Source organism: Halomonas litopenaei, assembly GCF_003045775.1.
GTDB classification, from domain to species: Bacteria; Pseudomonadota; Gammaproteobacteria; order Pseudomonadales; family Halomonadaceae; genus Halomonas; species Halomonas litopenaei.
In genome coordinates, this window is sequence record NZ_PXNS01000007.1 from 57,672 (window position 1) to 115,342 (window position 57,671).

A 57,671-nucleotide genomic window follows, 5' to 3' on the forward strand; every position below is an offset into this window, starting at 1 on the left:
GGCCATCGATCTCACCGACAGGGTCGGGCAAGGCAGCGACCTGGGTCAGGCCCTCGATCATGGCGTCGATGCGGCCGTCATCCAGGGCAAGGCGATCAAGCAGAGCCTCGTCGAGCCCCTTGTCGCGACCGCGCGCCAGATCCTGCCGATTGGCCGACAGGATCTCTTGACGAGACGCGTCCAGCGCCTGAGCCATCGCCTTGAGCGCCTGGTTCTTGCGCGCGGGTGGCAGGCGACGCATATCGGTGGCAGCAACACGGGCCGCCTGGCCCATGGCGGTCATGTAGGCGTCGATATCGGCGACGCACTCGGCGGTGGCATTGGCGGATGAGTCGGACACGGTGAAACGAGTCTCCTGGTAGAACGAGGTCTCCGGGCAAAGAAAGAAGGCTTGCACCGGGATGACAACGCGGACGTGATGCGGATCGTGAACCACAGAAAGGATCATATTAAGACAGCATGCGGAACAAGTACAAAGTCGGCCTGTTCAAGCTGAACCTGTTCGCCGCGGCCGCACTGCTGGCCCTTTGCGCGGCGACCTCGGCGCGGGCGCTGGACACCACGCTGCTTGGTCTGGCCGCGCTATGGCTCGGGATCACCGGCATCGTCATCGAGTTCAGCCACCGCCGCCATGCCTACCGCGCCTGGCTGGTGGTGGCCAGCGTGCTGCTTGCCGCCCTGGTGATACTCTCGCCCGACGCCAACGGTGCCTGGCTGTGGGCCTGGCCTTTCCTATTGATCCTGCCCCAACCCCAGTGGATGCTGATACTCAACGCCAGCCTTGCCGGGATAAGCTGGTGGAGCCTGATCACCCAGATGAGCCTTCACCATTGGGGCCTGGCTGGCGCGCTCTTGCTGTGCCTGTGCTTTCTTGCGATCGGACGTGCGCTGCCGGGCGGACATTCGCAACGCCTGATGCGCAGGAGAGCCCGTCTGGCGCCCGGACTGCCGCTGTGGTCGGCCAGCCAGCTGGAACGCGACCTGGCTCGGGAAAACAGCCGCGCCACCCGTGACGGCGTCCACGCCGAACTGGTGGTGATCCAGATCCATGGACGTTCTCTGTGGCGGGTCGCCCAGGACATCTGCACACGCATCAAGCGGTTCGAGAACGCCTATCGTCTCAACGGACGTACCGTCGCCGTGATGCTGACCAGTCGAGACGCCGTGCAGGCCAGGCAACGACGCCAGGAACTGCTGGAAGACATCGCCGTGCCGATCACGGTACGCACCGTATCGATTGCCAATCTGGACAACCTGCCCATGGTGCTGGCGGCCCTGGACAAGCAGTGCCCTGTCACCCAGGTGGTGGAGGACGACGCATGATCGAGCCACCCCAGTGGGTCCGTTCCTGGCGTGTCTGTGCCGATGTCATGGGGACCTTGCTGTTGGCGTCACTGGCCCTGTGGCACTATCTGCTGGGGCAATACGAGAGCATCCTGCTGCCGGCGTCCCTGAGTTGCCTGATGGCCGTGATCACGGTCTTCGATACCAGAAGAGCCTCGCGCGTCTCGAACTATCTGCTGCTGCTGTGCGGCTGCCTCGCCCTTTATGACCAGACGGTGCTGCAGGCATCGTTCGACGCCTTCTGGATCAGCGTACCTATCACCCTGATCCTGCTGGTACTGCCCTTCGGCCCTGCTCTGGTGCTGGCGCTGGCCGTCATGCCTATCTGGCTCATGGTGGTCGGCCAGTCTTCGCCAAGCCTCGATCAAATCAAGTTTCTGCTGACCTTCCTTGCGGTCACCTCCCTGGCCGGCTGGGAATACCTGCGTCAGCGCGACCTGAACCGGGCCACCGACCCCAGCGACGTCGACTGCGATGCGATCAATCGCGCCACCCTGCACGAGCGCCTGAACGGGGAGTTCGAGCGCGCCCAGCATCTGGACCAGCGGCTGGCAGTGGTGATCCTGCACCTGCCACAACTGGAAATCGCCAGTGAGCAGTACGGCTCTCGCACTCAGCTAACGCAACTCGACCAACTGTGCCAGGCGGTACGCCTTCACTGCCGTGACCACGATATTCTGGGACGAGAATCCCATGACACCTTCTGGCTGGTACTGCCCAACACCACCGAAAGCGGTGCCATGCTGGTGATCAAGCGACTGGAACAGGCGCTGTCCGAGGTTCGCCTGTCGGACATCGGCCCCTTGACCTTACGCTCACGGCTCTGCGCCCTGAACGCCAAGGAACCCTGGCAGCATTTCGAGCAGCGACTGGCTCGCCGCAGCGAGGCACTGGCCGTCACTCCCCTCCCACCCGGTCGCTCCTGACCACCCTGACTGTGGCAGAATGCCGAAACATCACGACGGCCCAACGCAAAGGAGAACAGGGTGGGAAATGCCGGGGACTGGTTGATTCAGTGGGCGCCTTCGCCCGGACTGCTGCTGCTGCTGATCTTTACCATCGCGCTGGTGGAGTCGCTTGCCCTGATCGGCGTGGTGGTGCCCGGCGTCGTTCTGATCACCGCCGCCGCCTCCCTGGCCGGCCACTACGACATCGCGGTTGGCTGGGTCATCGCCTGTGCCTTTGCCGGTGCCGTGGTGGGAGACGGCGCCAGCTACGCCATCGGCTATCGCTACCGTGAGCAGGTCACCGCCATGTGGCCGCTGTCGCATCACCCGGAGTGGCTGGCCCGGGGTGCACGATTCTTCCAGCGTCATGGTCCTCTTTCGGTGCTGCTGGGGCGATTCGTCGGACCGGTCCGCCCCATCGTGCCGCTGGTGGCGGGCATTCTGCGCATGCCGCCGACGACCTTCACCTGGGCCAATCTTGGCTCCGCCCTGCTGTGGGCACCGGCCTACATCCTGCCCGGTTATCTGCTGGGTCGAACCTGGCAACAGTGGCTGGCATTGCCGGACGACCTGCACCCCTGGCTGACAGCGCTCGGCGTCACCGTGGCGGTGCTGGCGCTGCTGTTCTCGCTGGTCCGCCACCACGCCTCGCCTCAGGGCCTGCTCTACCGTAGCTTCGCCTGGGTCAGCCATCACCTGCCCGGCGGGAGGCGCCTGTGGCAGGCCCTGGCCCCCCACCACGAGGAAGAGCCTCCCCTGGCCAGTTGGCTGTTGCTCCTGGGTGCACTGACCGCGCTGAGCGCCTGGACGCTGGTCGTGCTCCAGGCAGACGGACCGCTGATGATGGATACGCGGCTTCACGCCTTGATCGGCGGGCTCGAGCTACCCGGACTTCTGGCGCTGTCCGAGACACTGGCCGAGGCGGGAGATACCCTCGGCGTGGCGGCATTGGCACTGCCCTGGCTGGTGTGGCTGGCCAGCCGCCGTCACTGGGCGGCACTGGGCCACGTGAGCGCTGGACTGATGGCCATCGCCACGCTCAACACCCTGGGCAAGGAGGTGATCGGCCGCCTTCGTCCGGATGCCCCTGACTATCTCGCCCACTCTCTGTCCTATCCCAGCGCCCACACCTCGACGGCGGTGGTCCTGTACGGCATGGCGGCCGCCTTTATCGCCCAGACGCTGCCACGCCGCCAACGCTTCTGGCCCTACTGGGTGGCGATCGCCATCGTCGTGCCCATGGCATTGTCACGCATCGTGCTGGGCGTGCACTGGCTGAGCGATCTCGTCGGGGGAGCCCTGCTTGGCCTGGTGGTCTGCGCCATGGTTCAACTGGCCTGGCTCAGGCGGGACCGGACGGCCCTGACGCCGTGTCCATTACCGGCGCTGCTGCTTGCCTCGCTGGCCCTGGTCAGCGCACGCATCCTGTGGCTGCCGCCGGTATAGGACAGTGACACGCCCCCGAACCGACACCTCTGGCAAGGCGGGCCCGGGGCCTTGTCCAGACGACGATGAGTGCCGGCACTTTTCAGCCAGGCCCTAGCCCAGCGCCAGCCACAGGCCCACACCAATCATCAAGGTCCCGGCGATGCGGTTGAGCAACCGTACACTGCCCCCACGTGCGAGCAGGTGACGCAGACTCTTGCCACCACTGGCGTACAGCAGAAGGCAGGTGAACTCGAGACTCAGGATCACCAGGATCAACCCCGCCAACTGGGTCAGCACCGGCCGCGCCGGATCGATAAAGGGCGGCAGCAATGCCACGAAAAAGGCCCAGCCCTTGGGGTTGGCGACCGCAGTGACAAAGCCCTGCATGGCCAGCTCCCGTCGTTTCGGCGGCGCGGTATCCTCAAGATTGTCAGGGATCGCCATGCGCCCCCGTGAGCGCCACATCAGCCACCCCAGATAGACCAGGTAGGCCCCGCCCAGCCACTTGAACAAGGCAAACAGCGCCGGCAGCTTGAGCATCAGTGCCGCCACCCCCGCACCGGCGGAGAAGGCCACCAGCCCCACGCCAACCAGCTCCCCCAGCATCATCCACAGCGCCCGCTTCACCCCCTGGGTCATGCCCAGCACCATGGCCAGGGTCATGCACATGCCTGGCGTCAGCGAGACCAGAAAGAAGGTCGGAACGAACACAGAGAGAACGGACAGACTGGGCATGGATTTCCTTATCCCGAGCAGCGCTGGAGAGGTGTCTGACGGCGCGAGGTGATGATGGTATTAGGTGATGATGGTGCCAGGTGATGATGGTGTCTTGTGATGACGATGCCAGCTACGCACTCAGTCGCCGACGGTGGACCCGGAGGCCCCCTCGCCCCACCTTGGCATAAGCTGATGATCGATACCCAGCTGATTGAGGATGCGCGCCACGATGAAGTCGATCAGATCATCGATGCTCTGCGGCTGGTGGTAGAAGCCGGGTGCTGCGGGCAACACCACCGCCCCCATACGGGTCAGACTGAGCATGTGCTCCAGGTGAATCGCCGAGAATGGCGTCTCCCGGGGCACCAGCACCAGGCGGCGGCGTTCCTTTAGCGCCACATCGGCGGCGCGCTCGATCAGATTGTTGCTGGCGCCACAGGCCACCGCCGACAGCGTTCCCGTCGAGCACGGGCAGATCACCATGGCACTGCTGGCGCCGGAGCCCGACGCCACCGGGGCCATCCAGTCCTCACGGCCAAAGCAGCGGATCTGGCCCTCGGCCGCCGAGAACCGCTCGCTGAGCGCCTCGGCCAGCAGCGCTGGACGTGGCGGCAAAGAGGCCTCGGTCTCGGTGGCGATGACCAGATGCGCGGCCTTGGAGATCATCACCCACACCTCGTGCCCCGCCGACACCAGCGCCTCGATCAGCCTCAGCCCGTACTGGGCGCCGGAGGCGCCGGTCAGGGCCACGGTCACAGGGGACTTGAAGCCTTCAGCCATGAGCGGCCTCCAGCGCCTCGAGCAGGCGCTCGTGGATGCCGCCGAAGCCGCCGTTGGACATCACCACGATACGATCATAAGGACGCGCCTGTGCCACCAGATCGGCGACCAGCGCATCGATCTCGCCACGTCGGTGCGCCGGTATCGGCGAGGCCTCGACCAGCGCCTCAACCGACCAGTCCAGCCCCTCGGGCTGGTACCACCAGACCTGATCGGCCTGGGCCACGCTGTCCGCCAGGCGATCGCGCAGGGTGCCCAGACGCATGGTGTTGGAACGCGGCTCGATCACCGCCAGCAGGCGACCGCGCTGGGTCGAAGCGCGCAGCCCGGACAGCGTCGCCGCGATGGCGGTGGGATGATGGGCAAAGTCGTCGATCACCTGGACGCCGCCGACCTCGCCGCGCACCTCCTGGCGACGCTTGGGCGTCTCGAAACGCGACAGCGCAGCGGCGCCGCGCGCCAGATCCACGCCGAACACGCTGGCGGCGGCCAGGGCGGCCAGGGCATTGCGGGCGTTGTAGTCACCGGTCAACCCCCAGTCGACCACGGCGTCCTCGTCGACCCCGTCCGGCCGCTGCTGGATCACCCTGAAACGACTGGCATCGTCACGCTCTAGCTCGATGCGCCAGGCCGAGTCCTGCTGCTGCCCCATGCGCGACACCGGTGTCCATGCGCCCTGGGCCAGCACCCGGTCCAGCGCCGGCGCGTCGTCCGCCACCAGCAACTGGCCACGCCCGGGCACCGTACGTACCAGGTGATGAAACTGGCGTTCGATGGCAGCCAGGTCGGGAAAGATGTCCGCGTGGTCATACTCGAGGTTGTTGAGGATGGCGACCAGCGGGCGGTAGTGCACGAACTTGGAGCGCTTGTCGAAGAAGGCGGTGTCGTACTCGTCGGCCTCCACCACAAAGGGCGCCTGCTCGCCGCCCAGTCGCGCCGATACGCCAAAGTTCCTCGGCACCCCGCCGATCAGAAAGCCAGGGGCCAGCCCAGCGCTTTCGAGCAGCCAGGCGGTCAGGCTGGCCGTGGTGGTCTTGCCGTGGGTGCCCGCCACCGCGATCACCGGGCGCCCCGGCAGCACGTGCTCGGCCAGCCACTGGGCACCGGACACGTAGGGCAGGCCACGATCGAGCACCGCCTCGACTTCAGGGTTGCCCCGCGACAGGGCGTTGCCGATCACCACCAGGTCCGGTGTCGTCGTCAGATTGTCGGCGGCGTAACCGCGCATCAGGGCGATGCCGGCCGTTTCCAGCTGGGTGCTCATGGGGGGATAGACGCTGGCATCCGAGCCGCTGACCTGGTGGCCAAGCTCCCGCGCCAACAGCGCCAGGCTGCCCATGAAGGTGCCGCAGATACCGACGATATGAAGATGCATGGCGCCTCCGGTGCGCTGCTGCTGCCCCGTCCCCGAGTCGACGCGCACGGCGCCCCCGGCAGACAACGGCACTCAAGGTTGGCGGCAGCCTAGCATGCCCCGACAAAGGCCTCCAGAGGCGGCGTCACGCCCTCGTCGCTGTTGCCGATCGCCCACTGTTTTACTTCGACGTCGGCGCTCGGCTGCGCCGGGGCATGCCGGTCGGATGCAGGCACCAGGCCGATGGGCTAGAATCGCCGACCATGTTCCGGCGCTGTCCCGGCGATGGTTGCCACGCGATGGCTTGCCACACGATGGCTTTAGTCCGCGAAGGCTTTAGTCCGCGAAGCCCTTCCCGACGAAGGCCTGGCCGACCGCGACGCGCCCACCGATCCTTTCCCTTCGCCACGCCGCGTGGGGACGTTGTTCGTTTCACCGTATTCACGATCCAGAACCAGGAGCCCCACGCCCCATGGCCCAGCACAACGCCTTCTACGCCCAGTCCGGCGGCGTCACCGCCGTGATCAACGCCAGCGCCTGCGGCGTCATCGAGACCTGCCGCCAGAACAGTGATCGCATCGGCAAGGTCTACGCCGGCCACAACGGTATCATCGGCGCCCTGACCGAGGACCTGATCGACGTAAGCCAGGAGTCCGATGACACCATCGCCGCCCTGCGCCACACGCCCGGCGGTGCCTTCGGTTCCTGTCGCTACAAGCTCAAGGACATCGAGAGCCATCGCACCCAGTACGAGCGCCTGATCGAGGTGTTCAAGGCTCACGATATCCGCTACTTCTTCTACAATGGCGGCGGCGACAGCGCCGACACCTGCCTCAAGGTCTCGCAGCTGTCCGAGAAGATGGGCTACCCGCTGACCGCCATCCACGTGCCCAAGACCGTGGACAACGACCTGCCGATCACCGACAACAGCCCGGGTTTCGGCAGCGTAGCCAAGTACATCGCCACCTCGACCCTCGAGGCCTCCATGGACATCGCCTCCATGTGCGCCACCTCCACCAAGGTGTTCGTGCTCGAGGTCATGGGTCGCCACGCCGGCTGGATCGCCGGTGCCGGTGGCCTGGCCGGCCAGGGCGAGGGTGAGCCACCCCACCTGGTGATCTTCCCCGAGATTCCCTTCGACCGTCGCCAGGTGATGGAGCGTGTGGAGTACGCGGTCAAGAACTACGGCTACTGCGTGATCGTGGTTTCCGAGGGCGCACGCTACGAGGACGGCACCTTCCTCGCCGACTCGGGTAACACCGACGCCTTCGGGCACCGCCAGCTCGGCGGCGTGGCCCCGACCCTGGCCGGCATGGTCAAGCAGGACCTGGGCTACAAGTACCACTGGGCGGTTGCCGACTACCTGCAGCGCGCCGCGCGCCACCTGGGCGCCAAGACCGACGTCGAGCAGGCCTACGCGGTGGGCGTCAAGGCGGTGGAACTGGCGCTCGAGGGGCACAACGCTCAGATGCCGGCGATCAAGCGCGTCAGCGACAACCCCTACCGCTGGGAGATCGAGGCGGCGCCGCTGGCCGAGGTGGCCAACCGTGAGAAGTTCATGCCGCGCGAGTACATCCGCGAGGATGGCTTCGGCATCAGCGACGCCGGCCGTGCCTACCTGGCACCGCTGATCCAGGGCGAGGACTTCCCTCCCTTCGAGAACGGCCTGCCGAAGATGGCGCGCCTCAAGCTCGCGCGGGTGGAAAAGCGTCTGCCGGCATTCAGCCTGTAACTCAGTCTGTAGCATAGACGCGCCACAGCTCGCTGCGGCCCGGCGCGGCATCACGCACGCACCGCGACCGAGACGCAGCCGACGCGACGCCGGCATGAAAAAAGCCCCGAGGCCTGGCCTCGGGGCTTTTCGTTTGACGCCGCAGGGTGTGTCAGGAAGACCGGCTGGCCCCGCCACGGATCACCAAAGCCCCAAGACTTCTCCGAATAGTCGACGAGCGCGGGCACTTTTCAGGCAAGCCCTAGGCGCTGTCCGAAAAGTCGACGAGCGAAGGTTAGACAAGGCAAAAATCGGTGAGACAGCGCAGTTTACGGGGTGTAAATGAGCATTTTGACCGGGCTGGCGCACCAGCCGATTTTTAACGCCGTATTACCGAGCGCAGGCACTTTTCAGACAAGCCCTAGCGTAGCCACCAGGACAGGATCAACAACACCAGCAACAACCCGGCGATGGCCTGCCACAGGTTGGCAGGCTCCTTCCAGGCGCGCACCGAGCGCCTCGGTGCTTCAGACACCTGCTGGCGGCCAGGCCGCACGCTATAGAGAAATTCCGACAGGCGCCGAAAACGCAGCGATCGCTGCGGGTCCAGGGCACGCTTCAAGGCCTCGTCTAGCTCCAGGCTGACGTCTGGCCGGTAATGACGCACGCTACGGTAGCTCAACTGCTCGAGATCGGTATGACTGCGCAGCTGATGGGTCGGCACCGCGTAGGGCAGACGTCCGCTGATCAACCAGTACACCGTGGACGCCAGGGCGTACTGGTCACTGCGCCGGCCGACCTCGTCATCGAGGGCATACTCGGGCGCACTGTGTTCATTGAGCCCCACCTGGGCCACCAGCCGGCGGGATCGCCGGTGACCATCGACATCGCGCAGATGGCAGGCGCTGAAGTCGGTCAGTACCACACGTCCCTGATCATCGATCAAGACGTTGTCTGGATGAACCTGCTGGTGAATCAGGTCACGGTGGTGCAACGCCTGCAGCGCCTTGCCCAGCTGCAGCGCGATGTCGAGTCGTTGACCGAGACTGGCACGCGGATAGCGCGCGACCCACTCGCTCAAGGTCATGCCATCGACGTAACGCATCAGGTAGTAGAGATGGCGGCGGGACCGGGAAGGCTCGACCACGCTGACCACAAAGGGCGAGTGAACCCTCTCCACCACCCACTGCTGAAGCAGGAAGTGCTCCAGGTAGGCGTTTCGATTGGACAATTCAGGACTTGGCGCCTTGAGCACACAGACCCGCTCGGTATCCACATCGCGCACCCGGTAGACCCGTGAGTGGGCGGTGCGTGACATCACCGCTTCCACCACCAGTCCGTCGATCTGGTCACCCACGGCAAGCTCGGGGGGAATCGGCAGATCCCCGTACAGCCGACTGGGAGCGTCGCTGGCCGCATCAGGCAGTTCATCCACCCGGACCAGTTGAAAGCAGAAGGGGTCACTGCCGTAGCCCCGCTCACGAGCCCTGGAGCTTGCCGCCTCGGCCAGGCGCTCACAGGCCGCGTCCAGGTCACTGGCATCTTCGCGAATCAGCCGCACATAGTCGGAGGGCATCAGGGTCCCACGCACCCCTTGGGTGGTGAACAGAAAGATGTCCCCCTGCTTCAGCGGCCACTCCGAATAGTCGATGTCGATGCCGACATCCATGCCCAGCGCCCTGGCCGGGTAGCGATAGCCCCCCAGGTCGGTGACGTGGTCGCGGCTCAACTGCTCGAACTCGGCTCCCCGAAGCCGAAACACCAGGGTGTCACCTACATGAAAGAGGTGCGCGCCACGGTCCTTGAACACCACCGTCGACAACGACGACACATAGCTGCCGTCCTCCATCTGGCGGGTCATGCCATGACACCAGGCGTTGAGCGCACGCATCACTCGCTGTGCCGACGCCTTGATGGTCCAGTGCGCCGGAGTCGCGTAGTAGTCGTTGAGAAATCCGCGCACGCTGAGATCTCCCGCCTGCTTGGCCAGGGCATGGCCTGAGGCTGAATCGCTGATCAGCGCGCAGGCGCCCTTGGGCTCGCCCTCTTCCGGCAGGCGCACCGACATCGAACTGCGCTGCCGATGGCGTTCGGGCGCCACAAAGGCTTGCCCATAACTCAGAGCGAGACGTGCGGTGGCCAAGATCACCTCCTGTGACTCCAGCGTTGATGACGCGACAAGACGTGGGCCAGGGGGCCGACGCCTTCACCGGCGGTATGATACACACCGAATCCCTGATATGCCTGACAAGTCGCCTTTGGCTTTGTTTACTGTGCTTTGGTGGCACCTCACCCCGCCGTCTCGTCCCATGGTTGTCTTGCGCGCCTTGTTGCAGCGCGTCAAGATACGCCCACCATATTGGTAATCCCGTCACGGGGTTCGTATAATCCGACGGATTTTTTTCCGCCGCCCAGGCGGACATCCGCCCAACGAAGGACGCGAGCATGAACTTCGACAACATCCCCGCCGGCAAGGAACTCCCCAACGACCTCTTCGTCGCCATCGAGATTCCCGCCAATCACGCCCCGGTGAAGTACGAAATTGACAAGGACATGGGTGCCCTGCTCGTCGACCGCTTCATGGCGACGCCGATGTTCTACCCGGCCAACTACGGCTTCATTCCGCACACCCTGGCAGACGACGGCGACCCCCTGGATGCCCTGGTGGTCACCCCCTACCCCGTCGCACCCGGCAGTGTCATCCGCGCCCGTCCGGTGGGCATCCTCAACATGACCGACGAAGCCGGCGAAGACGCCAAGCTGGTGTGCGTCCCGCACCCCAAGCTGTCCAGCCTCTACGACGATGTTCAGGAGGTCACCGATCTGCCCGAGCTGCTGCGTCAGCAGATCGCCCACTTCTTCGAGAACTACAAGGATCTCGAGAAGGGCAAGTGGGTCAAGGTGGAATCCTGGGAAGGTGTCGAGGCCGCCCGCAAGGCCATCGAAAAGTCCGCCGCCGCCTACACCAAGGCCTAAGCCTCGGCGCAGACGCGCCAGCGACGGTTGCTTCCCCAGGCCACGCCTGGTCCTGGGGAAGCGCCAAAAAAAGCCGCTCGGATTCGGGCGGCTTTTTTGCTGTGCCTGTTACTGTGCCTGTCTGGCGGGCTGGACGCTGCGCTCTTCCGCCTGCGCATCAACGGCTGCTGCTGCGGTCCTCGAGCGCCCGGTAGTTCAGCCTCGCGTTCTCAGCAGGGCAAAGCAGGCGGTGCACATCACCAGATAGGCGCTGAAGGTATGGGGGTCACGAAACATCGTCTGGGTCAGGCCGAACCCCGCATACATCACCACGATCAGCGCGCCGGACAGGGCGAGCACACGACACTGGCCATCGCCATGATCGAGGCGACGCACAAAGCTCGCCAACGGAATCCCATAGAACAGCAGCAGCAGCGCCACCCCCGCAAGGCCACGTCGAGCGGCGGTGTCCAGCACGTCACTGTGAAGCTGGAACCCGATTCCGGCCATGCCCTCGGGCAGCCGGCCCGCCGCGACCAGTGTCTCGAGCCAGGCGACCAGACCATCCTCTCCCCAGCCCCAGAGGGGCCTGGCTGCGAACGCCTCGCCAGCGATGCCCCACAGATGCCAGCGCAAGCCCGCGTTGGTGTCGACGGCCCCCTGGCGCCATAGCAGGACGATATCCTCGGCCAGTGCCCACAGCCGAGGCAGTGCCACCAGGGTCGCCACGCCGATCGCCAGGGTGGCGGTCATCCGGATGGCGAAGCGCCGGCGGGGTGTAAGCGTCGACCAATAGAGGCGCGCCCGCCGGCCGTGACGCAGGACCAGCACCAGCATCACCAGCGGCAGGGTCAGCCAGCCGCCCCGGGTGCCGGACAGCAGCGAGCCAAGCAGCCCCATCACCGCTCCCAGCGCCGCCCACCAGAGGAACAGGCCGCGCCGCCCTTCACTGACGTTGTCGAGCCACCACACCAGGCTGAGCACCCCGAGCACCAGGCTGAGATTACCAAAGGGAATGGCGTTGATCAGATCTCCAGCCCGACGCTCATCCTCGATCAGTCGGTCATACAGCGCCTTCAGCCCGGATAGCACCGCCCCCAGGGTAATCCCACGCCACCACCAGTAAAGCGAGGGAGGCCTGGCACGCCATGCCAATAACAAAAGCAGCCCAAGCCAGGGCCACCAGGGCAGTGACGGCACGCTATAACGCGCCAGGGGCGGCCCGCTACGCCCCGCGTCCAACACCAGCTGAAAACCGAAAAGCGCCAGCATTGCCACCCATGCAAGGGACTCGGCGTCCCGGGGAAGGCTGCGCCGCACCAGCACCGCCATCGCCGCCAGTGACACCAGCAGCATTCCGGTTAACCGATACGCCCAGGGTAGCGTCAGCAGACTGGACAGGAAGACGAACAGTGCCAGCCCCTGGATCGCCGACGAGGACTGCGCCGGCCATCCTCGATAGTGCCTTGCCACACCCGGCGGCGTGCGCATGGCTCAGGCGACGATGCCATGATAGGAGCGATACCAGTCCACGAATCGAGCCGCGCCCTCCTCGACCCCGATGCGCGGCTGATAGCCGGTAGCGCGATACAGTGCAGTGGTGTCGGCCCAGGTCCGAGGAACATCGCCCGGTTGCATCGGCAGGAAGTTGTACTCGGCCTTGCGCCCCAGTGCCGCCTCGATGGCGTGGATAAAGTCCATCAGCCCCACCGGGCTACCGTGTCCGATGTTGTAAAGCGCGTAGGGTGCACTGCTGCGATCCGGTGAGTCGTCGACCACGCCGGCGTCGGGGTCCGCGCTGGGGACCACTTCCAGCAAGCGCACGATGCCCTCGACGATGTCGTCCACATAGGTAAAGTCCCGCGACATCTCCCCGTGGTTGTAGACGTCGATCGGACGACCTTCGAGGATCGCCTTGGTGAACAGGAACATCGCCATGTCCGGTCGCCCCCAGGGGCCATAGACGGTGAAGAACCTGAGTCCGGTGGTCGGCAGTCCATACAGGTGGGAGTAGGTGTGCGCCATCAGCTCGTTGGCCTTCTTGGTCGCGGCGTAGAGGCTGACAGGATGGTCGACATTGTCGCGTGTGGCGAAGGGCACCACCTGATTCATGCCGTAGACAGAGCTGGACGAGGCATAGAGCAGGTGCTCTACCTGCTGGTGCCGGCATCCTTCGAGCACATTGAGATGCCCCACCAGGTTGGCATCCACGTAGGCGTGGGGATGGGTCAAGGAGTACCTTACCCCCGCCTGTGCCGCCAGGTGCACGACACGATCGAAGCGCTCGTCGGCAAACAGCCGGTCGACACCCTCGCGATCGGCCAGATCCAGCCGCACGAAACGCACGTTCTGCAGCTTTTCGAGACGTGCCAGCCGTGCTTTCTTCAAGGACACGTCGTAGTAGTCATTGAGGTTGTCCACACCGACCACCTCAAGCCCGTCACGGGCCAGACGTGCGGCCAGCGTCGAGCCGATGAACCCTGCCATCCCGGTAACAAGCACCTTCATCTGTTCCCTACTCCCATGGTGCTGGCAAGATCCGTCCACGGCACTCTCGCCACGTTTGACCGCCGTACTGTAGACGCCCTGAACCGAACACCAACAGGGCACCACTAGTCCGACGACTGGTCAATATCTAATGCTCTACGGCAAAGTCTCTAATAATATTTGCCGTATCAATCAACCGCGTTTCTCCTCCCACCAACAGACTACAACTGCACACTTTTTAACTTCCTGCACAGTAAATCTTACGAAACCCCTGCATACCCGCCATTATCAACACCTTTGCATTGACTTCAATGGAGGAGGAGCACATTTCCCTTGGACATCTAAGAATTTCGCCGCCATGACGTGACTCATTTCATACCCTCACATCATACGCACACCACTAATTTCACGCATGAAAATGACTTTTCTAAATCTCGTTAACCAATTATCAAAACCATCAACCAATGGGAGTTTTTTGACGCTGGTGAAATATTTCAATGCAGATATGATGCAGGAAAGGAATAGCACGTCGCAAAGCCAATCCAGACAACGAGGAAACAGAACAGTCGTCCAAACAAAATCCTAAAATATGGACGATTTTCCAAGCAGGGGATCCCTACCATGGGCAACATGATCGAAGCCGCCTTGCGACTCCCTCGTCGCAAGAAAAGGATATTTCAGCTCGTCGCCGATATCATGCTTATCGAGACCAGCCTCGTCGTATCCATGGCTATCAACGGGCTTTTTGGCGCTTTTGTGCGCGCCCCTTCCGCCTACGCCTTGAACGTACTTGTCACGGCGATATCCCTGGTCGTCTTTATCAAGCTAGGCCTCTATCGCGCCGTACTCAGATACGTCGGAAGCCGCGCTATCGTGACCCTGTTCATTGGCGTCGCCACCTCGACGCTGGTGCTTGACCTGCTTGGCCGCGCGATATTCTCCCCGCTTCCTGCAGGTGTCCTTTTCGACTATTTCTTGCTCAGCCTGCTGCTGACCGGCGGCACGCGTTTTGCCCTGAGAAGCCTCTACCAGCATCGTCTGATGAAGGACAAGCCCAGGGTGCTTATCTATGGTGCGGGCTCTGCAGGCTGCAAGCTGGTGGCCTCTCTTCGCCAGGGAAGTGACTACCTCCCGGTGGCCTTCGTCGATGACTGGCGCGGCATGGAGGGTACCCATGTCGAAGGTCTCGAGGTCCACTCTCCTCGTCATATTGCAGAGCTGGTCGAGCGCCTAAACATCGAAAAGATCCTGCTCGCCATTCCCAGTGCCAGACGCAGACGTCGCCAGGAGATAGTGGCGTCACTGGAACCCCTCAATATCACGATCCAGACCATTCCACGCCTGGATGATGTGGTGCAGGGCAGAGCGAAGATCGAAGATATTCGTGACGTCAGTGTCGAAGAACTGCTGGGCCGTGACCCGGTCCCCCCGCGACAGGATCTGATGGACGCCAATATCCGCGACCAGGTGGTCATGGTGACCGGTGCCGGCGGCTCGATCGGGTCGGAATTGTGCCGACAGATACTGGCTCAACGTCCACGCCAACTGCTGCTCTTCGATAGCTGCGAGTACTCGCTGTACCAGATCGAACAGGAGCTTCTGGGGTTCCTGGACAGCCTGAGCCTTGCTGTTGAGCTGAAGCCATTTCTCGGCACGATCCAGGATCAGAAGCGTCTTCGCATCATCCTGCAGGGCTTCAAGGTGGACACCATCTACCATGCCGCCGCCTACAAGCATGTGCCCATGGTCGAGCACAACATGGTCGAAAGCCTCAAGAACAATACCTTTGGCACCCTGGCCGCTGCGCGAGCGGCCATCGACAGTGGGGTATCGACCTTTGTGCTGATTTCCAGCGACAAGGCGGTGCGCCCCACCAACGTCATGGGCACCAGCAAGCGCCTCGCCGAGCTGGTCTGTCAGGCGCTGGCAGAGCAATCGTCGACTACCCGCTTCTGCATGGTGCGCTTCGGCAACGTGCTGGGTTCTTCCGGCTCGGTGATTCCCCTGTTCCGGCGCCAGATTCAACAAGGTGGCCCGGTCACCGTGACCCATCCCGAGATCACCCGCTACTTCATGACCATCCCGGAAGCGGCGCAACTGGTCATACAGGCAGGCGCCATGGGCCAGGGGGGAGACGTGTTCGTGCTGGACATGGGGCAACCGGTGAAGATTCTCGATCTCGCCAGGCAGATGATTCGGCTGTCGGGACTGGAGCCTCGCACGGCCGACAACCCCCATGGCGAGATCGACATCGTCTTCACCCAACTACGTCCCGGCGAAAAGCTCTACGAGGAGTTGCTGATCGGACAGAACGACCAGCCCTCGGAGCACCCTCGGATCATGACCGCCAACGAAGGCTACTGGTCCTGGTCGCAACTGGCTCCCTACCTGGAGCAACTGCGCTCGGCACTGGACAGCGCTGAACTCGAGCGCGTGAGGGAACTGCTGCGTCTGCCGCCTACCGGTTACAGCCCCACTGGGGGTATCGCCGATCTTGTCTGGCGCCAGCACATGGCCCAGCCGCCCTCTCCGACACGACGACTCGCTGGCGCCGCAGACCCCAATCCTGCCCCCCTTGCGCTTGCGGCAAAGCCACTCTAGCGCCGATCCCCCAGGTTCTGCTGACACGAGGCCCCCATGGAACATTCACTGACGCTGGACAAGGCACGCATCGCGGTCATCGGGCTTGGCTATGTCGGCCTGCCGCTGGCGGTCGAATTCGGCAAGCGCTACCCCACTCTGGGCTTCGATATCAGTGCCGAGCGTATCGCTCAGTTGCACGACGGTATCGATACCACGCGAGAAGTGTCACCAGGCGAGCTGAACCTGGCGCCGCTGCTGAGTTTCACCTATCAGCCGGCCAGGCTGGCCGACGCCAATGTCTACATCGTCACGGTCCCCACCCCGATCGACGCCCAGCACAATCCCGACCTGACACCGTTGCTGGGGGCCAGTGCCACGGTGGGCAGGGTGATTGCCAAGGGTGATATCGTGATCTTCGAGTCGACGGTCTACCCCGGCGCCACCGAAGACGAGTGCATCCCGGTCATCGAGAAGCTGTCCGGGTTGCGCTACAACCGCGACTTCTTCGCCGGCTACAGCCCCGAGCGCATCAATCCCGGTGATCGCGAGCATCGGGTCACCAACATCCGCAAGGTGACCTCCGGCTCGACGCCGGCCAGCGCCAACTTCGTCGATGAGCTCTACGCCTCGGTCATCACCGCCGGCACCTTCCGGGCCAGCTCGATAACCGTGGCCGAGGCCGCCAAGGTCATCGAGAACACCCAACGCGACGTCAACATCGCCTTGATCAACGAGCTGTCCATCATCTTCGAGCGTCTGGGCATCGACACCGAAGAGGTGCTGGAAGCCGCCGGCACCAAATGGAACTTCTTGCCCTTCCGTCCTGGCCTGGTGGGCGGGCACTGCATCGGCGTGGACCCCTACTACCTGACCCACAAGGCGCAGCAGGTTGGCTACCATCCCGAGGTCATCCTGTCCGGCCGCCGAATCAATGACGGCATGGGCGCCTACGTGGCCAATCAGTTGATCAAGTGCCTGGCCAAGCGACGCATCCATGTGCAGGATGCCCGGGTACTGATCATGGGCCTGACGTTCAAGGAGAACTGCCCGGACCTGCGCAATACCCGTGTCATCGATATCATCGACGAGCTGCGCGAGTTCAACGTGGCGGTGGACGTGCTCGACCCCCACGTGGACCGTGACGAGGCGGTGGCCGCCTTTGGCCTTCGCCCTGTCGACGAACCGGAACCCGGCGCCTACGACGCCGTCATCATCGCCGTCGCTCACCACGAATTCCGTGATATCGGGGTCGAGCGAATCCGCGGCTGGGGCAAGCCGGAACACGTGCTGTATGACCTCAAGTATCTGCTGCCCAAGGGCGCGGCGGATCTGCGCCTCTAGCCTTTGTAGCTGCGCCTGGGGACATCTGTATCTGCGCCTCTAGCATCCTTAGCTACGCCTGGGCATCTGTATCGGCGCCTCTAGCGTCCGTAGCCACGCCTGGGGCATCTGCAGCGGCCATCGCCTTGCCTCCCTTCCTCCCTTCCTTCCTTCCGCTGCCGCCTGGCCAATCGCTGCGGCGGTGCAGGCGCAATAGGTGCCCGGCAGACAGCGAAATTGGTACCCCAGAAACGCAATGGGCAGGACCCGAAGGCCCTGCCCATTGCGGTTTTTCCAGAGGCGTAGCCGCGGCCACGCTCAACAGGTTCCACAGGCTCAACAGACTGACGTCGACAGCCCCACAGCGACAACGTCACTCGGGACAGAGTGCAGGCTGCGTTGCCCGCGCCATGACCTCCTCGAGCACCCGACAGGTCTTGTCCATCTGTTCCTCGGTCAGGGTCGGATGGATCAGCAGCATCAGGCTGGTCTCTCCCAGTTCCCTGGCCACCGGCAACGGCCGCGACGGGCGCCAGGGAGTGTTGTCGAAGGCGCGTTCCCGGTAGACCTCGGAGCAGCTGCCACTGAAACAGGGCACTCCCTGGGCATTGAGACACTGCATGATGGCGTCGCGGCTCCAGCCCTCGGCCAGGCGTTCGGGACGGACAAACACATAGGCCTTGTAGCCGGCATGGACGATGTGTTCGGGCGGACGCGGAGCCCGCAGTCCCGGACAGCGATCTGCGGCGTCGAGAATGGCGTAAAGATTGGCGCGGCGGCGCTGACTCCACTGAGCCATGCGCGCGAGCTGGCGTCTTCCCAGCACCGCCTGCATCTCGGTCATCCGCCAATTGGTACCGAAACTGTCGTGCAGCCAGCGGAACCCCGGCGGGTGGACCCGCTCATGGACCGCTTCCCAGCTCTTGCCGTGGTCCTTGTAGGCCCACATACGCCGGTGCAGCCCAGGGTCGTCGGTGGTGACCATGCCCCCTTCCCCGCCGGTGGTCATGATCTTGTCCTGACAGAATGACCAGGCCGCCACATCACCGAAGGTGCCGACGCTGCGGCCACGATAGCGCGCACCGTGTGCCTGGGCGCAGTCCTCGATGATCGAAAGACCAAAGGTCTGCGCCAGTTCACCGAGGGCATCCATGTCACAGGGCCAGCCCGCCAGATGGACGGCGACGATGGCGCGGGTGCGTGGGCTCAGGCACTCCTCGACGCTGGCGACCGACAGGTTCTGAGAGTCACGCTCGATGTCGGCAAACACCGGGGTAGCGCCCGCATTGACGATGGCCGACACCGACGCCAGGAAGGTCCTGGGGGTCACGATCACCTCATGCCCTGGTCCGATATCCAGGGCATGCAGCGCCAGATCCAGCGCCAGGGTGCCGTTGGCTACGGCGACAGCGTGGTGGGCGCCTGTCCAGGCGGCGAATTCGCGCTCGAACTCGCGGCCCTCGTCGCCGGTCCAGTAGTTGACGCGTTGACTCAGCAGCACGTGCGATACCGCCTCGGCGTCGCCTTCATCGAAGCAGGGCCAGGGTGCGAAGGGGCCATTGAGCATAGGGGCTTCTCTCTACGGAGGTCTTGTCGGGGTACCACCGGCTAGGGCTTGTCTGAAAAGTGCCTACGCTCGGTAATACGGCGTTAAAAATCGGATCAACATGCTCATTTACACCCTGTAAACTGCGCTGTCTCACCGATTTTTGCCTTGTCTAACCTTCGCTCGCCGACTTTTCGGACAGAGCCTAAGGAGATGGGACGCTATCGTAAACTCGCTCCCACTCAGCGCACGTGGCGTGACTCATGGTCGAGTCGATGGTCCAGAAGCTGGTTCGGAAACTGTTTCGGAAACTGGTTCGGACGATGCTTCAGAGGACGGTGCAGACGGCAGACTACCAACCTGCGCCGGAAGGCCGATCCGCTGGTACAACTGACGATACTGCTCAACCACCTGAGCAAGACCGAACTCGCTCACGATGCGCTCTCTTGCCTCTCGTCCCCGTTCCCGGCGCCTGTCGGCAGGTTCGTTCAAGGCTTCCAGCAAGGCCCGGGCGAGGGCCTGGCTATCTCGTGGTGGCACGATGCGTCCGCTGGTACCGAGGATGTAGTCGCTGTCACCGACGTCGGTCGCCACACAGCTCAGTTCGCAGGCCATGGCCTCCGCAAGGGCATTGGGGAAGGCCTCGAGCCATGAACTCTGACAGAACACATCCATCGCCTGCATCAGCTCGCCCACGTCGTCTCGCTCACCCGTCAGCAAGAAGCGCGAGCGGTACTCGTCCGGCACGATGCCCGCCAGCTCCGGCGCATCGAAATCGACGCCACGACCGACCACCAGAAAGCGCGCCAGAGGCATTCGTTCGGCGACGGTGACGCAGGCCCGCAACAGATTGGGATGATCCTTGATCGGGTGGCATCGGGCCACATGCCCCACCACCCATTGTTCATCGTTAAAGCCCAGACGCTTCCGCACGTGTTGCCGGCTGGCCGAATCCGGCGCCACGGCGGCGGTATCGAAGCCGTTGGGAATGACCAGTGCTGCGTCATCGCGGAAGCCGAAGTCGCGATGTTGCCGCCGAGACAGGCGACTATTGAAGACGATCGCCCCGGGCCCGCCCGAGAGCCGTCGGTTGGCGCGAATGGCCCACCGGGTCAATGGTTTGTGGCGCTCGATCTGGTACAGGCACTGGCGCACGTTCCAGCTCACCGCCGGCCGCTGGCGGCACAGGCGAGCCGCCATGCTGGCCATGAGGTTGCCGTGGTACATCCAGCCCTGAATGACGTCAGGGGCGAAACGTCGCACCAGAGCACCCAGACGAGGCAGGGTCCAGGGCGCGGGAATTCCCTGGCGCATGCCAAGGGCATGGACCTCGATGCCCAGCTCGCGAATACGTGGCCCGTAGCTACCCTCGTCCATCAGGGCGATCACTGCGACCTCGTCCGGGGCACTGACGCCTGCGGCCAGCAGATTGTAGAGATTTCGCTCCGCGCCACCGGTACCGAGTCCGGTGATGACATGAAGTACGCGCACAGACATGGGCAGACACATCCTGTGATGGGCAAGAAAGCGACAACAACGCAGTCGCTCAGGGAAAACGCAGAGGTGCCACGGAAATGGCGGTGGCCGAGATTTGCCGCGGATGGCCCGAGCACAGAGCCTTGCGCAGGCGCACCAGAACTCAGCCCTGCGACGCCATCGACGATACGCCGCTGTTCAGGCGAACAAGGTAGCGCTCGACGGCCAGTTCGGCGCCAAAATCGGCGGCGCGCTGGTGAACCGGTGGATGCTCGTCACGCGCCAGCACTTCGTCGAGCGCGTCTGCAAGCGCTTCGCTGTCGCCCATGGGAATCAGCCGCCCCCAGCGCCCGCCCTCGAGAATTTCCTGAGGGCCCGAGGGGCAGTCAGTCGCTACCACCGGGGTGCCGCAGGCCATCGCCTGGATCAGCACGCTAGGCAACCCCTCGGCGTAGGACGACAACGCGAAGACCCGGGCCTTGCGCATATACACAAAAGGATTGTCGACGAACCCGGGCAGCGATACGGCGTCGGCCACCCCGAGGCGATGCGCCTGGTCAAGCAGCGTGTCTCGCAGCGGTCCTTCGCCGAGAATCGTCAGTCGCACCTCTCGGTGCTCATGGCGCTGACGCAGTCGTGCCAGAGCGTCGATCAGCACGTCGAACCCCTTCTGCTCGATCAAGCGTCCCACCGCGACGATGCCGACTTCGCCGATATCCTCCACCGACGACTCGGCGAGCTGCACCAGCCGCTTGTCGACGATGGGATTGAAGATGACCTCGATCCGCGAAGGGGCCAGCGCCAGGCCTCTGGCCAGGTCATCGGCGACACCTTGGGAGACCGCTACCACGGCATCGGCTCGCAGATAGGCATGGCGCATCAGCCGCCGCATCACCCGGGCATTGAAGCCGGTGTTTCTGGCGGTCACTGCAAAATAGTTGGTGTGCTCGGTCACCACCAGTCGACAGTCGAGGCGGGCCAGCGCCCGCGCCGCCACCGCCACCACGTTGGCGTGGCCCATCGCCGACAACAGGGCAGCGGGCCGTTCGCGCTTCAGATAGCGCACCAGCGCAGGCAGACTGCTGGCGACCCTGGAGGCGCCCAGGCTGAAGTGGCGGATGCCGGGGGCGATTTCCGCCTGGTAGACGTTCTCGTCGCTGGCGGTCACCAGGTCGACCTCATGACCGGCCGCGACGAAGCCATTGGCGAGCAGCACCATGACCCGCTCCGCGCCGCCGCCCCGCAGCGACGGCAGAAACAAGGCAATCTTTTGCATAGGACTTCGAATAGCGCTTCGAACAGGGCTGCGAACAGGGCTTTGCATGGCGTCCTTTTCCTTTGCTCTTCGTTCGAGCATGACCAATGGTCGGGCGGGCTTGAACGAGCACGATGGCGTCTCAAGGGAGACTTAACGCTGCATCGCGCCCGATCGGGAGCCCAGGCGTCGCAACCTGAGCGCCAACATCAACAGCGCGGAGGCAGCTCCGATCAGCACTGGGTGACTGGCCAATCGAAATAGCGCGAGATCCCGCCGCTCGCGCCAGTTTCCAGGGGTGAATATCTCCACCTGAAAGCGGCAGGCGGTAAGGTCTCGTCTGCTCAGGCTGGACAACCACTGGCGTCGGGAAAAGGCGTTGCGATGATGGTCCTGACACAGGTAGCGCTTGACCACGTAACGACTGGCATCCAGATTGGCGCTGGAGCTCATGCGGCCCTGGCGCGTCACGTCCATGACTGCGGTCGGCTGCGGGTCGAACAGTAGACGCTCGCCCTGGTGAAAGGCGCGAATGGCGAAGACCCAGTCCTGGTGCTTGCGCGTCGCGTCATCGAAGCGCGTCCCCTGCCAAAAGGCCTTGCACAGCGACAGGGTGGAAGAACGCACGTCTCCACGCTCCACGAACAGGTAGTGACGCATGTCGCCGCCGCGGTAGGCCGGAAGTCGCGACGCGCTCAGGCGGGAGGCGTCGGCGAGGCGCGCGAGATAGTTACCAAAGATGACGCCGGCGCCGCTATCGCGGTGCATGGCCATGCGGCGCTTGAGTGCCCCTGGTGCCAGTGCATCATCGGAGTCCAGAAAGAAGACGAAAGCCCCACGGCTCTCCTCGAGTCCCCGGTTGCGGGACACGGCGGCGTTGGACCTGGCAGGCTTCTCGATCAGCCTGACGGCTTCGTATCGCTGCACCAGCCGCGAGAGCGCCTCACGATCATCCGAACAGTCGTCCACCAGCAGGATCTCGTGGCTCAACCCTTCGGTCTGGCTTACCACGGACAGCAGGGCTCGCTCGACGAAAGCGGCGCTATTGTAGGTCGGTATCACCACCGAGACCTGCATAGGTTTCCCTCCTGACGGTTCGGCCCTGACTTACCTGGGAGCCGCGACCTTGCCACCGTCGGATCGCCTTGATGAGCGCTCCTGCGGAAGCCGAAGCAGCGAGCCAAGATAATCGAGCCCTTCATCGCTGTAGCCATTGTCCATGTTGGCCGAGGGCGTAAAGGTCATCTCACCGAGAACGGGACGGCCGTGCTCGATGTAGAAGTCCACACGCACGAACGCAAAAGGCTCGGCCAAGGCGCGGGCGGACTCGAGCAGTGGTTCAAGACAAGCTGGACGGGCCAGATCGGCGGTATCGGTGATGATCGGCACCTTGGCAGCCATCAGCTCAAGCGGCCCCCAGTCTCGATCGAAATAGGCGTAGCGAGTCTGCCCCTTGTCCGCGGCGCACAGCAGCACCACCAACGGCTCGCCGTTGAAGCAGTAGACCTTGTAGTCCAGGGGCGCGTCCCTCCCCCCGCTGTCCAGCATGCGCTCGGCAAAGATCCGCGGCACGATCTGATCGTAGTGATACTCGAGCTTGCGACGCCCATAGCGTTCGGTCATCCAACGCGACAGATCCTGGCTGGCCTTGCGCCTTTCCAGGGTCGACTTGTCGTGCACCAGGATGTTGTAGCCGCAGCCGTGATTGCACTTCAGCACGAAGGCGTCTGGCAGGGCTTCCCAGTCGATCTCGTCGACACTGCGATAGACGCCCAGCAGATCATTGAGAATCGCACCCTGGCCTCTTGAGCTCGCGTAATCGTGCAGCCCGAGCTTGTCGGCGCACCTGGCCATCAGCGGGTCACGATGAAACAGCTTGAGCCACTGAAGCTTCTCGTCGAAGCGCCTGGGGGTTCGAAGGTCAAGGCGACGCCGGGTCTTGCGTTGGTGCATCAGTCGCGTCGCCTGCTCGTTGGAGAAGGCGTCCAGCCCCAACATCCCCAACGTCCACAGGCGGGACTTGGCCGCGCCCATCCACTCATTCATGACCGCCATTGTCCGCTCCTTGCACGGTTCCGTTGAAGCTCAATGACCGCCCTGCCGTTACTTCGCGATCGTGTCGGCAGCGCCGGCCTACCTGCGTCAGATCGATCAGGTCGCCCAGGTAGCGCTGTCCGTAGGCGTTGTAGCGCCGTGATACGTTCGCCCCGGGTGTGAACGTCATCTCACCGAGCACCGCCCGCCCTTGCCGCTCGTAGAAGTCGACCCGGACGAAGACAAAACCCCGCGACAGCCGCTCGGCCAGTTCGAGCATCTCGTCGAGCGCTCGAGGACGGGCCACGCCAGCGGCGCTCTGATGCTGCCGGTCATTCAGCTCGAGCCGTTGCCAAGCCGGATCATGGAAGTCGAAACGCATGTCGCCTCCCCTGTCGGTGCAGACCAGCACCACGCAAGGGCGACCATGAAAGCAGTAGACCTTGTAGTCCACGGGCACTCCCCCGGTAGCGGTCTCGATGTACTCCTCGGCCAGCACTCTCGGGGGAATGGCGTCGTAGTGATACTCCAGATAGCGTCGGGCGTAGCGCTCCTTCAGCCAACGCTGCAGCCGTCGCTTGACCGCTCGCTCGTCCGCCTTGCGCTTGTCGTCGATGATCACGTTGTAGCCGCAACCGTGGGTACACTTCAGCGCGAAGCGCGCCGGCAGTTCCTCCCAGACGATCGCATCGACGCCTTCGTAGAGGCCGATCAGTCGACTGAGGGCAACGGCGCAGTCTCGCTCGGCGGCGAACTGTCGGACGGCGTACTTGTCGGCGCAGCGCGAAAGCCCTCGACGATCACCGTAAAGCTTGAGCCACTGCAGCTTGTCATTGAAATCCCTGGGATCGTCGAGTTCGAGCCGCTGCCCGTACTCTCGCCGGTGCACCAGCCTTGTCGCCAGACGCGGCGACAGGCGGTCGACCACCCCCAGAGCGCATCGCCACCCCAGCTTCTCCGTCCTGTCGAAGGCTCGCTGAAATCCTGTCATACGATAATCCCTTGTACAGAAGCGCTCTCACGTCTTGATCAACCCCTGGTCACGCCGTCTTGCCCGCAACAGGGTCACACCGACCAGCGCCAGATTGAGCATGGCGCCGACCAGAGAGAAGGCCACCACCGCAACGAGATCGCTGTGATACACCCGAAACCCCACATACAGCGCGGCCACACGGCCGAGCACGCTGAGTACCTCGTAGATCAGAAAACCCCGCTGCAGGCCCAGACTGGCGATGGAGGCCACACTGGGCTTGTTGAGAAAGGCAAAGTACAGCCAGACCGCCATCCAGCGTGCGTACTCGCCCGCCTGCCACCAGGGGTCACCGAACAGCAGAGCAAACAGCCAGGGCCCCAGCACCACCATGGCGCCAAAGGGGACGAGCCCCACCGCCGCCATCACCAGGGTGGTCTTCGCCAGTGACGCAGTAATCGACTCGCCGCGGTTGACCGCCGAGGCCACATGGGGATAGAAAACGTCGTTGACCGACTTCGCCAGCAGCACCATGGGCGCGGCCAGTACCGAGGCCGCCAGGCTGTAGTGCCCGGCGGCTGCGGTACCGAAGAATGCCGCCAGCAACAACACCGGCAACGACTGCGACAAGGCGTTGAGCGTCACCTGGGGTGCGCGATATAAGGGAAAGTCACGGTGGCGACGCGCCAGTTCCCGCCATGGGGCGCCCCGGCCCCCGCCGACCAGACCATCACCGAGTCGCCGGTCTGCCCACCACAGCAGCAAGGCGTTAAGCCCACTGGCGGCGGCGGTGACAAGCACCAGCGTCACCCCGACCGGATGCAGCACTCCGCCGGTCGCCTTGGCCAGGTTGAGGACCAGGGCATGGATCATCGCCACCTTGGCCGTCACCCCGAACCGCTGGCGCCGAATCAGCCACTGCTGCATGACCTGTTGCATGGCCGCCAGCAGCATGGCCACAGGCAGCAGCCAGATCAGCATGGCGGCAAGCCTCGGATCGAGATGCCGATCCAGCAGTGGTTGCAGCACAGTGAGCGCCGCCACGGCGGCCAGCGCCAGCAGCACCGCCAACCCCATGCTGAGTCGGGCCAGCCCCCGGGCGTCTTCGTCGCGCGGCGGCAACACCATGGCGACCGGGTAGGTCAGGGCCGCCAGCGGCGCGACGACACTGACCAGGGCGCTGAAGGAACCGGCCAGGCCGAAGGCGTCAGGGCTGAACAGACGGGTGATGAGTGGCGCAAAGGCCAGACTCAGCGCCTGTGCCCCCGCCGTGCCACCGGCTACCAGCAACACCTGGGACAGCAAGCGATGACGTCTGAGCGCTGTCAGCCAGCCCCGTTGCGGCAAGACCGCGGCCACCGAGTCGGTATCCCGGGGCGTCATTCATTGCCTCGAAAGGGCTTCATGGTGACGCTTCCTTGGCCACTGATACCCTCGCGGCGCAGCACCTTGACGACCGTCATGGCCAGTATCCGGATATCGAGCGCCAGGCTGTGGTGGTCCACGTACCAGACGTCAAGCTGGAAGCGCTCGCGCCAGGAAAGCGCGTTCCTGCCGTTGACCTGGGCCCAGCCCGTAATCCCCGGTCGTACCTCGTGGCGACGTGCCTGGTCCCGGTCATACAGCGGCAGGTACTCCATCAGCAGCGGGCGTGGCCCGACCAGACTCATCTCGCCTTTCAGCACGTTCCAGAGCTCGGGCAGCTCGTCCAGGCTGGACGCCCGCAGCCAGCCCCCGAGCGTCGTCATGCGCTGCTCGTCGGGCAGCGTGCGTCCCTGCTCGTCACAGCGCTGGGCGAGGGTCCTGAACTTGATCAAGCGGTAGGGACGGCCATGCAGCCCAGGGCGCCACTGAAAGAAGAAGGCCGGCTTGCCAAGCCTCAGCCGGACGAGTCCCCAGATGCCGAGCATCAAGGGGAATAGCAGGACCAGCAACGAGGCGGCCACCAGCACATCCAGACAACGCTTGGCCATCATCATCTCACCACGCTGGGGTCGAGCCCTGCCGGGCAGGACGACGCCGTCTCGACCCCCATGGCGTCGAGGATGCTGTGATTGACGCGGTGCACGTCGTAGCGCTCCTCGGCGCGAGCGCGGGAGGCCTGGCCGTGCTGGACGATCAGCGCCGGCGTTTCCAGATAGCGTTGCAACGCCAGGCACAGGGCGTCGACGTCTTTCACCTCCACCAGATAACCGTTGACCCCCGGCGCGACGGTCTCGCGGCATCCCGGCGCGTCGGTGGTCACCACCGCACGCCCCAGGGCCATGGCCTCGAGCACCGTTCTCGGGGTCCCCTCGCGATAGGACGGCAGCACATAGACGCTGCATTCGGCGATGGCCGGACGGACATCATCGAGTCGACCGAGGTACTCGATGGCGCCGTCATCGATCCACGTCTGAAGCTCGTGCGCCGCGATGCTGTCGGGGTTGTCGTCCAGCCAACCCGCCAGGCGAAAGCGCACCTGGGGATGGCGCTGGCGGATACGCGTCGCCGCCTCGGCGTACTCGCGCACCCCCTTGTCACCCAGCAACCGAGCGATCAGAAGGAAGCTGACCGGCTCTGTCGCTGGAGCCACCGGCGAAAAATGCGCCAGATCCACTCCGGAACCGTTGATCACCCGGGACGCCGTGGTATCAAGGAGAATCCCCTCCTCGATGAACAGGCGACGATCATCCGGGTTCTGGAACAGCACCATATGAGCCCGCCCCAGAGCAACGCGGTACAACCGCCGCACCAGCGCCTTGATCAAGCGGCGCTTGTTGCCACCCTGGGCGCCCTCCTGGGTGCCGGTAAAGGCGTACCCCAGCCCGGTGACCAGCAGGGTGCGCTGGCGCACCCCCAACACCCAGGCAGCCAGTGCCCCGTAGACCACCGGCTTGATCGTGTAGGCAAAAAGCCCATCGGGGCGTACCCGCAGCATCAATTTCATCAGAGCCACCAGGGTCTTCAGATCGGCCAGCGGATTCATGCCGGTGCGCGAAAGCGGGATATCGTGCAGCGTCGCGCCGAGGGCCTCGAGACTGGCTTTAAGACGCGACGAAGCAGCCGAGCGATCGGCGTCACCCTCACCGCCGGCGTCACCGGTAGCGCCCCTGCCCCCCACGGGCGCGGCGACATGGACCTCGATTCCGCGAGCGACCATCTCCCTGATCAGCTCACCGCGAAACCCGACGATGGACTCGGGGTAGCTCGCTACCATCAACAGTCGCTTGATCATCTCGCCACTCCATTTGGCGTGCTTTCGACAGACGGCGTAGAGCCCCCGGACGATTCGGCGTCGGTGGCTGTCTGGCGCGGGCGCCCCATGACGGACATCAACAGATAGATAAGCACCGGGGTAAACATCCACTTCTGACGCGCAGCGATGCCCAGATTGGCAGTGGTCATCGCCAGGATGGTCCAGGCCAGCAGCAGGTAAAACCACAGAAACAGTCGATTGGCGGGAGGCGCATTGCGCCCGGTGATGGCGGCGATGCCACCGACCACCATCAGATACAGCAGGATGACGTTATCCACCGAGGACGCCAGCTGGAACACACTGCTGGCTTCCATGGGCAGAGGCCTGAACATATAGGTGAAAAGCTGCATCGGCAGACTCATGGAGGCGATGTCCACCGCACCGCCGCCGGTCTGGTTGTAGCTCTGCCGCAATTCGATGTAACTCATCACCTGATCGGCATCGGAGCCGCTGCCGACCCCGGCGTAATCCAGCGCCAGGGGTACGATGATCGCCGCCCCGGCAAGCGCCGCAGTCCCCAGCAAAAGCCGCTGCCACAGCACGACGCCGGGCTGCAGACAGAAGGCAGCCGCCAAGGCGATCAGCTGTATACCGGCCATGTGCGGTCGCACCACCAGCATGATCATGACCGCCACCACCATCAGCAGGTGACGGCGTCTGAGATCAAGCGCCGCCCACAGCGAAAGCCCCATGGACAGAAACGACAGCGCATCCTTGCCGATGGCGGAGCCCCAGTAGTGCATCGAGGGCAGAAAGAGTACGGCCAGCGCCAGCAGACGAATACCCAGGGCACGCTCGGCAATGGCCTGATGGAGACTGCCGGCGAAGGCCAGCAGCCCGACATAGCCGGCCAGATTGAACACCAGAAAGGTCCCCAGAAACGACAGCCCCAGCCCCTGGGTGAACAGCGAGGTGAACACGATCACCCCGGCGGTGCCAAAGGAGAACTCGACGCCGTCGTTGAACGACGCCCGGTAGTACATCAAGGAATCTCCGCCGTCGCCGTTGACGAACCAGGCGTAGAGCACGCAGAAGGCCGTGTGCCAGAGATAGAGCGGCAGACACAGCATGTAAGACAGCCCGAAGGCTCGCCCCACCGCTCTGGCAAGCCACAGACCGAGCACGAACACCGCCAGGGCGGAGTACACGTCCCAGGCGGAAGTGACATAAGGGATGGGAACCATCGGCGGTAAGCTCACTCATTTGACGTGCAGGCATGCCGTTCGACTACCACGGGGGCCTGGCGCTGGACGGACAGCGTCCTTCTCAGGCAATCGCTACATGGTCGATGTCGTCGTGACCGGGATCGCCCACGGCCAGATCGCAGACTCGTCGGATATGAACGTCGCCCTTGAGGTCGACGAAGGTCACCCTGTCGAGCAGATCCAGGCAGTAGAGCTCAGAAGACGAGGAATAGTGATACACCACCAGTTCGTCGACCCGGCTAGCCAGTAGACGAATCCACACCTCGGCGGGAATCCACGGCTGCTCCAGCACCTGGATATCAGCATCGAGCCAGGCGCAGCCGTCGTGGGGATGGGGCTTGAACAGCAACAGAGGATGACGTCGCTTGAGCTCGGCAAGCCTCTCGGCGGAGATATCGCCGCCCCCCCAGGTACCCAGTACCAGCGCCGGCGTTGCCGACGTCAGCCGGTCGAGCCAGGGCGACAGCAGTGCCTGCCAGTCCTCCCAGCCTTGCTCCAGCTCGCCGACGAGCCCCGGGCAATAGCGCGCCTTGTGAGCCAGGCGTGGATTCAATCGGGCGTAGGTCCGCGGCCGCGAAACGAACACCAGGTCGGTCCTGCGGCCGCCTCCGAAACGCAGTCCGCAACCGCGCACCAGGGCCACCAGGCTCCACTTCAACCGCCTGGACAGAGGCATCTCGTAGAGATAGGAGCTGAAGTAGGTGCTGACCCCCTCCTCGTAAAGGCACAGACAGCCTGTCTTCAGCGGCGCCAGCAGCAGGTACTTGCTGGTGCGATCGTTGTCGATGAACAGACTGTCGTAGTGCAAGGCGCCCAGCGCCTCGCGTGCCGCGGCCTGGGTCGGCACGCGGCGTATCTCGTCAAATAGAGATCGATGGTGGCTCGCTTCGACAAAGGCGTAGAAGGCGTCATACTCGGCGATGCTTTCGGCCACCAGCAGCACCAGCGCCTGCTCGATTCGATAGTGACGAACGATCGAGGCACAGGTCAGAAACTGCAGCGGCTTGCAGCAGATAAAGACGCTTCGGCCAAACGACGCCTGCGTGCTCGTCGCCGGCACTGCCCCCCCTGTGTCGATCCCTTCCTGAAGCGGTGTTCCTGCCCCACCCGACGGATGCGCGCGCTCGCCACTCACCTCCTCCCTCGCCCGGTTCATACCAGCTCCACCAGACCACAATCGCGCCAGCGCTTGAGATAGTCGTGAACCACGCTCTCCTCGAGGCCGACCTCCCTGGCCAGCTGGCGCACGGTGGTCGGGCGCGTCAGGGTCGGGATGGAGTCCATCAACAGACGCATGCGCCGGCGTGACTCGTCCGGCACGTCGCCGAAGGCGACCTGGCCAGGATCCACATAGAGGTCATGGCGGGGGTGAGACAGGCAGACGTTGCCCTCGAAGCGCTTCTTGATCAGCGGCGAGGACTCGATATCGTCGATGGCGGCGAGCACCACGTCACGCGCCTCGAGCAGGCGCTGCGGCGACATCAAGCCAAGGTTATCGGCGTCGGTGTGATACTCGGGATAGGGATAGCGCGACAGCGAGGCCATGGGGATGCCGTAGGCTTCCCACAGGTACTCGTCGTTGAGCAGCAGGCTCTCGAAGGCGCCCTCGCGGTAGTCGTGCCCACCCTCGCTGAGCACGCGCGACAACGCCTGCTCGATGTTCGATCCGGCACCTCGTGAACGCTGCAGATTGAGTATGGTGGGCGAGCCCAGCATCTCGAGCATCACACCCTCGAACAGTCGAGCGCGCTCTGCGGCGGGAAGCCGCCCAAGATAATACTCGGTGCCCATGATGCCGGGGGCCAGCACCAGTCGGTAGCTGAAGCGCCTGGGTCGCGCGGCAAGCGCCTCGAACACGGCGAGCCCCACCGCCACACCGGACAGACCATCGTTGGCGACGCCGGGATGATCCAGGTTGGCCCCCAGCACGATGGTCTGCTCGAGCTGACCCGGCAGGTGATAGTCCAGGCAGCGCAGATACCCCGGCGCCTCGCGGGTCTCGATCACCACCTCGTAGTCACCAGGCGCAAGACTCTCGACAAGACGACGTGGCACGCAGAACCCCCAGTCACGCTGCCAGCTGGTAAATAGCTGGCGAAAATGGAACGGGATGCGCTCCTCGTAGCGGTGATCAAAATGCAGGTGGGACTTGAGTTCTTCTCGCGAGACCGTGCCTCGGAACGGCAGTGACAGCGCCATCACCGCCATGGGATGCCAGCGACCATCATAGATACACTCGCCATCCTTGTAGATGGCCGCCTCCAGCACGTCCCACCTGGGCGGAATCACCCAGCCGTTGTGGACGTCAGAGGCCTCGAAACGATGTTCCCGGAGCGGCCAGCGCTCGGACAGGTAGGCCACCGTGGCGTCGTAGTCGCTCGAACAGATCACCCGATTCAGCGGAGTGAGGTCGGCCAACATGGCCATCATGGCGTCGCCGGCGGCGACAGACGCTGTCGTCGCGCTCTGCGTGCACGCTGTCATGACAAGATCCCTGTGCATGGTGGGTAGGCTGGCGGCAAACCGCCGGGGCCGCGCCAGGCTCGGCGCAAATGGGGAAGACGTGGAGGTGGACGAGGATGTGGTCAGCTATCAAACCTGCACGGTCGCCGGGTCGCCAGGGCAGGCAGCGGCCTGGCTGGGCAGATCATTGGTGTCCAGGCGCGGCAATAGCAAGGGGTCGTCCCGGGCCGGGTCGGCCTGTCGCGACGCCACGGTCAGCCCGGCGGCGCAGCCAAGCTGGCGTAGAAGACCCAGCAGCGCTTCGTCGACGCCACCGTAGGGATAGCACATCACCCAGTCGTCGCCGAGCACCCCCAGGTTTCGAAGATGAGCGAGACTGACCTCGAGGTCCCTGCCCTGTTGTTCGGGCGTCAGGCTGTCGAACCAGAAGTGCTGATCCCCGTGGCAGCCGATATGCATGCCGGCCTCGTGCAGCTGGCGGACCTCGGCATCGCTCAGATAGAGCATTTCGGCGAAGGCTCGCTGGTCCGTGCTGACGAAGCGCGCAAACAGCTCATCGATGACGTCATGGCGAACCTCGAAGGGCAACTCCCGCTGCAGCAGGCGCTTGAAGAACAGGGTATCGGGGTCATCGAAGCGTCCCTGGCGCGACAGCCGATGATAGACCCTGCGATGGATATCCTCGTAGGTCCCCAGGCCATGACGCTCGCGACGCTTGTCCAGTGCCCTGGCCAGGGCCGGCAGCAACTCTGCGGTGGAAGCGACGCTGGCCAGCACGAACTGGATCTTGTTGACGTCGAGGATCAGGCCGTCGCGCAGGGTACCGGTGCAGGGAAAGAAGCTACCCTGAAGGCCGCGTCGCTCGAGTTCCGGCAGCACATGTTCGAGGTGATCACGATAGCCGTCGTCGAAGCTCAACAGCACCGCCTGCTCGGGCAATGTCTGCTGGCCGCGCCAGGCGGCGATCACCTGTTCCATCGTCACCGGCCGATAGTGCCGCTCGAGATGGTCGAGCTGAGCGCGAAAGGCAGCAAGCTCCAGCGCCTTGAGGCGCGGATAGCGCGACCCGGCCAGCGGTCGGACATAGTGGTACATCACGATGGTCAACATCGAGCGAAACTCCTTCCCTGCCGTTCAACTGGTGCTGTTGATCGGATGCCGTGCATCGGATGCCGTTTATCGGGTAGCGTGCATCGGCGCCGTGCTACCAGGCACTCAAGCCACCATCCACGTGAAGCGTCTGCCCCGTCACGTAGCCGGAGGCATCCGAGGCCAGAAAGATCAGAGCGCCGACCAGATCGGTCGGCGTTCCCATGCGCCCCAGCGGCACCCTGGCCGAATAGCGCTCGACGAAGGCAGCATTCTGGCCACTCTCGATGCCGCCCGGTACCAGGGTATTGACGCGGATACCGTGGCCTGCCCAGAGCGTGGCGAGATAACGCGCCAGTCCAGACACCCCGGCCTTGGAGGCGGCGTAGACCGGAGGCGTGTTGATGGCCACCCCCAGGTACTGCGAGCCCTCGTAGATACGCGGATCGCAGCCCATCTCGCCGTAGATGGAACCGGTATGGATGATGCTGCCGCCTCGACCCTGCTTGATCATCTGCCCGCCTACCGCTCGCGACACCAGAAAGACACCGTCGAGATTGACCGCCATGACGTCACGCCACTGGGCCAGGGTGTAGTCTTCGGCCGGGGCGAAGAAGGCCTCCAGGTCTCGCGCCTTGGTCGCCGCATTGTTGTGCAGGATGTCGATGCCTCCCAGCGTCTTGACCGCATGCGCCACCATGGCCTCGACCGAGGCCTCGTCGCTGACGTCACAGCCAAGTCCGAGGCAAGGCTGACCGTGGTCGGTCTGAAGCTCGGCGGCGAAGCGCTCGGCCTCGGCAGCGTCGAGATCCGCGACCACCAGCGAGGCGCCGCATTCGGCGAGTCCTCGACAGAAGTGCCGCCCCAGGATGCCCAGGGCCCCGGTGACCAGTGCTACCCGACCGCTCAGATCGAACAGCGCCGATACAGTGCACGCCTGCGCGGGTACGAGGCCTGCACCCTCATTGTCAGAGCGCATCGAGACGTACCTCATGTCCCCGCTCGGCCGCGAGGCGCCCGGCGATCAACGTCTTGATCACCGCGAGTGTGGTCTGGCATTGATGACGATCCGGCCCCTGCTCGAGCATCCGCCAGAACTCCCACAGGGTGCGACGAAACATGCCGAAGTTGTCGCGGATGTCGGCACTGGTCTGGCCGGCATCTCCAAACACCTCGATGCGAAATACCGGCGGCACCTCGCCGAGCGCATCGATGCTCAAAAGGCTGCCGTCACTCATGGTGATGGCGAAGGACTGGTGGCCTGCCCCAAGCGCTCTGACGGAGACCGGCGTCGCCGCCGTCAACGGCAGGATGGCGTCGAGCAGGTGAACCCCGTAGCGCTCCCAGTCTTTGACGATGGCGCCCCTGGCCAGGCGCCAGTTGCCCAGCGCCCCCGGCGCCGCACGCAGGGCGTCGAGTTCGCTGGCAAAGCGCATGCCGGAACATGACATCAGGCGCCCTGCTGCCAGGTAGGGGGAAAAATAGGCCAGATCCTGCGGATCCAGGGTCAGCGGCTTGTCGATGAACACCGCCAGGCCCGCCTCGAGAAAGGGTGCCGCCAGTTCGCGGTGGCTCGCCGGATCGTCACGGGCGATGATGACCGCATCCACCTGCCCCAGCATGTCACCAGGCTCGGCCACCGCCTCGTCGATATGGCAGGCGCGACATAGCCGCTCGGTGACGTCTCGATCCTGGGTCCAGGCGTGGGTGACACGCAGATCACCGACGCCGAATTCCGAGCGATGTCGCCGTGCCAGATAGTCATGGATCACCGGCCAGCCCGCCTCGGCCATGGCCGCATCGTGGTAGCCATTGAGGATGGCGGAAAAAGAAAACGGGTGACCGTTGCCGGGACTCATGCCCAGCATGCCAATACGCCTCATCGGCACTCCCTGTCACTGCTGCTTACGTCCGCGCCATTGCTGTCGAGACCGCTGCTCTCGTCTGCCTCTGGCCAAAGCCGGGCAAAACCTGCCGGCGCGGTCCCCGCCAGCCAGTCGATGCCATCGAGGGACGGCGTCAGCGGTATCTCGTGACCCAGCCAGAAGAAGCGCCCGCTGGCGCCATCCGCGGGCAAATCCAGCAGATGGTCCAGGGTCGGCAGACAGACCTCTGGCGCCATCGGTGCCTCCGGGGCCATCTTGCTGCGCACCGGGCCGGGGCTCATCAGGTTGATCTTGATATCCACGTCCTGATGTTCTCTGGCGGCGGTCACCGTCAGCGCATTCAGCGCCGCCTTGGAGGCGCTGTAGGCGGCATGCCCGGCAAAACAGTTGAGCGGTGCGCCGGAGGTGATATTGACGATGCGGCCAAAGCCACGACGGCGCATGCCGGGCAGCACCGCCGCCATGAGCATGGCCGGCGCGATGGCGTTGACCTCGAGCGAGCGCCGAAGCACGGCTTCGATGTCGGCGTCCACTGGCGCAGGCCGATTGAAGCCGGCATTGTTGATCAGATAGCCGACGTCGCCGCATTGCTCCATCAGTGACGCGATATCACTTGCGATCTCACCGCCGGCGAGATCCAGGCAGTGGACCTCGACACCGGGAAGGCTTGCGGCCAGTTCTGCCAGGGCGTTGGCGTCACGCCCCAGAGCGATCACCCGAAAGCGGCGGTTCAGGTGGCGGCACAGGGCCATGCCGACCCCACCGGTAGCCCCGGTGATCAAGATCGCCGGGCGCACATCGGTGGCTGCGGGAGTCACTAAGGCTTCGACAGGGTGGCTCAACGGGCTCTCCAACGGGCTGTACAACGGGCTATCCTCAACGTGCTCTCCTCAACAGGCTTTCGACGATGACAAAGTCGTGCTCGCGGTCGATGTCAACCGAGCGTTCCGCCGGCATGATCACCGCGCCACTGCGCCCGAACAGCAACGCCTTGCCATCCTGGGGAAGACGATCGGGACGGAAAGCATAGACGGCACCATTGAGCTGATAGGCCATGGGTAGCGCCTGTCGCGGCAGCCAGGGATCGCTGCCGTCGATAAAGGCGGTGGGCCGGCCCCGCGCATCCAGCCGCCAGGTACGATGAGGATTGACCTCGGCAGCCTTGAAGGTGGCCACCGAGTCCAGCCCCTGCACCACCAGGCGCGACAGGCACTCGGCCACATCCTGGGCACTGCGCAAGGGGTAGGTGGGCTCCAGCAGCACCATCACCTCGGGAGCCTCGCCGCCCTGGTTCAGCTCATCGAACACTTCGCGGATGGCGTCGATCACCAGCGCCTCGTCGGTGGCCAGATGCGCCGACCGACGGTGCACCTCGGCGCCATGCCGGCGGGCCACCTGGGCAATCTCGTCATCATCGGTACTCACGATCACCCGATCGATCGCCCTCACCTGCCGTGCCACCTCGATCGACCAGACCAGCAGCGGGCGTCCGCCGAGCGGCCTCAGGTTCTTTCTCGGCACCGACTTGCTGCCGCCCCGCGCCGGTATCACCGCCGTCACCGACATTGCCGCCTCGGACACTGGTGTCATCTTCATTTCCTGAAGGTTGTTAGGGTCGTTATCGAAGCGACGAAGGTCAGCCCATCAGGCCTTTGGACGGAGAAGAGGTGCCGCCCAGAGGGGACACCTCGTCGATGTCGAAGAACCACTTCTCACGGATGCCGGCATCCAGCTTGACCCGTTTCAAGGTGTTCTTGATTCGCCGCGAGGCGGCTCCATCCTCGAAGGGGTCATAGGGATTGCTCAGGGCGCCCAGCGAACGCTTGAAGGTCTCGCTCAGGGCGGTCTCGATGCCCTTGGCGATGGCCTCCTCCGAGGCCTCGACATTGATCACGTTTGCCGCCTTGAGGCGGCCGTCCTGACGCTTGCCGACATTGACCACCGGCCGACGGAAGGATGGCGCCTCGATCAGACCGCTGGAGGAATTGCCCACCAGCACATCCATGTGCTCGAGACAGCCGTGATAGAGACGCTGTCCCAGACTGTCGACCAGACGCCTGGCCTCGGGGCGCTCGGCACACCAGCGCGCCAGCCGGGCATTGATGCTGCGTCCATGACAGTCGGCGTTGGCCTTGCACACCAGCACGTCCAGATCCTCGAAACGCGACAAGGCCGCGATCAGCGCTTCCACGTCCTCGCCCGTGCCCGCGGTCACCGGGTGATAGGTGACCAGCGCGGTGGGTCGGTCCAGTGGCATGTCCAGGGCCCTTGCAAGCACCGCCCTGGTCGGCGTGCGGCTGCGGTACAGGTGATCGATGCCCGGCGCCCCATGGACAAACACGCGGCCGGGGTCTTCTCCCATCTGCAGGATGCGACGACGGTAGACCTCGGTGGCGGGAAAGTGCAGGTTGGCCAGCTTGGTCACCGCATGACGATAGTACTCGTCCAGGGCGCCACGACTGGTCTCGCCCCCGTGGAGGTGGGCCAGGGTGATACCGTGGGTGACCGCCGCCAACGCCACCGGCACGATTTCGAAACGGTCGCCCAGCAGGACCACCAGGTCGGGCCGGTCCTCGACCAGGGCATCGCCGACGCTCAACAGCGCCAGCCCCATGGCCTTGGTCATGGCGTTGCGCGAGTCCGACGCCAGCAGGATCTCGAGGCGTCGATGCAGACGAAAGCCGTCGCGCTCGATCTCGCTGACCGTGGAGCCGAACTCGGTGGACAGGTGCGATCCGCTGGCCACCAGCATCAGTTCCAGCGCAGGGTCTTCGTCGATTTCCCGAAGCAACCAGTAGAGCAGCCCATAGTCCGCTCGAGAGCTGGTCAGGACCCAGATCTTTCTCGGAGTCATGCCAGTCCCCCTCATGCCCAGGCCATCATGTCAGATCCGCCCAGTCCAGCAGGGCGTCACGACCGATACGGCGTCTGGCCACCCGACCGATCAACTGAGGCAGTGCGGCGGCCGGCAGACCGCTGCCAGGCCGCTTGAGCAGCAAATCGCCTTGCGCCAGCACTTCGCCGGCGTCGATATCGCGCCCGGCTACCACGCTGCGACGCACCAGCTCCCGCTGGGGCTGCTCACAGGGCGCCGGGCGCTTGCGCCCATCGCCGAGGGCCTGCTCGATACGACGAATGGCGGTCACCATCGCCAGGAAGGCCTGAGGATCCAGCGAGGCAGCATGGTCCGGCCCCGCCATGGTGGTATCCAGGGTCAGGTGTTTCTCGATGACCACGGCCCCACGCGCCACCGCCGCCAGCGCGATATCGATGCCATCGCTATGATCGGAGTAGCCGACCGGGCATCCGAAGGCCTGGGCCAGGGTATCCATGGCGGCGAGGTTGATCTGATCCACCGGCGCCGGGTATTCACTGACGCAGTGCAGTACCGTAACGTCGCCGGCCCCCGCCGCCGAAAGGGTCGCCAAGGCGGCTTCGATTTCCCCCAGGAAACTCATGCCCGTGGACAACAGCACCGGTTTGCCCTGGGCGCCGATACGTGTAAGCAGCGGCAGATTGGTCAACTCCCCGGAGGCCACCTTGAAGCAACCGACGTCCAGCGCAGCCAGCCACTCGACGCTGTCCTCGTCGAAGGGGCTGGCCAGGAACTCGATGCCACTGTCACGGCTGTACTGGGCCAATCGCCGAAAATCGTCAAGGCCAAGCTCCAGGCGCTTGAGCATGGCGTACTGGGAGCCGTCCTCCGGGCAGGCCTTTCGCTGGTAGCTTGCCTGGGCGGCGTCGGCGGTCACCAGTTGCTCCGCCTTGAACCACTGAAACTTGACGGCATCGGCGCCGCACTCACGTGCCGCGTCCACCAGCGCCATGGCGGTATCCAGGCACCCATTGTGATTGACGCCGGCTTCGGCGATCACCTGTACGCCTGGTGACTCGGCGCGGCTCGATGCCACCCTCCTGGTCTCGACAACCTCAGAATGACTCATTCGTGTCCCCTGCTTGCGCCTCTTGGCAGAAGCGCCTTCCCTGTTTGCGTAGACCTGCTTTTTGCGTAGACCTGCTTTAATTATTTTTTCGCCTTCTGGCGCTTTTCGCTGTGACGTCTTGTGGTGATGCGTGTCGGCCAGGCGCATTCATTGCCGTCGTCGCGCGGGCGTCCCGAGATACACTCCAGGGCGCGTTACGTCCCCTACCACGGTGGCGCCGGCGCCGATCACCGCCCCCGCACACACTTCGACCCCCTGGATCAGGTTAGCTCCGGTGCCGATCATCACGTCCGCCCCTAGCCTGACGCCCCCACTGAGCGTGGCACCGCAGGCGACGTGGACGTTGTCGCCCAGCACGCAGTCGTGGTCGACCACCGCCCGGGTGTTGATCAGACAGCCTCGTCCCAGACGACTGCCGGTGACCACCACGGCACCATCCAGTATCACGCTGCCGTCTCCCAGCTTCACGTCGTCATGCACCATGGCGTTGTGCGTGATCAACGGCGGCAGGTCGAATCCCTGCGCCAGAAAGGCCTCGATCAGCGAGCGCCGCCAGGGCGCGCTGGTGACCATGCCGACCCCCAGGAAAGCGACGCCTGGCAGGCCTTCCGGCGACGCCAGTCGACAACGGTCCTGCCCCAGCCAGGGGACCGGCATGGCCGACGAGGGCTCCTGTGCCACGTAGCCGGCCACCTGCCAGCCAAGCCCGCGCAGTCCATGCAGCAGCACCCGCGCATGGCCACCGCCGCCGATCACGAAGCACTGCTTCATCGGTGCCCGCCTCCCTTTATCGATGCGCGTTCGCTTTACCAGCGCTCCGTCCGTCACTTCGCCAGCGGTTCGTCCGTCGCTTCACCAGCGCTTCACCCATGCCTTCATCCGCGCCCTCGCTCGCGCCCTTCACCGGAGTCCCGTCTCAGGCGCTCTGCGCCATTCGCTTGAACACCTCGTTGCGCGACATCAGCTCCCGGTAGCTGCCCTGATCCACCAGGCGTCCACGCTCCATCATGTAGATGCACTCGCAGGCCATGACGGTGGTCAGTCGATGGGCGACCAGCACGATGGTCTTGCGACCAGCGAAGTCGTGGATCGCGTCCATGATCAGCCGCTCGGTGATGCCGTCCAGGGCACTGGTCGCCTCATCCAGCACCAGCACCTCGGCCTCGTGATAGAGCGCCCGAGCGATCCCGATGCGCTGGCGCTGTCCCCCGGAAAGCTGGACACCGCGCTCGCCGACCAGGGTCTCGATGCCCTGAGGCAGCTCGGCCACGAACTCGGCCAGATGGGCGAGCCGAAGTGCCCTTTCGACGCGGTCGTCGTCGATGCACTCGGGGGCCAGACCGAAGGCCACGTTGTCGCGAATGCTGCCATCGCATAGATAGAGCTGTTGGGAGACGAAACCCAGCGCGTCCTGCCACTGGCGACGATTGGCCTCATCGATGACATTTCCGTCCACGCTGATGCGCCCTCGCTGGGGCTGCATCAGTCCCAGCAATAGATCGATCAGGGTGGACTTGCCGGAACCGGAGGCGCCGACCAGGCCAATCACGCTATTGGCCGGTATCACCAGGCTGACGTCGTCCACCGCGGGAGAGCGTGCGCCGGGATAGCGAAAGCTGACCCCCTCGAGGCGAATCTCGCGCCGGGCCTTGAGGGCTGAGCCGCCCTGGGCCGAGTCACCGCCATGCTCAAGGGCGCATGCCTGGTCATGGGCATGGCTGGCCCGCAGGTCATTGCGAATTTCCTCGAGCGCATGCAGGTTCCCGCGGATGCTCGAGACGCTGGCGTAGATATGCTGAAAAGCCGGCAGCAGCTTGAAACCCGCCAGGGCATACACCGCCAGTACCGGCAGCATCGACGCCATCTCGCCCTGGTGGGTCTTGAGCAGGTAGAACAACAGCAGGATCACCGAGGCGAAGGCCACCACCTCCATCGCATAGCGCGGCGCCTGCTTGAGCGCCTGATTGGTGCCCTGGGCCCGGGCAAAGCGTCGACTGGCCCGGTCGAAACGCTCGGTCAGCTGGGTCTGACGCCCCAGCAACAACAGATCCTTGATCCCTCCGAATCCCTCGGCCATCAGCCGAAAGCGCTGGCCCTGGGCCGCCGACAGCGCCTCGCCGTTGCTCATCAGGCGACGCCGGGCGGTGTGATAGAGCAGCAGGTAGGCCAGTGAGAACAACGCCATGGCGCACAGCGCCACCGCGGGGTTGTAGATCAGGATGGCCAGCGACATGAACAGCGCCAGCACCACCTTGGCATTCATCTGCATCAACGGATCGATGACGCCCAGCATGACTCGCTGGCACTCCTGAGCGATCTGCTTGGTCAGATAGCTGCTGCTGCCTCCGGCGTGGAACAGCCAGTCCTTGTGCATGTAGTGGGCGAACAGTCGGGAACCCAGCTCCGCCCCGACGGTGGCGCCGTAGACCGCCAGTCGCCACACCGTCACCATCGACACCACCGCGGCGACCGACAACGCGCCCAGCACCCCCAGCCCAAGCCATAGAAGAAAGCGCTCCGGCGAGTCGGCACCGCTGGCCCGATAGAGCTCGCCCATCACGCCGTCCCCGCCAAGACGCTCCAGATCGCCCACTACCGCCATGAAGGGCGCGATGGAGGCGACGCTGAGCAGCTCGCACAGCGCCATCGCCACCACCAGCACCTGCAGCCGCAGCAGTTGCCGGCGCTGGTGGTGAGTCAGCAGGCCGTAGAGTTCGCGCAGATCAGTCAGCATCTCACCGTCCCTGGTTGTCGCCGCTGCCGTACTTACTGGTAGGCATAGACATAGTGACCATAGCCGTAACCATGCCTGGCGCTGGGGTCCATGGCGTTGAGGATGCAGCCCTTGACCCTGACGTTGGAGGTCTCCAGGCGCCTGAGCGCCACCCTGACCTCCTTGACCGGGTTGAGCTTGAAGCGCGTCACCAGCAGGCTGGTGCCCACCCGGTTACCGACGATGGCGGCGTCGGTCACCGCCAGCACAGGCGGGGTATCGACGATCACCAGATCGTAGTCGCAACTGAACTGCTCCATCAGCGTGGTGAAACGCTCGCGCATCAGCAGTTCCGAAGGATTGGGCGGGCATGCGCCTCGCGACAGATAGTCGAGGCCTTCCACCTCGGTCTGGCGGATGACCTCGGCCACCTCGCTCTTGTCCGACAACAGGTCCGACAGGCCACTTTCGGCCTTGGCGCCGAAGGCGCTGTGCAGGTGTCCCTTGCGCATGTCGGCGTCGATGACCAGGACCCGTTGACCGGCCTGGGCACAGATCACGCCCAGATTCAGCGAGATGAAGCTCTTGCCGATCTCGGGGCTGGGGCCGGTGATCATCAGGCAGTTGTTGGGCGCTTCCATCATCGCGAAGTGCAGACTGGTGCGCAGGCCACGCAACGCCTCGATGGCCATGTCGGTCGGTTGAGTCAGGGCCAGCAGGCCCTTGATCACCGGCTGACTGCGCCGGTCGCTGCGATACTTGACCCGCTTGACCAGGCGCTGCTGAAACTCGGAAAGCGGCACCGTGGCGTACACCGGCAGCCCCAGGTCCTCGAGCTGGTCCGGGCTCTCGATGCCGCGATTGAGCATGCCACGCACCAGTACCACCGCCACCGCCAGAAAGGCACCGATGACCGTGGCCAGGGCCATCATCAGGCCGGCGTTGGGTGCCACCGGATCGTCATCCACATAAGCATCGTCGATGACCCGCACATTGCCGATGGTGCCGGCCTTGGCGACCGCCACCTCTTGCGCACGATTAAGCACATTGACATAGATCGCCTGGGTCACCTCCACGTCCCGGGTGAGGCGCACGATTTCCTGCTGGGACTCGGGCATCTCGCTGACACGCTCCTCCAGCCGGGCCTTCTCCTGGTTGAGGATGCCGCGCTGGCGCATCAACGCCTGATAGGTGGGGTGATTGCGTGTGAACCGCTGGACCAGTTCGGCTTCCTGGAAATCCAGGGTGTTGAGCTGCTCCTCCACCGAGATCAACTGCTCGACCACCGAGGCCGCCTCGGAGTCCAGGTCGATGCTGTCCACCTCGACGCGATAGGCATTGAGCCGATCTTCCGCCGACGACAGCGAGGCCTTCAATGCCACCGCCTGCTCATCGAGAAAGGCCAGGCTCTGGTCGGCCTGGGCCGACTGCCGCTCGACATTCTGCATCAGGAAGGTTTCCGCCAGGACATCCAGCGACTCGCGCACCCGATCGATGTCGGTGCCGGTCAGGGTCAGGCGCAGCATGCCGGTGCTGGCGCTCGAGCCGCTGCCCTGCTCGGTGACCGTCAAGCGAGCCAGCAGCGAATCGATGGCCGACACCTGGGGGCGCTTGGACAGGCTGAACTCTGCACCTGGCGCTGCGGTCATCTCGCGAACGCTCAACACCACATCGCCTCCGTCGAATCTTGCGGTATCGCCGACACGACCGACACCCAACAGATCACCGTCGGGACCAAATAGCTGATAGCCGGCATCGCGGCCTGCCACCAGGCGGAAGGCCGCGCCGCGATAGGAGTCAGCGACCTCGAGACGCGCCAGTTGCAGCGACTCCCCTGCCCACACCAGATGGCTCAGATCCCATGCCTCGGGCATCAACCGCTCGAGCCATCCAAGCGGAGCAGTCATCCAGCCCAGCTCAGCCAGGTCCTCTCGGGTCACCCCTTCACGCACCAGATAGTCACCGACCAGCGGCAGACGGCGTGGCGACACCTGGGTGTCGAGGGCGAGGCGGTCAACCACCCGCCCCAGCACCATGCGAGACCGCAGTATCTGCACCTCTGCCGAGGTGTTCTCCTCTTCTCCCATCACCGTGGCCAGGTCCCCCAGCGGACTGACCGAGGCCCGACGCTCCACGTGCACCAGGGCGTCGCCCTCGTAGATGGGTGGCTTGAGCAAGGCGGACACATAACCTGCCGCTCCGAACAGCAGGGTGACGGCGAGGATCCACCACTTGTGCCGGAGCAATAGCCCCAGGATGCGCCCGAGGTCGATATCCTCGCGGCCGGGAGCGGAAGGCAAGCGTGACATTTGGGTCATGACGGCAGGTCCTGTCGGTGGCCTCGAGCGCGGCGATACGAGGTCATGGCGCGAGCCTTCGGTGCCAGGCGTCGGCGGCATCGGAAAGCATCACGAATACCTGACGGTGTGCGTCCAGGCTCTTGCGGTAGGGGTCGGGGATATCGATCCCGTCGAGCCAGTGGGCAAACAGCAGGGTCTTGCCGGTGGCAAAGGGCGCAAGTTCGCTGACCGCCTGGCGCTGGGACGCACTCATCACCAGCACCAGATCGTGATTGGCGATCATCTCGGGCGTTGCCACCCGAGCGCGGTGGGCGCTCAACTCGAGCCCGGCTTCCCTGGCCAGCGCTTGCACCTCTGCGGGCGCGGCTTCACCTTCGCGCACCGCAGAAAGCCCGGCAGACTGAATCTCCATGGCGGGCAGCCGCCTCTGCAGCAGCGCCGCACCGAGCGGACTACGACACAGGTTCGCTCGACACAGCACCAGCGCACTGGCAAAACGCACCGATCAGATCTCGCCGATGCGGGTGGTGGTGTCGGCGATGGTGCCGGGCAGCAGTGCCGACGGCAGCAGCAGGCTGATCACGTTGTTCCAGCGTGCCAGCGGGGCCGCCGTCACGTAGACCACGTCCTGGGGCTGCAGCGGGAAGTGGGTGCCCATGGTCAGCGAGGTGGCGTTGCTGATATCAAGCTGATAGACGGTGGCAAGCTTGGCATCGCCCGGCGGCTTGGGACGAATCACAAAGATCCCCGACGGTTCGGCGGTGGTCTCGATGACGCCGCCGGCTCGCGCCAGGGCGGTGGTCAGGGTGATACGTTCGTTGCCCAGCACCAGATTGCCGGGATTCCTGACCTGCCCCAGCACCGCGACGTTCTCGGACTCCAGGGTCGGGATATGCACCACGTCGCCATCGCGCAGCAGGCGGTTCTGGGTCTGGTCGCCATGGCGCATCAGCGCGTACAGCGACAGCACCTCCCTGGTGCCATCACGATTGAGTACCACCTCGTGCCAGTTGGCCGTCTCCGATGGCCCCCCGGCCTGGCTGACCGCATCGACCAGGGTCAGCGGGACCGTGGTGATCGGCTGGGCGCCGGGGGTGGCAACCGCTCCACTGACGTAGATCTTCTTGGAATGGTAGGCGGCGACGTTGACGTCCACCTGGGGCTCGGTGATGTAGTTCGACAACATGCCGGTGAGGGTTCGGCGTATCTGGTCCACCGTCCGCCCGGCCACTCGGAAACGTCCGACATAGGGGAAATAGATGCGACCATCTGGCTGTACCGTCTTGCCGGTCTCTTCGGGGCTGCGCTCGGCGCCCCCCGGAATGGTCAGCTCGGGGTGGTCATAGACGGTGATGTTGAGCACATCACCCGGCCCGACACGGTACTCGTAGTCCGTCAACTGGGCCTTGAGGTAGGAAGGCATGGTGCTGGCGACATCGCCGGTGACGTTCTGACGGAAGTTCGCCACCAATGCCGGGGTGATGGCCTGGATGTCGACCAGATGATCGATGTCCGGCGCCTCGGTCTCGTAGTCGATATGCCCGCCAGGGGCATAGGCACAACCACTCACGGTCAGCGCAAGCAGCACTGCGAAGACGGCACCCGCCAGCCAGCCGGGCGATCGTTGCGACTCGTCCACGACCCTTGTCCACTGGTGTGCCTGATTCACCTTATCCATATCGTCCCCCTGAGCGTGTGACACGCTACCGCCCCAGGGTGATATCGATGGCATATCCCTGAAGCCCTGCGCGTAGACAGATGGTTATTGTCACCGTCGAGGCTGCGTCTTCTGCGAGACGATCGACCACCGACAGCCCGCAGCACCCGTCGACGCTCGAAGACTCGATGGCCGCCAGGTACTGCGATTTATGCCAGTACGATTGCATAGCCGCGCCGTCCTGGCAGTCCGAAATTCCTGGCGTACACAGGCTGACAAACCCCATATCGGTATCCCGGAAGCATGAGAGCGACTGTTTCCGCTTGTAATTGCGTGTTCCTTCAGGACACGTCGGGGGCGCCAGCGGACAGTTACCGTGGAGAAAGTGTTTCTTTAGCCGAATCATAAGGTTGGAAATGTGCGAAAAAAGCGCTGAGAAACCAGGGTCGAGAATGTGGGCAAAGAGCGCGACCATGGGCCCTTCGCAGACGCACCATTGCAGTGCGACAGATCACTGATTCCTGATACGACGAGGTGATCGCTGCAGCAACCTCGGTTCATGCGCCGAGATGACGCATCTAGTCATTGGCGACATGGCGCGTCAGCCAGGGGGACGCCAGGCCTCCAATTACCAAAGCGCGGAGCGGCAAAAAGTATCCGGGCGAACGAAGCAAACTGAGAAAAAAATGCCCTCGGCAACGAGGGCATGGTAGCTTGCGAAAATTCAGGCAAGGACGAGGGAGAAAATCGGCAACCGGTCTCTCTCACCCCGTCATTGGGCCCCGTTCACGGCTCGGGGCTTTTGACTCGGCTCTTGACTCGCTCTTGCTACTCGGCGCTTTGCTCGGCAGGCTGCTGCTGGTTGGTGCCTTGCTCGCCGCTATTGGCTTCAGTGCCCTGCTCGTCGCTATTGGCTTCGGCGCCCTGCTCGCCGCTATTGGCTTCAGCGCCCTGCTGGCCACCCTGCTCATCACTCTTCTCAACGCCGGCTGACTCCGCTGCCTCCTCATCGTCGGGGCTACGGGTCACCTCGGTCACCGGCGGTGTCGCGGCCTCCGGGGCAGCATTGGCGCCACCCAGGCCTTCGATCAGGGACGCCAGGGCGCCGTCGAGCCGGCTCAGATGATGAGCCATGGTCAGCGGATAGTTGGCGAAGATGCCGAGGCCACTGCCGCGCAGCACCACCGGGCTCCAGAACTGACGTTGCATACGCTCGATCTCGGCCAGCGCACGGGCGTAGCTGTCGCCGAGGCCCGCGCTTGCGATCAGATCCGCCTGGTCACGCTCGAGCGCCTCGAGCAGGTGTCCCAGCGCCCAGGTCTGACCGCGGGTCTCGTGGAACACGTTGTCGACGCGGTACCAGGGCACTCGACTGTCCTGTGCCACTTCGATACCCAGTTCCTTCAAGCGCTCGCTGTCGCTGACGGTGGATGACAGCCGCTCCCGCAACGAGGCCAACTGCTGGCGCACCGCGTCCAGATAGAGCGCCAGGCCCTGGCCCTGATCGACGAAGGACGCGCCGACCCCATCGTCGAAACGCGCCAGATAGGCGCGGGCCGAGTTCCCCGCCTGGGCCAGGTGATCCTCCATGGACGGGGCCAGCCAATCGTCGGCGTCCTGTTCGAGGGCAGCGATCAGAGTATTCACCGACTCACCGGCGCCGGGGTCGAAGTCCGCCAGGCTGGCGGCCATCAGCCTCGCCTGAACCAGCACACCAGTTTCCCAGGACGGCATATTGTCGAGCAGCAGTCCCGGCGGCATCAGGTCATTTCGCAGGTACCCGCCGGGCTTGTCCTGCAAGGTATCGATCAGGGTGGCCAGGGTCGCGACCGTAACGGTGCCTCTGGCCGCCGGCGCCGCGGAGATGCGCTGCTCCTGGGTGGCAGTCTCCACGTCGAAGCGCGACGGCGCCAGGCTCCACCAGATCCCCAGCCCCACCGCCACCATCACGGCAAGCACCAGCAGCACGGCGAGCGGTTTCCAGATCCATCCGTACTGCGGGTTCTCGAGCTCCTGACGACGCCTTTCGGCGCGCTGTCGACGACTGCTCATTTCGCTCTCCTTGTCGTTCATCAAAGGCCGGCCAGCCCTGCCTCCAATGAGGGAAAGCGCCGGCGCCAGTGGTAGAATACGCTTGCATCTGATCATAGCGCAGGGTCCGCGGGAACCCCGCCCCGCTTCCACGGTCACACAGCGGGGTCTGACACGGCAGGCGAATCCCGCCACGCCTTGCCCCGTCTTCCACACCCATCGTCAACAAGGATTCGACGTGTTCTTCGCCACACGCCTCTTGCTGTTCGTCTGTCTGCTGCTGTCCCCCTGGGTGGCCCAGGCCCAGTTCTTTTCCTCGTCGTCGAGCAGCGCCGAATTTCTGCCGGTGAACGAGGCCTTTACCGCCAGCGCCTGGCACGACGGCGATCGGCTCTATATCGGCATGCAGAATGCCGACGGCTACTATCTCTATCGTCACCGCTTCTCGTTGGAACTGCCAGGCGAACCGGACGCCCTGGGTGAGCTGTCGCTACCGCCCGGGGAGGCCAAGACCGACGAATTTCTCGGCGACGTCAACGTCTTCTACGATCAGGTGGTGTTCAGTGCCCCGCTGGCCGACACCCGTCAGGGGCCACTGGACATCGCCCTGACGTTCCAGGGCTGCGCCGACGCCGGTCTGTGCTACCCCCCGGAACGGCTTGAGCTGGCCGCCGCCCAGAGTGAGCCCCCCGCCGCCTTTGCCGACGCCCTGGAGGACGGCCAGACGGCCAACGACAACGCAGGCCAGGCTACCCCAGCGGACCTCGCCGGACAGCCGCCCACGAGCCAGCAAGCAGGCAGCCTCCCTGCCGCCTCTGTCGATGCAGCCCCGCTCAGCGAAGACGGCCGCTTCCGCGCCCTGATGCAGGACGCCAGCCTGCCGTTGCTGCTCGGACTGTTCTTTGTGGCCGGCCTCGGGCTGACCTTTACCCCCTGCGTGCTGCCGATGATTCCGATCCTGTCGTCGATCATCGTCGGTCAGAACCCCAGCCGTCCCCGCGCCTTTGCGCTCTCGGCAAGCTACGTCGCCGGCATGGCCGCCACCTACGCCCTGGTCGGCGTGCTGATGGGGCTGTTCGGCGCAGGGCTCAACCTTCAGGCACGCCTGCAATCGGCCCCGGTACTGATCGTGTTCGCCGCCCTCTTCACCCTGTTCGCGCTGGCCATGTTCGGGGTCTTCAATCTACGCCTGTCCTCGGGGCTGGGCTCACGCATCGATGCCTGGCAGGCACGCGCCCAGCGCAGCGGCCCCCTGGGTCTGGCGCTGGCCGGCGCGCTGTCGGTGCTGGTGGTCTCGCCCTGCGTGTCGGCACCGCTGGCCGGCGCCCTGGTATTCATCTCTTCTACCGGTGACGCCGTCATCGGTGGCGCGGCGCTGCTTGCCCTGGCGCTGGGCATGGGCGTCCCGCTGTTGCTGGTCGGCGGCTTCGGCACCACCCTGCTGCCGCGCTCGGGCGCCTGGATGAACGGGGTCAAGATCGCCTTCGGAGTGCTGCTGCTGGGCGTCGCCGTCTGGCTGATCGAGCGTTTGATCCCGGCCCCGCTCACCCTGCTCTTGTGGGCGGGCCTGGCCATCGGCACGGCGCTGGCCCTCGGCGCCCTCGATCTGGCGAGTACGCCGGGCTGGCCGCGGGTCCGCCAGGGCGCCGGTATCGTGCTGCTGGTGTGGGGCATCGCGCTGGTCATCGGCGCCGCCCGTGGCGGTGGCGACCCCCTACGTCCCCTGGCCGCCGGCCCCATGAGCGCGACGAGCAGCACTATCGAGGCGGCCCATCCCGATCGCATCGTCGAGAGCCTGGGCCAGCTTCAGGCGGCCCTGGCCGAGTCCACGACCCCCGCCTTCGTCAACGTCACCGCCGAATGGTGCATTTCCTGCAAGGTGATGGAGCGCGAGGTGTTTCCCGACCCCAGGGTACGTGAGGCCCTCGCAGGCTTCCGCTGGATCGACGTCGATGTGACCGACACCAACGCCGTGAGTCGTGAGGTGCTCGACCATCTGGGTCTGTTCGGCCCACCGAGTCTTCTGTTCTTCGACGGGGACCAGGAGCTTCGTCAGGCACGTATCCAGGGCGAACTCGACGCCGCTGCCCTGGCCGGCCATATCGCCGCAGTCAGCCGCGCCCTCGATGGCGCCCAGGCGGCTACCACCAGCGGGTGAAGGTGACAGCGAACAGCGTTCGGCCTCGCTGGACAACCTTCGCAATTTTCGGCAAACTCCGCACTACTCTGAATTCTGACACGATAGAGACGCCAAGAGCCGCCATCTTGCCGCGATCTCTAACGACTTGGACCGGGTTTACAGCGCCCGGTAGACACTTCACACGATCGAGACAACGTCATGGATATTCGTAAGGTCAAGAAGCTGATTGAACTGCTGGAAGAGTCCAACATCAGCGAAATCGAGATCCAGGAAGGTGAAGAATCGGTCCGCATCAGCCGTCATCCGCAGGGTGGCAGCTGGCAGCCGGCACCCGCCGCCCAACCCTGGGGCGCACCCGCTGCACCGGCGGCCGCACCTGCCCAGGCCCCGGCCGAAGCTCCCGCACCCAGCGCCGACAGCAGCCCGAGCTACCAGGGCCAGGCCGTGGTCTCGCCGATGGTCGGCACCTTCTACCGCTCCCCGGCACCCGGCGCCAAGCCTTTCGTGGAAGTCGGCGCCAGCGTGCGCAAGGGTGACACCATCTGCATCGTCGAAGCGATGAAGATGATGAACCAGATCGAAGCCGATCGTGACGGCGTGATCGAGGCCTTCATGGTCGAGGACGGCGAGCCCGTCGAGTTCGACCAGCCCCTGGTTGTCATCTCCTGAGAAGACTTGCGTCTTCCCTGATCATTCACATTCGGCGGACACCACCATGTTGGACAAGGTTCTTATCGCCAACCGCGGCGAGATCGCTCTTCGCATCCTGCGGGCCTGCAAGGAGCTCGGGATCAAGACGGTTGCGGTCCACTCCAAGGCCGACCGCGAACTGATGCACGTGCGGCTCGCCGATGAGGCGGTGTGCATCGGCCCCGCTTCCTCGGCCCAGTCCTACCTCAATATCCCCTCGCTGATCAGCGCGGCCGAGGTGACCGACGCCAGCGCCATCCACCCCGGCTACGGCTTCCTCTCCGAGAATGCCGACTTTGCCGAGCAGGTCGAGCGTTCCGGCTTCACCTTCATCGGCCCGCGCGCCGAGACCATTCGCCTGATGGGCGACAAGGTCAGCGCCATCGAAGCGATGAAGAAGGCCGGCGTGCCCACGGTGCCAGGCTCCGACGGGCCGCTGGGCGACGATGAAGGCGAGCTGCTGGCCACCGCCCGGCGCATCGGCTACCCGGTGATCATCAAGGCCGCCGCCGGCGGCGGCGGACGTGGCATGCGCGTGGTGCACACCGAAGCCCACCTGATCTCCGCGGTCACCGTGACCCGTACCGAGGCCCACTCGGCCTTCGGCGACGGCACCGTGTACATGGAGAAGTTCCTCGAGAAGCCGCGTCACGTCGAGGTTCAGGTGCTGGCCGACGGCCAGGGCAATGCCATCCACCTGTATGACCGCGACTGCTCGCTGCAGCGCCGCCACCAGAAGGTGCTGGAAGAAGCACCCGCGCCGGGCCTGGATCCGGACGCCCGCGCCAAGGTGCTGGAAGCCTGTCGCGAAGCCTGCGTGGAAATCGGCTATCGCGGCGCCGGCACCTTCGAGTTCCTCTACGAGGACGGTGAGTTCTTCTTCATCGAGATGAACACCCGCGTCCAGGTGGAGCACCCGGTCACCGAGATGGTCACCGGCGTGGATATCGTGCGCGAGCAGCTGCGCATCGCTTCCGGCCTGCCGCTGTCGATCCGCCAGGAAGATGTCGAGCTCAACGGCCACGCCTTCGAGTGCCGCATCAACGCCGAGGATCCTCGCACCTTCATGCCTTCTCCGGGCAAGGTCACGCTGTACCATCCTCCGGGTGGTCTCGGCGTGCGCATGGACTCCCACCTGTACACCGGCTACACGGTGCCGCCCCACTACGACTCGCTGATCGGCAAGCTGATCACCTGGGGCGCCGACCGCGAGACCTCGCTGACGCGCATGCGCAACGCCCTGGACGAGCTGCTGGTGGAAGGCATCAAGACCAACACCGACCTGCACAAGGACCTGGTGCGCGACGGCTACTTCCAGCAGGGTGGCGTCAATATTCACTACCTCGAGAAGAAGCTCGCGCAGTAGCACGGCGGCCTTGTACCAAGAGCGTGACAACGGGGCGGCCCAGGCCGCCCCGTTGACGTTGCACCAGACCGAAGAGGAATACCGCCATGCCCTGGCTTCAACTCAAGGCCGAGGTCCCACCACAGCAGGCGGAACTGCTGGAGGAACTGCTGCTGGCCGAAGGCGCCACCGCGATCACCCTGCAGGACGCCCACGACGACCCGGTGTTCGAGCCGGACCGGGGCACCACCCCACTGTGGGACCAGACCATTCTCACCGGTCTCTACGATGACCTCGACGGTCTGGCGGACATGCTCGAGCGGCTGTCTGCCGCCTGGGCCGAATCCCTGCCCGGAGAGCCCTGCCCGGTCATCGAGCACGAGCTGATCGATGACCGCGACTGGGAGCGCGAGTGGATGGACAGCTTCGAGCCCCTGCGCATGGGTCAGCGACTGTGGATCGTGCCGAGCTGGCACCAGCCGCCCGAGGATGACGCGGTCAATCTGCATCTGGACCCGGGCCTGGCCTTCGGTACCGGCACCCATCCCACCACCGCGCTGTGTCTCGAGTGGCTCGATGGACTGGCGCTCGACGGCGAACTCGACGGCATCGAACTGCTCGACGTCGGCTGTGGCTCCGGCATCCTTGCCATCGCCGCACTCAAGCTGGGTGCCGCCCGAGCCATCGGCACCGACATCGACCCGCAGGCGCTCAGCGCCAGTCGTGACAACGCCGAGCGCAACGCCATCGACGAGTCGCGCCTGACGTTGCGCTACCCGGAGCAGATGGGCGAGGAGCGCTTCACCCTGGTGGTGGCCAATATCCTGGCCGGTCCGCTGGTGGAACTGGCCCCGACCATCGCCGGCCATGTCGCCGACGGTGGTCGCCTGGCGCTGTCTGGCATCCTCGAGGCCCAGGCCGACGAGGTGATCGACGCCTACCGCCACGAGGGACTTTTCATGGACGAGCCGGAAGTCCGTGAAGGCTGGGTGCGGCTTAGCGGCCGGCGCCCCACCAAGGACTGAACATCGCGCCACGAGAGGCTGTCACCGGGCAGCCTTTCGCATTAAAACGTCTCGAACACGCCTTCACCAACGGTGCTTCGAGGCGTATGATATGCAGCCCCGGAACGACGGCAGCTCCCATGTCAGACCACGATCCCAGATCCCCCATGGTGCAACAGCAAGATTCAGGCATCACCACCTGCATTGGCCCGCATCAGCTGGCCGGCCCGGTGATCCTTGCGCCCATGGCCGGGGTCACCGACCGCCCCTTCCGCGCGCTCTGTCGTCGCCTGGGCGCGGGACTGGTGGTGGGCGAGATGGTCACCTCCGATCCCAGCCTGTGGCACACCCGCAAGTCGCGCCTGCGCATGGACCACCGGGGCGAACCCGGCCCCAGGGCGGTGCAGATCGCCGGCGGCGACGCCGAGATGCTGGCCACCGCCGCCCGCCTCAACGCCGAACAGGGCGCCGAGATCATCGACATCAACATGGGCTGCCCGGCCAAGAAGGTCTGCAACAAGGCCGCGGGCTCTGCCCTGCTGCGGGACGAGGCGCTGGTGGCGGAGATCCTCGATGCGGTGGTGGCCGCCGTCGACGTGCCGGTGACCCTGAAGATCCGCACCGGCTGGTGCGCCGAATCCAACAACGCGGTGCGCATCGCCCGGCTGGCAGAAGATGCCGGCATCCAGGCGCTGGCCGTCCACGGCCGTCATCGCCAGCAACGCTATCAGGGCGAAGCCGAGTACGAGACCATCGCCGAGGTGGCATCAAGGGTCAGCATCCCCGTCTTTGCCAACGGCGATATCACGTCTCCCGAAAAGGCTCGGCGTGTACTCGACTATACTGGTGCGGATGCGGTGATGGTGGGTCGAGGCGCCCAGGGCAACCCCTGGATCTTCCGCGAGATCAGCCACTATCTGCGCCATGGCGAAATCCTGTCGGCGCCTTCCGACGCGGAACGACGCGACGTCCTCGGCTCTCACCTCGATGCCCTGCACGCCTTCTACGGTGACCATATGGGCGTGCGCATCGCGCGCAAGCATCTGGGTTGGTACCTGTCCAGCGATCGAGGCCTCGACGATGATGGCCGTCGCCAGCTCAAGGCCACCTTCAACGGCCTGACCTCGACCCAGGCCCAGCGCGACTTTATCGACGAACTCTTTCGTCACGACCCCGCCAGCGCCCCCGAGCGCGTGGCCAGGGCCGTGGCACACCATGGAACCCGTGCCGCATGACCAGCCAGCAACCCATCGACCAGTCGGTGTCCGCCTCCAAACTCGACACCTCTCAGCGTGGCCTCGACGGCCTGGCACCCTCCGCACCGCAGGCCAGTGACGAACGTCCCCTGCGCGAGGCCGTGTTCGCCGCCATGGAACGCTACTTCGACCATCTCGACGGCGGCACCGTCACCGACCTCCACGCCATGGTGATGGCCGAGGTCGAGGCGCCTCTGCTGTCGTCGGTGCTCGTCTACACCAACGGCAACCAGACCCGTGCCGCAGAGATGCTCGGACTCAACCGTGGCACCCTGCGCAAGAAGCTCAAGCACTACGAACTGATCTGACCCGACCCCAAGGGAGCCCACGGCTCCCTTTTCTGCGCCAAGGCGCCCTTCGCTTCCCTTCGCAACAGAGACATCCCCATGGCCCAGCCCTCCTCTCTCGCCGTTCGTCGCGCCCTGATCAGCGTGTCGGACAAGACCGGTATCGTCGACTTCGCCCGCGCCCTCGCCGACATGGGCGTCGAATTGCTGTCCACCGGCGGCACCTACCGCCTGCTGGCCGACAACGCCATCGCCGTCACCGAGGTGTCCGAGCACACCGGGTTTCCCGAGATCATGGATGGCCGTGTCAAGACCCTGCACCCCAGGATCCACGGCGGCATCCTCGGGCGTCGCGGCCAGGACGACGAGGTCATGGCCGAGCATGACATCGCGCCCATCGACATGGTGGTGGTCAACCTCTACCCCTTTGCCGCCACCGTGGCGCGTCCTGACTGCAGCCTGGAAGACGCCATCGAGAACATCGACATCGGCGGCCCCACCATGGTGCGCGCCTGCGCCAAGAATCATGCCTACACCAGCATCGTGGTCAACGCCGACGACTACGACCGGGTGATCGCAGAGATGCGTGACAACGGTGGCGCGCTGGCCCAGGCCACCCGCTTCGACCTCGCGGTCAAGGCCTTTGAACACACCGCCGGCTACGACGGTGCCATCGCCGACTATCTTGGCCGTCGGGTCGAGGGCGCAGAGGACGGCTTCCCGCGCACCTACAACCTGCAGCTGACCAAGAAGCAGTCCATGCGTTACGGCGAGAACCCCCACCAGCAGGCGGCGTTCTACGTGGAAGAAGGCGCCAGCGAACCCAGCGTCTCCACCGCCGTCACCCTGCAGGGCAAGCCGCTGTCGTTCAACAACGTGGCCGACACCGACGCCGCGCTCGAGTGCGTCAAGAGCTTCGACGACACCGCCTGTGTCATCGTCAAGCACGCCAATCCCTGCGGCGTGGCCGTGGGCGAGAGCGCTCTTGCGGCCTACGACAAGGCCTTCGCCACCGATCCCACCAGCGCCTTTGGCGGCATCATCGCCTTCAACGTGCCGCTGGACGCCGACACCGCCCGCGCCATCATCGATCGTCAGTTCGTCGAGGTGATCATCGCCCCCGGGGTCAGCGACGAGGCCCAGGCCATCGTCGCCGAGAAGAAGAACGTCCGCCTGCTCGACGTCAGCGCCAACTGGCCCGGCCAGATGGCACCGGCCCACGACCTCAAGCGCGTCACCGGCGGTCTGCTGGTCCAGGACCGCGATCTGGGCACGGTCACCCGCGACGACCTGACAGTGGTCTCCGAGCGAGTGCCCTCGGAGCAGGAGATGCGTGACCTGGCCTTCGCCTGGAAGGTCGCCAAGTTCGTCAAGTCCAACGCCATCGTCTACGTCAAGGAAGGCCAGACCATCGGCGTCGGCGCCGGCCAGATGAGCCGTGTCTACTCGGCCCGCATCGCCGGCATCAAGGCCGCCGACGAAGGCCTCTCGGTGCCCGGCTCGGTGATGGCCAGCGACGCCTTCTTCCCCTTCCGTGACGGCATCGACGCCGCCGCCAGCGCCGGCATCACCGCGGTGATCCAGCCCGGCGGCTCCATGCGTGACCAGGAGGTCATCGACGCCGCCAACGAGGCCGGCATCGCCATGGTGTTTACCGGTATGCGCCACTTCCGCCACTGACGCGGTCGCGTGGCGCCGCGGCGGGGCCCCAGGCCCCGCCGGTTCTGGCCCACCCAGGAGCCGCCCGCCAATCTACGCGCCAACTACGCGCCAATCTACGACAAGGGCCCCGACGCGTGCGTCGGGGCCCTTGTGTGTGTGCTATCGCTGAGCGGTCTGCCGCTACCTGCAGGATGGCGGCAGACAGCGAATTACTCGCCGAGGTCGATGCACAGGTACTTGGTCTCGAGGAACTCGGCCAGGCCCTGGTGCCCGCCTTCGCGACCGAGGCCGGAGGCCTTGACCCCACCGAAGGGCGCCGCGGCGTTGGAGATCAGGCCGGTATTGATGCCGACCATACCGTACTCGAGGGCGTCGGCCACTCGCCACACCCGGCCCAGGTCCTTCGAGTAGAAGTAGGCCGCCAGACCGAACTCGGTGTCGTTGGCCAGTTCGATGGCGTCCTCCTCGTCATCGAAGGGGAATACCGCCGCCAGCGGACCGAAAGTCTCTTCCCGGGCCACCTTCATCTCGCTGGTGGCACCGCTGACCAGGGTCGGCGTGAAGTAGTTGCCACCCAGCGGATGGGGGTGGCCACCGATCCACAGCTCGGCACCCTTGTCCACCGCGTCCTGGACATGCTCGTTGACCTTGCCCACCGCCTTGTCGTCGATCAGCGGTCCGATGTTGACACCCTCGGTGGTGCCGTCGCCGACCGTCAGTTCGCTGTTCATGGCCACCGCCAGCTTCTCGCTGAAGGCGTTGATGACGCTGGACTGCACCAGGAAGCGATTGGTACACACGCAGGTCTGGCCGGCATTGCGGAACTTGGCAGCCATGGCGCCGTCCACCGCCGCGTCCAGATCGGCGTCCTCGAACACAATGAACGGTGCGTTGCCGCCAAGCTCCAGCGAGATCTTCTGGATATGCTGGGCCGCCTGGGACATCAGGGTACGCCCCACCTCGGTGGAACCGGTGAAGGTGATCTTGCGCACCACCGGCGATTCGGTCAGGGCCGCGGCGATCTCGCTGGCCGACCCCGGCACCACGTTGAACACCCCACGCGGTACCCCGGCGCGCTCGGCAAGCAGCGCAAGCGCGGTGGCCGACAGCGGGGTCTGACTGGCCGGCTTGACCACGATGGTGCAGCCTGCCGCCAGGGCCGCGCCAGCCTTGCGGGTGATCATGGCGGCGGGGAAGTTCCAGGGCGTGATGGCGCCGCAGACACCCACCGGCTGCTTGGTCACCACGATACGCTGGTTGGCCTTGGCCGCCGGAATGGTCTCACCGTAGACCCGGCGTCCTTCCTCGGCGAACCAGCGCAGGAAACTGGCGGCGTAGACGATCTCGCCGGCGGCTTCCTTGAGCGGCTTGCCCTGTTCGAGGGTCATGATGGTGGCCAGCTCGTCCTGGTGTTCGAGCATCAGCTCGTACCACTTCATCAGGATGTCTGCCCGCTCCTGGGCCGTCAGCGCGCGCCAGGCCGGCAGGGCGGCGTCGGCCGCGTCGATCGCCGCCTCGGTCTCGGCGCGACCCAGACGAGGCACCTGGGCGATGGTCTCGCCACTGGCCGGATTGACGATGTCGATCTGCTCCCCGCTGTCGGCCGCCACCCAGCTTCCGTCGATATAGGCAAAGGGGCGAAACAGCGGCATGTCGTTAAGGGCTTTCATGAAGGCTCCTGGCTCGGGCTTGACGGAAAACTGCATTGACTGGCGACGACGCTTCAGCGACTGCGCGACGACGATATAGCTTTCATGCTAAGCGTTCCGCTGGCCGATCGCCAACTCGAAGCCGTCGCCTCAACTCACCGAATCCTGATCCCGCGGCGCCCTCGAGGCCGACAGCGTGATCGAT

The 57,671-nt window shown here is 64.8% G+C and carries 48 protein-coding genes (2 of these 48 cut by a window edge); 14 read left to right on the plus strand and 34 right to left on the minus strand.

Going from position 1 to position 57,671, the window contains the following annotated elements:
• Positions 1 to 283, minus strand: partial view of a glutamate-5-semialdehyde dehydrogenase gene (locus C6W88_RS13580; protein WP_083970559.1) — the 5' portion only. The gene continues 956 nt to the left of window position 1, outside the view; the window shows 283 of its 1,239 coding nt (coding positions 1-283); it begins with the start codon at positions 281 to 283; the stop codon falls past the left edge of the window.
• A 176-nt stretch (positions 284 to 459) separates the two neighbouring features.
• Between C6W88_RS13580 and C6W88_RS13585 the strand changes: the two genes are divergently transcribed.
• Genes C6W88_RS13585 through C6W88_RS13595 form a run of 3 tightly spaced genes read left to right on the plus strand, consistent with a single transcriptional unit; the run spans position 460 to position 3,737 of the window.
• On the plus strand, positions 460 to 1,323 hold the full coding sequence (locus C6W88_RS13585; protein WP_045994178.1) for a hypothetical protein: 864 nt from the start codon (positions 460 to 462) through the stop codon (positions 1,321 to 1,323).
• A complete protein-coding gene (locus C6W88_RS13590; RefSeq protein ID WP_045994177.1) occupies positions 1,320 to 2,270 on the plus strand; it encodes a diguanylate cyclase domain-containing protein in 951 nt (316 codons plus the stop codon). The genes C6W88_RS13585 and C6W88_RS13590 overlap by 4 nt, the downstream gene beginning before the upstream one ends.
• A gap of 60 nt (positions 2,271 to 2,330) precedes the next feature.
• Complete coding sequence (locus C6W88_RS13595) at positions 2,331 to 3,737, plus strand: bifunctional DedA family/phosphatase PAP2 family protein (RefSeq protein WP_108132842.1); 1,407 nt, start codon at positions 2,331 to 2,333, stop codon at positions 3,735 to 3,737.
• Positions 3,738 to 3,830: 93 nt separating this feature from the next.
• Here C6W88_RS13595 and C6W88_RS13600 read toward each other — a convergent pair whose 3' ends face one another.
• The 3 genes from C6W88_RS13600 to mpl all read right to left on the minus strand — a co-directional run bounded on the left by C6W88_RS13600 (position 3,831) and on the right by mpl (position 6,591).
• A complete protein-coding gene (locus C6W88_RS13600; RefSeq protein WP_045994175.1) occupies positions 3,831 to 4,454 on the minus strand; it encodes a LysE family translocator in 624 nt (207 codons plus the stop codon).
• A gap of 120 nt (positions 4,455 to 4,574) precedes the next feature.
• The gene (locus tag C6W88_RS13605; protein WP_108132843.1) at positions 4,575 to 5,216 is read right to left on the minus strand and encodes a flavin prenyltransferase UbiX; all 642 of its coding nucleotides are present in this window, start codon (positions 5,214 to 5,216) and stop codon (positions 4,575 to 4,577) included.
• Positions 5,209 to 6,591, minus strand: a complete 1,383-nt coding sequence (gene mpl / locus C6W88_RS13610; RefSeq protein WP_108132844.1) for a UDP-N-acetylmuramate:L-alanyl-gamma-D-glutamyl-meso-diaminopimelate ligase — start codon at positions 6,589 to 6,591, stop codon at positions 5,209 to 5,211. The genes C6W88_RS13605 and mpl overlap by 8 nt, the downstream gene beginning before the upstream one ends.
• 451 nt (positions 6,592 to 7,042) lie before the next feature.
• Here mpl and C6W88_RS13615 point away from each other — a divergent pair, with 451 nt between their 5' ends.
• Positions 7,043 to 8,302, plus strand: a complete 1,260-nt coding sequence (locus C6W88_RS13615) for a 6-phosphofructokinase (protein ID WP_108132845.1) — start codon at positions 7,043 to 7,045, stop codon at positions 8,300 to 8,302.
• A gap of 400 nt (positions 8,303 to 8,702) precedes the next feature.
• Here the strand turns inward: C6W88_RS13615 and C6W88_RS13620 are convergent, their stop codons facing one another.
• Entirely contained in the window at positions 8,703 to 10,424 is a 1,722-nt protein-coding gene (locus C6W88_RS13620; protein WP_108132846.1) for a bifunctional protein-serine/threonine kinase/phosphatase, read from the minus strand.
• A gap of 302 nt (positions 10,425 to 10,726) precedes the next feature.
• Between C6W88_RS13620 and ppa the strand changes: the two genes are divergently transcribed.
• Entirely contained in the window at positions 10,727 to 11,257 is a 531-nt protein-coding gene (gene ppa, locus C6W88_RS13625; protein ID WP_045993354.1) for an inorganic diphosphatase, read from the plus strand.
• A 195-nt stretch (positions 11,258 to 11,452) separates the two neighbouring features.
• Here ppa and C6W88_RS13630 read toward each other — a convergent pair whose 3' ends face one another.
• Together C6W88_RS13630 and C6W88_RS13635 are read right to left on the minus strand one after the other, a co-directional pair.
• On the minus strand, positions 11,453 to 12,727 hold the full coding sequence (locus C6W88_RS13630; RefSeq protein ID WP_108132847.1) for an O-antigen ligase family protein: 1,275 nt from the start codon (positions 12,725 to 12,727) through the stop codon (positions 11,453 to 11,455).
• 3 nt (positions 12,728 to 12,730) lie between these two features.
• Positions 12,731 to 13,744: an NAD-dependent epimerase gene (locus C6W88_RS13635; protein ID WP_108132848.1), complete on the minus strand. Its 1,014-nt coding sequence runs from the start codon at positions 13,742 to 13,744 to the stop codon at positions 12,731 to 12,733.
• Between the two features lie 852 nt (positions 13,745 to 14,596).
• Here C6W88_RS13635 and C6W88_RS13640 point away from each other — a divergent pair.
• Complete coding sequence (locus tag C6W88_RS13640) at positions 14,597 to 16,324, plus strand: polysaccharide biosynthesis protein (RefSeq protein ID WP_231498649.1); 1,728 nt, start codon at positions 14,597 to 14,599, stop codon at positions 16,322 to 16,324.
• A 36-nt stretch (positions 16,325 to 16,360) separates the two neighbouring features.
• A complete protein-coding gene (gene tviB / locus C6W88_RS13645) occupies positions 16,361 to 17,647 on the plus strand; it encodes a Vi polysaccharide biosynthesis UDP-N-acetylglucosamine C-6 dehydrogenase TviB (protein WP_108132849.1) in 1,287 nt (428 codons plus the stop codon).
• Positions 17,648 to 17,999: 352 nt separating this feature from the next.
• Here tviB and C6W88_RS13650 read toward each other — a convergent pair whose 3' ends face one another.
• The 25 genes from C6W88_RS13650 to C6W88_RS13775 form a co-directional block, all read right to left on the minus strand.
• Positions 18,000 to 19,193, minus strand: a complete 1,194-nt coding sequence (locus C6W88_RS13650; protein ID WP_108132850.1) for a DegT/DnrJ/EryC1/StrS family aminotransferase — start codon at positions 19,191 to 19,193, stop codon at positions 18,000 to 18,002.
• A gap of 240 nt (positions 19,194 to 19,433) precedes the next feature.
• Positions 19,434 to 20,669 carry a glycosyltransferase gene (locus C6W88_RS13655; RefSeq protein WP_181248628.1) on the minus strand — a complete coding sequence of 412 codons (1,236 nt, stop codon included), beginning with the start codon at positions 20,667 to 20,669 and terminating at the stop codon, positions 19,434 to 19,436.
• 142 nt (positions 20,670 to 20,811) lie between these two features.
• Positions 20,812 to 21,924 (minus strand): glycosyltransferase, encoded by a 1,113-nt coding sequence (locus C6W88_RS13660; RefSeq protein WP_108132852.1) that lies wholly within the window; start codon positions 21,922 to 21,924, stop codon positions 20,812 to 20,814.
• Positions 21,925 to 22,056: 132 nt separating this feature from the next.
• Complete coding sequence (locus C6W88_RS13665) at positions 22,057 to 22,980, minus strand: glycosyltransferase family 2 protein (protein ID WP_108132853.1); 924 nt, start codon at positions 22,978 to 22,980, stop codon at positions 22,057 to 22,059.
• A 30-nt stretch (positions 22,981 to 23,010) separates the two neighbouring features.
• On the minus strand, positions 23,011 to 23,958 hold the full coding sequence (locus C6W88_RS13670) for an ATP-grasp fold amidoligase family protein (protein ID WP_108132854.1): 948 nt from the start codon (positions 23,956 to 23,958) through the stop codon (positions 23,011 to 23,013).
• Positions 23,942 to 24,928, minus strand: coding sequence for an ATP-grasp fold amidoligase family protein (locus C6W88_RS13675; protein WP_108132855.1), 987 nt, complete (start codon positions 24,926 to 24,928; stop codon positions 23,942 to 23,944). The genes C6W88_RS13670 and C6W88_RS13675 overlap by 17 nt, the downstream gene beginning before the upstream one ends.
• 27 nt (positions 24,929 to 24,955) lie before the next feature.
• Positions 24,956 to 26,290 (minus strand): lipopolysaccharide biosynthesis protein, encoded by a 1,335-nt coding sequence (locus tag C6W88_RS13680; protein ID WP_108132856.1) that lies wholly within the window; start codon positions 26,288 to 26,290, stop codon positions 24,956 to 24,958.
• Positions 26,287 to 26,880 (minus strand): sugar transferase, encoded by a 594-nt coding sequence (locus C6W88_RS13685; RefSeq protein ID WP_045994001.1) that lies wholly within the window; start codon positions 26,878 to 26,880, stop codon positions 26,287 to 26,289. The genes C6W88_RS13680 and C6W88_RS13685 overlap by 4 nt, the downstream gene beginning before the upstream one ends.
• Positions 26,881 to 26,882: 2 nt before the next feature.
• Positions 26,883 to 28,124 carry a glycosyltransferase family 4 protein gene (locus C6W88_RS13690; RefSeq protein WP_108132857.1) on the minus strand — a complete coding sequence of 414 codons (1,242 nt, stop codon included), beginning with the start codon at positions 28,122 to 28,124 and terminating at the stop codon, positions 26,883 to 26,885.
• Entirely contained in the window at positions 28,121 to 29,329 is a 1,209-nt protein-coding gene (locus C6W88_RS13695) for a hypothetical protein (protein WP_181248627.1), read from the minus strand. The genes C6W88_RS13690 and C6W88_RS13695 overlap by 4 nt, the downstream gene beginning before the upstream one ends.
• An 82-nt stretch (positions 29,330 to 29,411) precedes the next feature.
• Positions 29,412 to 30,410, minus strand: coding sequence for a hypothetical protein (locus tag C6W88_RS13700; RefSeq protein ID WP_045993990.1), 999 nt, complete (start codon positions 30,408 to 30,410; stop codon positions 29,412 to 29,414).
• Between the two features lie 92 nt (positions 30,411 to 30,502).
• Positions 30,503 to 31,834, minus strand: a complete 1,332-nt coding sequence (locus C6W88_RS13705) for a DUF4910 domain-containing protein (protein ID WP_181248626.1) — start codon at positions 31,832 to 31,834, stop codon at positions 30,503 to 30,505.
• Between the two features lie 108 nt (positions 31,835 to 31,942).
• Entirely contained in the window at positions 31,943 to 32,923 is a 981-nt protein-coding gene (locus C6W88_RS13710; protein ID WP_108132858.1) for a polysaccharide deacetylase family protein, read from the minus strand.
• A 94-nt stretch (positions 32,924 to 33,017) separates the two neighbouring features.
• Positions 33,018 to 33,881 (minus strand): SDR family oxidoreductase, encoded by an 864-nt coding sequence (locus C6W88_RS13715; RefSeq protein WP_108132859.1) that lies wholly within the window; start codon positions 33,879 to 33,881, stop codon positions 33,018 to 33,020.
• Entirely contained in the window at positions 33,871 to 34,785 is a 915-nt protein-coding gene (locus C6W88_RS13720) for a Gfo/Idh/MocA family oxidoreductase (RefSeq protein WP_108132860.1), read from the minus strand. Before C6W88_RS13720 ends, C6W88_RS13715 begins: the two co-directional genes overlap by 11 nt.
• Positions 34,782 to 35,606 (minus strand): SDR family NAD(P)-dependent oxidoreductase, encoded by an 825-nt coding sequence (locus tag C6W88_RS13725; RefSeq protein ID WP_108132861.1) that lies wholly within the window; start codon positions 35,604 to 35,606, stop codon positions 34,782 to 34,784. The genes C6W88_RS13720 and C6W88_RS13725 overlap by 4 nt, the downstream gene beginning before the upstream one ends.
• Positions 35,607 to 35,664: 58 nt before the next feature.
• Positions 35,665 to 36,378, minus strand: coding sequence for an acylneuraminate cytidylyltransferase family protein (locus C6W88_RS13730; protein WP_197037118.1), 714 nt, complete (start codon positions 36,376 to 36,378; stop codon positions 35,665 to 35,667).
• 46 nt (positions 36,379 to 36,424) lie between these two features.
• Complete coding sequence (gene neuC / locus C6W88_RS13735; RefSeq protein ID WP_108132862.1) at positions 36,425 to 37,642, minus strand: UDP-N-acetylglucosamine 2-epimerase; 1,218 nt, start codon at positions 37,640 to 37,642, stop codon at positions 36,425 to 36,427.
• Positions 37,643 to 37,667: 25 nt separating this feature from the next.
• A complete protein-coding gene (gene neuB / locus C6W88_RS13740; RefSeq protein ID WP_108132863.1) occupies positions 37,668 to 38,732 on the minus strand; it encodes an N-acetylneuraminate synthase in 1,065 nt (354 codons plus the stop codon).
• 147 nt (positions 38,733 to 38,879) lie between these two features.
• Positions 38,880 to 39,503: a NeuD/PglB/VioB family sugar acetyltransferase gene (locus C6W88_RS13745; RefSeq protein WP_108132864.1), complete on the minus strand. Its 624-nt coding sequence runs from the start codon at positions 39,501 to 39,503 to the stop codon at positions 38,880 to 38,882.
• Between the two features lie 145 nt (positions 39,504 to 39,648).
• Positions 39,649 to 41,466 (minus strand): ABC transporter ATP-binding protein, encoded by a 1,818-nt coding sequence (locus C6W88_RS13750; protein WP_108132865.1) that lies wholly within the window; start codon positions 41,464 to 41,466, stop codon positions 39,649 to 39,651.
• A gap of 32 nt (positions 41,467 to 41,498) precedes the next feature.
• Positions 41,499 to 43,763: a polysaccharide biosynthesis tyrosine autokinase gene (locus tag C6W88_RS13755; RefSeq protein WP_108132866.1), complete on the minus strand. Its 2,265-nt coding sequence runs from the start codon at positions 43,761 to 43,763 to the stop codon at positions 41,499 to 41,501.
• Positions 43,764 to 43,806: 43 nt separating this feature from the next.
• Positions 43,807 to 44,247, minus strand: a complete 441-nt coding sequence (locus C6W88_RS13760; protein WP_045993980.1) for a low molecular weight protein-tyrosine-phosphatase — start codon at positions 44,245 to 44,247, stop codon at positions 43,807 to 43,809.
• Positions 44,248 to 44,250: 3 nt separating this feature from the next.
• Entirely contained in the window at positions 44,251 to 45,423 is a 1,173-nt protein-coding gene (locus C6W88_RS13765; protein WP_108132867.1) for a polysaccharide export protein, read from the minus strand.
• A gap of 807 nt (positions 45,424 to 46,230) precedes the next feature.
• The gene (locus C6W88_RS13775) at positions 46,231 to 47,454 is read right to left on the minus strand and encodes a DUF2333 family protein (RefSeq protein WP_181248625.1); all 1,224 of its coding nucleotides are present in this window, start codon (positions 47,452 to 47,454) and stop codon (positions 46,231 to 46,233) included.
• 217 nt (positions 47,455 to 47,671) lie between these two features.
• Between C6W88_RS13775 and dsbD the strand changes: the two genes are divergently transcribed.
• The 7 genes from dsbD to purH all read left to right on the plus strand — a co-directional run bounded on the left by dsbD (position 47,672) and on the right by purH (position 55,835).
• Positions 47,672 to 49,591, plus strand: a complete 1,920-nt coding sequence (gene dsbD / locus C6W88_RS13780; RefSeq protein ID WP_231498650.1) for a protein-disulfide reductase DsbD — start codon at positions 47,672 to 47,674, stop codon at positions 49,589 to 49,591.
• 180 nt (positions 49,592 to 49,771) lie between these two features.
• The gene (accB, locus tag C6W88_RS13785; protein ID WP_108132869.1) at positions 49,772 to 50,242 is read left to right on the plus strand and encodes an acetyl-CoA carboxylase biotin carboxyl carrier protein; all 471 of its coding nucleotides are present in this window, start codon (positions 49,772 to 49,774) and stop codon (positions 50,240 to 50,242) included.
• Positions 50,243 to 50,288: 46 nt separating this feature from the next.
• A complete protein-coding gene (gene accC / locus C6W88_RS13790; protein ID WP_045993975.1) occupies positions 50,289 to 51,629 on the plus strand; it encodes an acetyl-CoA carboxylase biotin carboxylase subunit in 1,341 nt (446 codons plus the stop codon).
• A gap of 86 nt (positions 51,630 to 51,715) precedes the next feature.
• Positions 51,716 to 52,633, plus strand: a complete 918-nt coding sequence (gene prmA, locus C6W88_RS13795; protein WP_108132870.1) for a 50S ribosomal protein L11 methyltransferase — start codon at positions 51,716 to 51,718, stop codon at positions 52,631 to 52,633.
• 146 nt (positions 52,634 to 52,779) lie between these two features.
• On the plus strand, positions 52,780 to 53,847 hold the full coding sequence (gene dusB / locus C6W88_RS13800) for a tRNA dihydrouridine synthase DusB (RefSeq protein ID WP_108132871.1): 1,068 nt from the start codon (positions 52,780 to 52,782) through the stop codon (positions 53,845 to 53,847).
• Positions 53,844 to 54,176 (plus strand): DNA-binding transcriptional regulator Fis, encoded by a 333-nt coding sequence (gene fis / locus C6W88_RS13805; RefSeq protein WP_045993973.1) that lies wholly within the window; start codon positions 53,844 to 53,846, stop codon positions 54,174 to 54,176. Before dusB ends, fis begins: the two co-directional genes overlap by 4 nt.
• A gap of 78 nt (positions 54,177 to 54,254) precedes the next feature.
• Positions 54,255 to 55,835, plus strand: coding sequence for a bifunctional phosphoribosylaminoimidazolecarboxamide formyltransferase/IMP cyclohydrolase (gene purH / locus C6W88_RS13810; RefSeq protein ID WP_108132872.1), 1,581 nt, complete (start codon positions 54,255 to 54,257; stop codon positions 55,833 to 55,835).
• 191 nt (positions 55,836 to 56,026) lie between these two features.
• On the opposite strand, the gene C6W88_RS13815 is transcribed toward purH, so the two are convergent.
• Both C6W88_RS13815 and folX read right to left on the minus strand, forming a co-directional pair.
• Positions 56,027 to 57,487, minus strand: coding sequence for an NAD-dependent succinate-semialdehyde dehydrogenase (locus C6W88_RS13815; protein WP_045993971.1), 1,461 nt, complete (start codon positions 57,485 to 57,487; stop codon positions 56,027 to 56,029).
• Between the two features lie 129 nt (positions 57,488 to 57,616).
• Positions 57,617 to 57,671, minus strand: the 3' portion of a protein-coding gene (gene folX / locus C6W88_RS13820) for a dihydroneopterin triphosphate 2'-epimerase (protein WP_045993970.1). It continues 365 nt past the right edge of the window; only the last 55 of its 420 coding nucleotides appear in the window; its start codon lies beyond the right edge, outside the window — the gene reads right to left on this strand; its stop codon occupies positions 57,617 to 57,619.

Coding starts and splice junctions, on each gene's coding strand:
- C6W88_RS13745 (WP_108132864.1), bottom strand. CDS start 39,503: ATGAAGCAGTGCTTCGTGATCGGCGGCGGTGGCCATGCGCGGGTGCTG.
- C6W88_RS13715 (WP_108132859.1), bottom strand. CDS start 33,881: ATGCGCTCTGACAATGAGGGTGCAGGCCTCGTACCCGCGCAGGCGTGC.
- ppa (WP_045993354.1), top strand. CDS start 10,727: ATGAACTTCGACAACATCCCCGCCGGCAAGGAACTCCCCAACGACCTC.
- C6W88_RS13775 (WP_181248625.1), bottom strand. CDS start 47,454: ATGAGCAGTCGTCGACAGCGCGCCGAAAGGCGTCGTCAGGAGCTCGAG.
- C6W88_RS13765 (WP_108132867.1), bottom strand. CDS start 45,423: ATGGATAAGGTGAATCAGGCACACCAGTGGACAAGGGTCGTGGACGAG.
- C6W88_RS13705 (WP_181248626.1), bottom strand. CDS start 31,834: ATGACAGCGTGCACGCAGAGCGCGACGACAGCGTCTGTCGCCGCCGGC.
- C6W88_RS13670 (WP_108132854.1), bottom strand. CDS start 23,958: ATGGCGGTCATGAATGAGTGGATGGGCGCGGCCAAGTCCCGCCTGTGG.
- fis (WP_045993973.1), top strand. CDS start 53,844: ATGACCAGCCAGCAACCCATCGACCAGTCGGTGTCCGCCTCCAAACTC.
- C6W88_RS13600 (WP_045994175.1), bottom strand. CDS start 4,454: ATGCCCAGTCTGTCCGTTCTCTCTGTGTTCGTTCCGACCTTCTTTCTG.
- C6W88_RS13635 (WP_108132848.1), bottom strand. CDS start 13,744: ATGAAGGTGCTTGTTACCGGGATGGCAGGGTTCATCGGCTCGACGCTG.
- C6W88_RS13680 (WP_108132856.1), bottom strand. CDS start 26,290: ATGACGCCCCGGGATACCGACTCGGTGGCCGCGGTCTTGCCGCAACGG.
- C6W88_RS13590 (WP_045994177.1), top strand. CDS start 1,320: ATGATCGAGCCACCCCAGTGGGTCCGTTCCTGGCGTGTCTGTGCCGAT.
- dusB (WP_108132871.1), top strand. CDS start 52,780: ATGGTGCAACAGCAAGATTCAGGCATCACCACCTGCATTGGCCCGCAT.
- tviB (WP_108132849.1), top strand. CDS start 16,361: ATGGAACATTCACTGACGCTGGACAAGGCACGCATCGCGGTCATCGGG.
- C6W88_RS13815 (WP_045993971.1), bottom strand. CDS start 57,487: ATGAAAGCCCTTAACGACATGCCGCTGTTTCGCCCCTTTGCCTATATC.
- C6W88_RS13690 (WP_108132857.1), bottom strand. CDS start 28,124: ATGATCAAGCGACTGTTGATGGTAGCGAGCTACCCCGAGTCCATCGTC.
- C6W88_RS13685 (WP_045994001.1), bottom strand. CDS start 26,880: ATGGCCAAGCGTTGTCTGGATGTGCTGGTGGCCGCCTCGTTGCTGGTC.
- C6W88_RS13660 (WP_108132852.1), bottom strand. CDS start 21,924: ATGCAAAAGATTGCCTTGTTTCTGCCGTCGCTGCGGGGCGGCGGCGCG.
- C6W88_RS13730 (WP_197037118.1), bottom strand. CDS start 36,378: ATGACACCAGTGTCCGAGGCGGCAATGTCGGTGACGGCGGTGATACCG.
- C6W88_RS13720 (WP_108132860.1), bottom strand. CDS start 34,785: ATGAGGCGTATTGGCATGCTGGGCATGAGTCCCGGCAACGGTCACCCG.
- C6W88_RS13655 (WP_181248628.1), bottom strand. CDS start 20,669: ATGTCTGTGCGCGTACTTCATGTCATCACCGGACTCGGTACCGGTGGC.
- prmA (WP_108132870.1), top strand. CDS start 51,716: ATGCCCTGGCTTCAACTCAAGGCCGAGGTCCCACCACAGCAGGCGGAA.
- C6W88_RS13585 (WP_045994178.1), top strand. CDS start 460: ATGCGGAACAAGTACAAAGTCGGCCTGTTCAAGCTGAACCTGTTCGCC.
- C6W88_RS13630 (WP_108132847.1), bottom strand. CDS start 12,727: ATGCGCACGCCGCCGGGTGTGGCAAGGCACTATCGAGGATGGCCGGCG.
- C6W88_RS13695 (WP_181248627.1), bottom strand. CDS start 29,329: ATGGTTCCCATCCCTTATGTCACTTCCGCCTGGGACGTGTACTCCGCC.
- C6W88_RS13650 (WP_108132850.1), bottom strand. CDS start 19,193: ATGCTCAATGGCCCCTTCGCACCCTGGCCCTGCTTCGATGAAGGCGAC.
- neuB (WP_108132863.1), bottom strand. CDS start 38,732: ATGAGTCATTCTGAGGTTGTCGAGACCAGGAGGGTGGCATCGAGCCGC.
- accB (WP_108132869.1), top strand. CDS start 49,772: ATGGATATTCGTAAGGTCAAGAAGCTGATTGAACTGCTGGAAGAGTCC.
- C6W88_RS13710 (WP_108132858.1), bottom strand. CDS start 32,923: ATGTTGACCATCGTGATGTACCACTATGTCCGACCGCTGGCCGGGTCG.
- neuC (WP_108132862.1), bottom strand. CDS start 37,642: ATGACTCCGAGAAAGATCTGGGTCCTGACCAGCTCTCGAGCGGACTAT.
- C6W88_RS13750 (WP_108132865.1), bottom strand. CDS start 41,466: ATGCTGACTGATCTGCGCGAACTCTACGGCCTGCTGACTCACCACCAG.
- C6W88_RS13605 (WP_108132843.1), bottom strand. CDS start 5,216: ATGGCTGAAGGCTTCAAGTCCCCTGTGACCGTGGCCCTGACCGGCGCC.
- purH (WP_108132872.1), top strand. CDS start 54,255: ATGGCCCAGCCCTCCTCTCTCGCCGTTCGTCGCGCCCTGATCAGCGTG.
- C6W88_RS13615 (WP_108132845.1), top strand. CDS start 7,043: ATGGCCCAGCACAACGCCTTCTACGCCCAGTCCGGCGGCGTCACCGCC.
- C6W88_RS13665 (WP_108132853.1), bottom strand. CDS start 22,980: ATGCAGGTCTCGGTGGTGATACCGACCTACAATAGCGCCGCTTTCGTC.
- accC (WP_045993975.1), top strand. CDS start 50,289: ATGTTGGACAAGGTTCTTATCGCCAACCGCGGCGAGATCGCTCTTCGC.
- C6W88_RS13675 (WP_108132855.1), bottom strand. CDS start 24,928: ATGACAGGATTTCAGCGAGCCTTCGACAGGACGGAGAAGCTGGGGTGG.
- mpl (WP_108132844.1), bottom strand. CDS start 6,591: ATGCATCTTCATATCGTCGGTATCTGCGGCACCTTCATGGGCAGCCTG.
- C6W88_RS13755 (WP_108132866.1), bottom strand. CDS start 43,763: ATGACCCAAATGTCACGCTTGCCTTCCGCTCCCGGCCGCGAGGATATC.